This is a genomic window from Pseudobutyrivibrio sp. (assembly GCF_017471675.1).
Lineage (GTDB): Bacteria > Bacillota > Clostridia > Lachnospirales > Lachnospiraceae > Pseudobutyrivibrio.
The window spans coordinates 1-46,409 of sequence record NZ_JAFUSK010000003.1; the positions used below are offsets into that span (position 1 = coordinate 1).

Consider the following 46,409-nt stretch of genomic DNA (forward strand, 5'->3'; position numbering starts at 1 on the left):
ACCATCTTTCCATCCTCCCTGGTTTTAAAATCTTTCCATGGGAGATTATGAAGTATATCCCGCCAACTGCACCTATCGCTGTAAAGGTCATAATATGTAAGCCCTCCTTCCATGTTTTATACGCAAAAAGGGATATCAGCATCTCTTGCCAATATCCCTATTTAAAGCCATCATTCGATGGTATCCATATTCACTTTTATATCCGGATTTTTTGTGTTCCCCGTCTCCAGTTCAAAAGCTACCGCCACGGTAATTTTCTGAATCAGGGTTTTTTCCTTGCGATTTTCCTCCACATAATTGAAAGAGAAAAACTCGCAAAAGTGCGTAAATTCAAGGATTGTCAGGTATTCTGCCTTGTTAGCAGAACCACAGTCTCCACATGATAAGTTCCAGGGAACATATCAACGCAGGCCAAGCGGGTTACATGATAGCCGCGTGCCAGGAAGACTTCTAGGTCGCGGGCAAGGCTGGTTGGCTTGCAGGAGATGTAGACTAGTGAATCTACACCATAATCGATAATTTTGTCCAGGGCCTTTGGATGGATGCCGTCTCTAGGTGGGTCAAGGATGATGTAATCAGGCTTTTCTGAAATGTCATCAAGAACCTTAAGAACATCGCCTGCGATGAAGTCGCAGTTATCAAGACCGTTGAGCTTGGCGTTTTCCTTAGCTGCCTCAACAGCTTCGGCGATGATTTCTACACCTGTTACATGCTTTGCTGCAGGTGCGATAACCTGAGCGATAGTGCCTGTACCTGAATAAAGGTCGTATACTTCTGCTCCATCAGCACCAGCAGCAATGAAATCACGTGCTGTACTGTAAAGCACCTCTGCTCCAAGTGAATTAGTCTGGAAAAATGAAAATGGTGTGATGGTAAATGAAAGACCAAGAAGCTCTTCCTTAAACCAGCTTTGTCCGTAAAGCACCTCTGTGCCTTCGTCTGCTACCACATCAGCTTCTCTATCATTTTTGGTGTGAAGAATGCCAGTAAGCTTTCCTTCCCAATCCTGACATTTCAAAAGTGCCTGCTTCCATCCCTCTAAAAGAGCAAGCTCGTAGATTGATGAAATCTGTGTGCTGGTAACCAAATCTACTAAGATTTCACCTGTCTTTGTTGCCTTACGAACAAGCAGATGGCGCAAGTAGCCTTCATGTGTATTCTTGCGATAATATGGCTGCTTCGCATTTGCGAAGTAATCTAAAGTGATTGTAAGAACTCGACGCATATCTGTATCGATAATCTGACAACCATCTACTGTAACAACATCATAGAAGCTGCCCTTCTTGTGCATACCAAGTGTAAGTGGGCCGTCCTTTACCTCATCTCCGAATGAGAACTCCATTTTATTACGATAACCAAACTGCTTTGGGCTGGCTTTGATGCCTTCGTATGTGGCATTCCATACTTCTTCGCTGATGACAGGAGCCATTAAATCATGAATCATGCCCTCTTTCAGCTTTAGCTGCTCCTCGTAAGGAAGCGACTGATATGTACATCCACCGCATTTACCATAATGTACACAATAAGGCTGCTCCATTTCCATAGGAGATGGAACATCTAGGGAAAGAAGATTTCCCTGGGCCTTTTCTTTTGAACTCTTTTTAACTCTTACTGAAACAGTCTGACCTGGCAACACGCCCTTAACGCGAAGACGGTCGCCCTCGGCTGTTTCTATTATACCTTTGTTAGGGAAAGAAACCTTTACTACTTTTCCCTGAACTATTTCACCGCGTTTCATATACACCTCATCAGTCAGCTGACGCTGACAGCTTCCCCTCAAGGGGAAGCCTTTTATACTTTCTTTAATTTTGCGAAGGAAGCGAACATCTTCTTCACGCCGACGCCGTCGAAGTCTACGGTGACTTCGTAGTCGCGGCCTTCGTCGATGATGTCCTTTACTGTACCTTCTTTAAATTTGATATGGCTGACTCTGTCGCCGATGCCATATTCCAATTCTGATTTTTCTATCTTAGTTCCGTTTTTGTTGGCAACTGCGGTAGTGGAACTTCCTACCGTATATACGTTAGTCTTAAATGTATCACGTACTGAGCGCTTGTTATCGCCATAGCTTGTGGCGATGGCTGGGCCTCTGCCAGAAGGCTTTTGATACACAGAGTATTCTCCAATAGGAGTGCTTGAATAATCCTCCATAGGCTTTGGTTCCCAAAGATTGCCTTTGATTAAATCCTCAGGTATTTCCTTAACGAAGCGGGAAATCTTGTGGAACTGAGTCTCACCACGAATCATACGCATACGGGCAGCAGTCATAGTAAGATGCTCTCTAGCTCGGGTGATTCCAACATAGACAAGACGGCGCTCCTCTTCTAATTCTGAATCGGCTCCGCCACCGTCAAAGATAGCGCCCTGACCTGGGAATAGGCCATCTTCCATACCCGCCATGTATACCCGTGGGAATTCAAGACCCTTAGCACCGTGAAGTGTCATGAGCACAACATAGTTATCGCTTTCTTCATAGCTGTCTATATCAGCAACAAGAGCAACATCCTCTAAGAAGCCTGAAAGTGTAGGCTCTTCATCGTCGTCTCTGGCATCCTTTTCGTAGGCTACGGCCTTTGTAAGAAGCTCGTCGATATTCTCGATACGAGCCTTGGCCTCATCTGTGCCCTCTGCTCTAAGCTCAGCCACATAATCTGTCTGGTCTAGGATTTCCTCTACAAGGGATGATACAGATTCCTCTGTTGCAATCTTTCTGAGCTTTTCGATTAAATCTGTGAAGCCCTTAATCTTAACTGCAGCCTTTCCGATAGATGGAATATCATTGGCGTGAACAAGTGCCTCATAGAAATTAAGACCATGCTCCCTGGCGTAATCTGACACCTTTGCAATGGATGTGGCACCAATACCACGCTTTGGAATATTGATGATTCGCTGCACAGCAATATCATCTGCCCCGTTATCAACTGTCTTAAGATATGCAAGCACATCCTTGATTTCCTTACGGCTGTAGAAATTAACACCGCCCACAATTTTGTAAGGAATGCCCTCGTAAATCATCTTTTCTTCTATAAGACGAGACTGGGCATTGGTACGATAAAGGATTGCGCAGTCCCTGTAATCTGCCTCACCCTTGCGGACAAAGCCTGCTATGTTGCTGGCAATGTAGCTGGCCTCCTCATAAGCGCTGTCGAATTGCTGGAACTGAATCTTATCACCAGCCTCCTCCTCTGTCCAAAGAGCCTTTTCCTTACGGCCTTCGTTATTTGCAATGACTGCATTGGCAGCATCCAGGATATTGCCTGTACTACGATAATTCTGCTCCAGCTTTATAACGTGAGCCGCTGGAAAATGCTGTTCAAAATTCAAAATATTATAAATATCAGCTCCACGGAACTTGTAAATAGACTGGTCATCATCACCTACAACACACAGGTTCTGAGCTCCGCCTATAAGCAAGCGAACAAGCTCAAACTGTGCCGCATTGGTATCCTGATACTCATCCACCATGATGTATTTGAACTTGTCATTATAGTACGCCCTAACTTCTCCATCCAAACGAAGAAGCTCAACAGTCTTCATAATCAAATCATCAAAATCAAAGGCATTGTTCTGACGAAGACGAGCCTGATATTCCCTGTAAACAGATGCTTGACGTGTCATATTATAATCACCCATGGCACGATTGGTAAATTCCTCAGGACCGATTAATTTGTTCTTAGCATCAGAAATAACATTTAAAAATGTACGTTCCTTAAACTGCTTAGTATCTATCTGAAGATATTTGCAAATATCCTTCATTAGGGTCTTGCAATCATCTGTATCGTAAATGGTGAAATTGGTGCTGTAGCCCTGACCAAGTCTCTCGCAAAATCTTCTCAGGATTCTTACACAAGATGCATGGAATGTAGCAACCCACACCCCATCTGAACCAAAGCCTACTATATTATCGATACGCTCGCGCATCTCACGTGCGGCCTTGTTAGTGAAGGTGATGGCCATGATATTATATGGCATTACCCCACGCTCTATTAAATAAGCAACACGATGTGTAAGCACCCTGGTCTTACCAGAACCGGCACCAGCCAGGATAAGCACTGGACCATCGATAGTCTCAACACCCTCACGTTGCCTGTCATTTAACATACTTAAATCCATAACTATTAATTCCAATCTTTAACTAATTCGAAAATTTGTTCTGAATAATTCTATCATATAAAAATCATTCTATCTATATAATCCTTAGTTTTCCTTTGGATTTTCTTTAGTACTATTTTCTTCCTTCTCTTCACCCTTTGAATCACGACCTGCCACAAACTGTTCAATCATCATCTTTTTAACAAATACATCGAAAGCAAGCTCGCAGATAAATGTGAATTCCTGCAGCTCTGCCCTAGATTCCTCATCCTGATCTAAGAATGCTTCCTTACTAAGATTGTACTTTCGGATAATGTCCTTTGTAACATCATTGGCAACCTTGCTTTCGTAGCCAACCATAGCGGAATAAATATCGTAAAAGCCAAGCCCCTCATCTACTCCAAAATATCTCTCATTAATTGGATCTAGAATATTCTTAATATCCTTCATGGAAAGGAAGTTCTTCAGATAATATATAAAAATCAGATTAAGCATGTGGTCCCTGGAATATTTCTTTTTCTCAGGCGATGGCAAAATCTGATTCTTAGTGTAGTTGTTAATCATGGTCTTGGTCATTGCCTTGTCCTCAGTGGCCTCACGCACAGTACCAAGCTCCTGGTCAAGGAATGTAAGCACCTGATCCATATACAAATCTATATTAGGAATATCCTTTGGATGGACATAATCTATCTCTGCCAATTGATGTAAAATATTGCTTAGTCTTTTCTTTGTGCTGTCCATACTCCCTCCTCAAATTAAGCAAAAAAATAAGATGTAGTCTCAAAAACTACATCCTACATTTTATCACAATAATTATGCTATTTAAACAATTACTGACTGATTCTCTTAAGCACCATATCATATCCATCATTACCATAGTTAAGAGCACGGTTAACACGGCTGATAGTAGCTGAGCTGGCACCTGTTTCGTCAGCGATATCCTGATATGTGCGCTCCTCTCGAAGCATTTTAGCAACCTCGAATCGCTGCTTCATAGCGACCATCTCGTTTACGGTACATAAATCTTCAAAAAACTCGTAGGCTTCCTCTACGGTTTCAAGACTAAGAATAGCTCTCAAAAGCTCGTCCATTTCTGCTGTTTCAAGTTTCTTGTTCATTATAATATACTCCTATTGATTCCTCGTTTAATATGCGATTATTCTAATGGAACTTTATAATCTAAAAAAACACAGAATTACACACAGTTCGTTCTGTATGAATTCAGTTTAGCACATTAAAGTTTTAAAGTAAAGAACCATAAATAAAAAAACACAATAAAATGGCCCTAAAAAAGGGCCATCTGCTATTTTACGCTAAAGCACTAAAAAAGTAAAGCATAATTTTATTTTATAGAATTGTAACACCTCTATCGCCAGCATATTTAATATCTTCCTCAGGCCAGAAAGAACACTGAACCTCACCAATATGGCACTTGCGAAGGAAGAACATACAGATACGGCTCTGTCCAATACCACCGCCAATTGTATATGGAAGCTTCTTTTCAAGAATTGCCTTCTGGAATGGAAGTGAAGCTCTATCCTCGCAGCCAGCCTTTTCAAGCTGACTCTTAAGGCTATCCTCATCCACCCTGATTCCCATAGAAGAAAGCTCAAGTGAAATATCATCAACTGGATAATACACAATGATATCTCCATTTAACTGCCAGTCATCATAATCAGGAGCACGGCCATCATGCTTCTGACCTGACTCAAGCAAATCACCAATCTTCATAAGGAAAATAGCACCATATTCCTTGGCAGCTTCATACTCTCTCTCACTGGAAGAAAGATTAGGCCATCTATCCTCAAGCTCCTGAGTAGTAATAAAATGAATCTCCTCTGGCAAAATGCACTGCACATAATCATAGGCGTTTGCAATGTATTTTTCTGTAACACGAAGTGCTGCATAAACACTCTTTACGTACTTCTTAAGAGTCTCCTCATTCCTATCAGCTTTTTCGATTATACACTCCCAGTCCCACTGATCCACATAAATAGAATGAATATTATCAGTGTCCTCGTCACGACGGATTGCATTCATATCTGTATAAAGGCCTTCGCCCACATTGAAGTGGTATCTACCAAGCGCCATTCTCTTCCACTTAGCAAGTGAATGAACAACCTCTACCTCTTTATCACCCTGCTCCTTCACACCAAAGGCAACTGGGCGTTCCACACCATTCAAATTATCGTTAAGACCTGACTCTGGCTCAACAAATAGTGGAGCCGTAACACGATGAAGATTAAGCTCCGCTGTAAGCTGTGCCTGGAAGAAATCCTTCACCTTCTTAATAGCAATCTGTGTCTCTTTCAAATCAAGTGCCGAAGCATATCCATCTGGAATGTATATCTTGCTCATATTCTCCTCCTATGTCAAATCCGCCGACCGCCAAGTGTTCCGTGCTCCCGCAGGGCACCCTCCATACCTAACCATGGGAGCCCGCCGGCGTGGGCACCCACCCATGGTCAGGCATGGCGCCCCCCTGCTCGCGCTTACCAAGGTTATGATGTCGGCTTGGGTTATTAAGTGAGTAATCATTGAGTTGAGACATACATGTCTTTCTAAAGACCTTAAAGTGCCGTCCCTACTTAGGTGGTGCAACGCAGCACCTTACGTAGGGCAACGAGCACGACATGAGCGAAAGCGTGTCTTAGAAAGATATGTATGGGTCAGCGAAAATGATTACGGACTACAGTGGGAAGAACTGCCATTGAAGATTGCCTACGGCAATGGCAGTTCTGGGCAATCAAATTCACACATGTTCATGTGCGAATTTGATTACAGATCGCAATTACCTACGGTACGTGGGAATGGGATGACGTCACGGATGTTACCCATTCCTGTGAGGTACATTACGCAGCGCTCGAAGCCGAGTCCGAAGCCTGCATGACGAGAGCTACCGTATTTACGAAGGTCAAGGTAGAACTGGTAGTCCTCTTCCTTAAGGCCGCATTCTTCCATTCTCTTGATGAGTACATCGTAGTCGTCCTCACGCTGAGAGCCACCGATGATTTCTCCGATACCAGGAACGAGGCAGTCCATAGCTGCTACTGTCTTGCCGTCATCGTTGAGCTTCATATAGAAGGCCTTGATTTCCTTTGGATAATCTGTAACGAATACAGGCTTTCCAAAAATCTTTTCTGTTAAGTATCTTTCGTGCTCTGTCTGTAAGTCACAGCCCCAAGATACCTTGTAATCGAATTCGTCGTTGTGCTTCTCAAGCTCAGCAACAGCATCTGTGTATGTGATGCGTCCGAAATCAGAAGTAGCAACGTGATGTAATCTATCAAGAAGTCCCTTGTCGATAAAGCTGTTGAAGAATTCCATCTCCTCTGGAGCATGCTCTAATACGTAGTTGATGATGTACTTAATCATATCCTCTGCAAGTTCCATATCATCCTCAAGATCAGCGAATGAAATCTCTGGCTCAATCATCCAGAACTCTGCTGCATGACGAGTTGTGTTAGAGTTCTCAGCTCTAAATGTAGGACCAAATGTGTAGATGTTCTTAAATGCCTGTGCGTATGTCTCACCGTTAAGCTGACCAGAAACTGTAAGGTTTGTAGCATGGCCGAAGAAATCCTGTGAGAAATCTACCTTGCCATCCTCAGTCTTAGGGATGTTGTTAAGGTCCATTGTTGTAACCTGGAACATCTCGCCTGCGCCCTCACAGTCGCTTCCTGTAATAAGTGGAGTGTGAACATATACGAAATCACGCTCCTGGAAGAACTTGTGAATAGCATATGCGCAAAGAGAACGAACGCGAAATACTGCCTGGAATGTGTTTGTACGTGCACGAAGATGTGTCTGTGTACGAAGGTATTCCATTGTATGTCTCTTTGGCTGGATTGGATAATCTGGTGTAGATTTTCCTTCAACTACAACCTTTGTAGCCTGAATCTCAAATGGCTGCTTAGCCTCTGGTGTAAGCACTACTGTACCTGTTACGTATACAGCTGCACCTACGTTAAGGTGACGAACCTCGTCAAAGTTATCAATCTTATCCTGGTTGAAAACTACCTGCACTGGATTAAAGAAAGTACCATCTGCAAGTACTAAGAATCCAAATGTCTTTGAATCACGCATGTTGCGAACCCAACCAGAAACAGTTACTTCCTTATCTCCATATTCTTTGAAGTTTCTAGAAAGAGTTCTAATATCTGTTGTTTTAACACTCATATCTTTTCTCCTCACTAATTATTAGCAATAAATTAGCCCCATCAAACTTGCGCTTGATGAGGCTTTCTAATTCTTACATATTTGAACAATCTTCAAATCTCATCAACACAATAAAATTAAATCCCCTGATTATTATTCACGGAATTATTGTTATTATTGTTATTGAGATTATTAAGCATAGATGTAAATGCCATGATTGTCCCCTTTCTTTATTTGAGTAAAGTATAGTTATTTACGTTTTTAATGTCAACCCTTGCCTTAGTTTTTTTTCATATTTATAATGTAGGTTATGCAGTATTTAGATTAGGAGAAGAATCAATGAATAAAAAAGAAGTAAATGAAATAAAGCGACGTTTTAAAAAGGATTCCGTCAACTTTGACAAGATGGTTGGCTGTTATGTAGATGCTAACAAGGAAATGGTTCTTACATTTAAAGAGACCTTCCTTAATCTTGAGGATGAGGAATTTCATAAATATCTGGAGATTGCCAACAAAGCCATGTCTGGAACTATTGGAAACAATCTTTTAGAGCTTCCATTTGACCCAGAATCAGAAATAGAAGGAAGCGGTCACGATTTACTTATGAGGCTTCGTGAGACGGGCCTTCAGGACGAGAAGCTTCTTATTGAATACTATAATCGTATTATTGAGTCTTATGATTATGTTGGAAACTATCTAATTGTATTGTTCCATGACACTTACGATGTTCCTATGAAGACTAGCGATAACCTGGCATTAGATGAATCTGAGGAAGTGTACGAATACATCATCTGTGCTATCTGCCCTGTTCAGCTTTCTAAGGCAGCACTTGGCTACCGTGAGCAGGAAAATCGCATTGGCGCAAGAGATAGGGATTGGGTTGTAGGCCCTGTTGATACTGCATTTACATTCCCTGCTTTTACAGACCGTTCCACTGATTTGCATGCATGCCTTGCATACACTAAGAACACTAAGGAGCCTCATGTTGAGTTCTGGGAAAACTGCATCGGCTGCGGCACACGTAAGACTACCACACAAAAGAAGAACGCATTTAACAATATGCTTAACCAGGCTCTTGGAGAAGAGACTGACGAGACTCTTGAGACAAAGCTTGATATCCAGCAGAACCTATCAGATTTCATCACTGTAGAGGCAGAGCGCTTAGGACCTGAAGAGCCTATTATATTAGAGCCACAGGATGTTGCAAATATCCTTACAGATTCTGGACTTTCTGATGTGAAGGTTGAAAAGATTCAGGCTAATTTTGAAAACTATTTTGAAGAGCAGCTTCCACTTGCAGAGGAAATCTTAGATGAAAAAGCTCTTAAGAATAATGAAATCAGAGTTGAAAAAAATGTGCTTAAGGAACGTGTTGTTGACCTTACTAAGCAGCTTAAAGAAGCCACAGGAGAAACAGCCGATGGCAAGATACCTGACATTGTTGTAAAAGTATCTGAAAGCAAGGCTGCAGATGTTACTACAGCTTATGTAGACGGCAAGAAATGTGTATGTGTTCCAATTGAACCAGATGAGACATTTGTGCTCAATGGCGAACAGATATAAAAAAACCTTCTCATTAAATGAGAAGGTTAATGCGCAGTATACTGATGAAGCGCTTATGTTGAAAAACACCTCATCAGTCACCTGCGGTGACAGCTTCTCCTCAAGGAGAAGCCTTTTTATTTATCTAACTCATCAAGGTGAGGAATTGCAACCTCGCTCATAAGCTCGTTAGACATATCCTCTAAGATATGGTTGAGTGTTGCGATTTCTTCCTTAGAGAAGTGTTCCTCAGAACGATCTGCAACTGTGCTAACATAGCCTGTTGAAAGATTGAGATAATCAAGATACTTATCTGTAACGTGTAGGTGGAACTCTCTTCTATCTGTCTGAGACTGTACCTTCTGCAAATATCCTTTTTCAATCAAGCAAGCAACCTTATAAGCTGCGTTTGGTGATGAAATGCCGATGAAATCAGCAAATTCTTTAACTGTAGGATTGTTCAAGCAATATATAATTTCTACGCAAAATAATTCAACTATAGTAAGTGATGTCTCTCTTGAATGTAGCTTGTTAAACATCTCCTGATAAAAATGAATTTTGAATTTGGTATAAACCTCTGTAAGATTTTTTTCTAACATTTTTGACTCCTAACTTTCTTTAACTTTATTACCTACAGAATATCATACTCAATTTATTCGCCAATGGCAAAGGAAATTTCAGCTTTTGCAACAATTTTTTCATCGATTGTGGCAATAGCCTCCCCAAACCCTACTGGTCCTTTCCTTGCTGTAAGGGTGCATTCGAGGTTTAAAACATCACCAGGTTCCACCTGTCTTTTAAACCTCGCATTCTTGATACCGCCAAAGAACGCAAGCTTACCTTTATTTTCCTCTTCCGTTAAAAGTGCAACTGCACCTACCTGAGCCAGTGCTTCTATAATTAGAACACCAGGCATAACAGGATGTCCAGGAAAGTGGCCCATGAACTGCATCTCATTAGCTGTAACGCACTTGATGCCCTTAGCATACTTACCTGGTTCACACTCTACCACCTTATCCACCAAAAGAAATGGATAGCGGTGTGGCAATATTTCTTGAATTTGAGAATTACTTAACTGCATATAAACTCCTAGTCCGGTGTTACATACACAATCATAAATATAATCCGTCGCGAGATTGGCTCCTTGATTATATTTATAATTGTGTATTACACCTCATCTAAACTCCATAGTCCGGTGTTACGTAAACAATCATTAACACAATCCGTCGCGAGATTGGCTCCTTGCTTGTATCAATAATTGTTTACTACGCCTCATCTAAATTTCCTACGCTTCGTATTTACGAAGTACGATTGATGCGTTGTGGCCGCCGAAGCCGAGGGCGTTGGAAAGGGCCACTTTGATGTCGGCCTTGCGTCCGATGTTTGGGACGATATCAAGGTCGCAGGCTTCGTCTTTTTCAAGGTAATTGATAGTAGCTGGTACGAATCCATCCCTAAGGGCAAGTGAGGTAATAATGCCCTCTACGGCACCTGCTGCACCAAGAAGATGGCCTGTCATTGATTTGGTTGAGCTTACCATAAGCTCATACGCATGGTCACCAAAGGCCTTCTTAATAGCCAGCGTCTCACCGGCATCGTTTAGGCTTGTTGATGTACCATGGGCATTGATGTAATCAACATCTTCCATCTCAAGCCCTGCATCCTTCACTGCAAGAGCCATGCACTTAGCGCCGCCCTCGCCCTCTGGATTAGGAGCTGTGATATGATAAGCGTCACAGTTAGCACCATAACCAATTATCTCAGCATAAATCTTAGCACCACGAGCTTTGGCATGCTCTAATTCCTCAAGTACCAATATGCCGGCACCCTCCCCCATTACAAAGCCATGTCTTTCCTTATCAAATGGGATAGATGCTCTATTAGGATTTTCGCTTGTACAAAGCGCCTTCATAGACTGGAATCCACCAATAGCAAGGGGCATTACTACACCTTCAGCACCACCGCAAACCATAATATCCTCATAATCATCTCTGATACGATGGAATGCATCACCTATGGCATTGTTTGAGCTGGCACAAGCTGTTACAACACATGTACACATACCCTTAAGACCATACATAATTGCAATCTGACCTGCTGCCATATTACTGATAGACATTGGGATGAAGTATGGAGAAATCTTGCCATAGCCCTTTTCCTCCCCCTTGCCATGCTCCTCAGCGATGGTAGATAGGCCGCCGATTCCTGATGAAACAATGCAACCTACTCTATCTGCATTTTCCTTATCCATCTGAAGACCTGAATCTTCAAAGGCTTCCTTTGCAGCAGCACAGGCATACTGTGTGTACACATCCATACGTCTTGCCTCTTTTGGGCCAATAACCTCTGCCGCGTCAAAATTTTTCACTTCCCCAGCGAGCTTAACTTTCAAGTCACTTGTATCAAAATGTGTTATAGGGCCGATTCCACATTTACCTGCCTTTACAGCATCCCATGTAGCCTCCACATCGTTTCCAAGGGGATTAACCGTTCCCATGCCAGTGATAACAACTCTTCTTTTCATTTTACATTCCTCCAGTTACCTCTACCACCTGACCAGTGATATATGAGGCTTTCTCAGATGCCAAAAACTCTACAACATTTGCCACATCCTCTGCCTGACCAAATCTATTAAGAGGAATGCGCTTTAGATAATCTTCCTTTACATTCTCTGGAAGCTCATCTGTCATAGCAGTCTGAATAAATCCAGGGGCAACGGCATTTACCCTAACTCCCTTAGCACCATATTCTCTTGCAACTGACTTGGTAAATCCGATAAGACCAGCCTTACTTGCAGCATAATTTGCCTGACCAGCATTGCCCTGTACACCTACAATAGATGTGATGTTAATGATGCTTCCATTTCTATTTTTCATCATGTCCTTGATTGCAGCCTTAGTACAAAGGAATGTACCCTTAAGATTAATATCAACCACCTTTTCAAAATCCGCCTCGGACATTCTTATCAACAAGCCATCCTTAGTAACACCTGCGTTATTAACAAGCACATCCACAGGTCCAAGCAGGCTCTTAACCTGGGCAAACATCTCACTTACCTCTGCCTCACTTGAAACATCAGCCTTAATATACATAGCCTGAACACCATGCTTCTTACAAAGCTCGATCGTTTCCTGGGCTGCGCTTTCATTTCCTGAATAACAGATAGCGATATTGAAGCCTGCCGATGCAAGCTTCTCAGCTATTACTCTTCCTATTCCACGGCTTCCGCCTGTAACTAGTGCAACACTCATGCGCCTAACTCCTTTACCGTATTTTCGAAGTCCTCAACAGAATCGATTGAATACACCTTTACATCATCCACTGTCTTATTTATAAACTTACTAATTGCCTTACCTGGTCCAATTTCGATAATAGTATCTACACCTGCATCTACCATATACTTAATTGAATCCTCCAGATAAACAGATGACTGAACCTGCTTTTCCAGAAGTGTAGGAATATCTTCCCCGTCATTCTTTTCTCTTCCAAGGCAATTGAACACCACCTTTGACTGCTCTTCATTAAAGGAGATATTCTTAAATTCCTCTGCGAGCTTATCTCCTGCAGGCTTCATCAGCGATGTATGGAATGGTCCACTTACCTTTAGTGGCACAATTCTTTTTGCTCCAGCCTCTTTAAGATATGCGCTAGCCTTATCAACAGCCAAAGCATCACCAGAAATTACAATCTGACCAGGGCAATTAAAATTAGCAGCCTGAACAATCTTCTCACCCATAAGCTCTGCATTAGCCTTACCGCAGCACTCAAAAACTGTCTCTCTATCTGCACCCATTACAGCTGCCATCTTTACATCCAATCCCTCGGAAGCCTCTGCCATGTACTTACCTCGCTTTGCGATAAGCTCCATAACATCTTCCTCATTGATTGTACCTGCCTCATACAATGCAGAATACTCTCCAAGGCTAAGACCACATGTATAATCAGCTGTGATTCCTGCCTCCCTCAAAAGCTTAGTAACGCCGATTGCGAAAGCCACCATAGCTGGTTGAGTATACTTAGTCTGAGACAACTGCTCCTCTGGACCCTCAAAACACAGCTTGGCGACATCCATATCAGTTACCTTCTTTACAGCCTCAGTAGCCCCATCAAAGGTCTTTCTAAAGCTGTCATACTTTTCATAAAAATCCTGGCCCATTCCCACTCTTTGAGAACCCTGGCCTGCATAAACAATTCCTAACATATTCTCAAACCTTTAATCCGCCTGTACTATCCAAGCTATAAAAAATTATCATTCGCCCCGCTTGCGCTCATTGCGTAACGTTGCCACACTAAGTTCGCGTAAGCGCTCACTAAGTGTAGACGTTACTCGAAGGGCTCATTGATAACTTTTTATAGCTTGGCTAGTTCAGGCTCATCTAACCTTTCATAAATATCTAATTATTTACAGTTCAATCGACGCGGCTTTAGATAGACACGTCTTGGCGCCGGTGACCATTTCGTCTAATATTTCTACTACGGGACGGATGGCGGTGAGCTGACCGCATACTTGGCCGGACATTACTGAGCCGCGAATCATGTCGCCATCGCATACAGCACGGCGAAGACCGCCAAGGGTGATGTGCTCTAGCTTTTCTCTATCAGCGCCCTCTGCCTCAAGCTTCAAATACTCGCGGGCCATTTCGTTTTTGATGATACGAACTGGTGCACCCTGAGAGCGTCCTGTTACTGTAGTGGCATTATCCTTTGCCTTAATCAGTGTCTGCTTATAGTTTTCGTGTATTGGGCATTCTTCTGATACAAGCAGGCATGTACCTACCTGGACACCGCAAGCACCTAACATCATAGCTGCGGCCATCTGCTTGCCACTGGCAATACCGCCTGCTGCAATAACTGGCACATCCACTGCTGCAACTACCTGTGGAAGCAATGTCATGGTAGTCATATCTCCTACGTGACCACCTGATTCGCCACCTTCTGCAATAACTGCATCAGCGCCAGCCCTAACCATAATCTTGGCAAGTGCTACAGAAGCTACTACAGGGAATACCTTAGCTCCCATTTCTTTCCAAGCCTTCATAGACTTGCCAGGGTTACCTGCTCCTGTTGTTATAAACTGAACCTTTTCTTCCACTAGCATCTTAGCTATGTTATCCACATCAGGATTCATAAGCATCAGATTCACGCCAAAAGGCTTATCAGTCTTGCTCTTACATATTCTTATTTGTTCACGCAAGCTTTCGGCGTCCATACCGCCGCTTGCCACTAGTCCAAGGGCGCCTGCATTAGAACACGCTGCGGCGAATTCACCTGTAGCTATGTTCGCCATTCCACCCTGAATTACACTATATTTAGTTCCTGTCAAATCTCTAAGTTTCATATATACCTCTAAGTCCGCATATGTCTATCTAGAATTAAAAAATTATCATTCGCCCCGCTTTCGCTCATTACGTAACGTTGCCACACTAAGTTCGCGCAAGCGCTCACTAAGTGTAGACGTTACTCGAAGGGCTCATTGATAACTTTTTAATTCTATCTAGTCATATGCTCATTTAAATATTTTACGTACCTATGTAATCCACCTACGTATTTACGTATTACGCTTCTACGGATTACATCTCCACCACCACGGCGCCCCAGGTGCGGCCGGCACCGAAGGCGCAGATAAGGACTTTGTCGCCTGGTTTGATGCGGCCTTCTTCAAAGGCTTCGTCTAGGGCTAAGCCTACGCTTGCGGCGGAAGTGTTACCATATTTTTCTATATTTACGATGAATTTATCCATTGGCTGCTTTACCTTTTTGGCTATGGATTCGATAATACGAAGGTTAGCCTGGTGCATTACATAATAATCAATATCATCGTAAGTAAGGCCTGCATCCTTTACCACCTGTTCTATTACCTTTGGCACTGTGGCTACGGCAAATTTGTAAGTGCCCTGACCATCCATGTGGATATAGCCATTTGGTGTTTTGATGTTAATCATTTCTTCATCACCATCTACACCTATCACTGATGTATACAGCTTGTCTGACAGTTCTACCACTGCAGCTGCTGCACCATCACCAAACAATACACAGGTGCCTCTATCGGTCATATCCATTTTTTTCGATAAAACCTCGGCTCCAATTAGCAATCCGTATTTCTCTTTTCTTGCCATCATCAACGCCCTAATTGTTTCAAGGCCAAACACAAAGCCGGAGCAGCCAGCCCCAAGGTCAAAAGCAATAACATCCTTCTTAAGCCCTAACCTGCCCTGTATTAAGCATGCTGCCGATGGCGAATAATAGTCGGCTGATACGGTACATACGATTACAACACCAATATCATCTTTATTAATATTAGCTCTCTCGATTGCAGCCCTAGCGGCCTGCTCTGCTAACATGGTGTGATTTTCTCCATCGCTTACGTGATGTCTCACACTCATGCCGGTTCTTTGTTTAATCCATTCATCGCTTGTATCAACAATCTTTGCCATGTCATCGTTGGTTACTTCCCTTTTTGGCACGGCCTTTCCTGTTGCTAGTATTCTAATTCCAGTCATTTATACAACTTCCATTTCTTCTACAGATGAAGCATTTACTCTAGCCTCATCGAAGTATCTAAATTTTTCATATCTGTCCACTGTTAGCTCGTCAGCTGAAAGCTTATCAAGCTCCTTTAGCGCTGATGAAATCTGTTTATCAATAGCCTTAAATACATCAGCTTCCTTGATGATTCCATCAATCACCCCAAATTCATACAAATCCTTTGCTGTAAGCTTCATCACCTCGGCAGCCTCATCACGTCTGGCACTGTCATGCCACAGGATAGATGCGAACCCCTCTGGTGATAGCACAGAATAGATTGCATTTTCTAACATGTACACCTTGTTTGCCACTGCTATGCCAAGGGCACCACCACTGGAACCCTCACCTGTTACAATGGAAATCACTGGTACCTTCAAAGCACTCATTTCAGCAAGATTTGCGGCAATGGCCTGAGCCTGTCCGTACATTTCTGCCTCAAGTCCTGGATAGGCACCTGGTGTATCTACAAATGTAATAATAGGTCTTGAAAACTTTTCTGCCTGCTTCATAAGCCTAAGAGCCTTACGATATCCTTCCGGCCCTGGCATACCGAAATTGCAAGCCATGTTTTCCTCTACAGTGCGTCCCTTGCGATGACCTAACACTGTTACTGGTCTCCCGTGAAAAAGAGCGATTCCGCCGTAAATGCTTCCGTCCTCTTTTCCAAGGAAATCTCCCTTTTGTTCGAAGAAATCGGTAAATAGATTGTCTACATAATCAGTAATCTTTGGTCTATCCTTATCTCTGGCGATAAGAACCTTTTCTATAGCACTCATAGTTACCTCCCTTCATACACGTTTTTATGAAGCATCAGAATCTTTGCTAACATCTCTTTCATGTCTTCTCTTCTGACGATTGCATCCACAAAACCGTGTTCCTGCAAAAACTCTGCTCGCTGGAAGCCCTCTGGAAGCTTCTGTCCGATTGTTTGCTCAATAACTCGTGGGCCTGCAAATCCTATCAAAGCCTTAGGCTCTGCAAGTGTGATGTCACCAAGCGTTGCAAAGCTTGCACTAACTCCACCTGTGGTTGGATGAGTAAGTACTGTAATGTACAAGCCTCCCTCATCCTTAAATTTCTTAACTACTGCACTGGTCTTTGCCATCTGCATAAGGCTTAGGATTCCCTCCTGCATTCTGGCGCCACCACTGGCAGTAAATACAATAAATGGCAAATGCTTCTCTCCAGCATATTCCAATGCTCTGCAAAATGTCTCACCAAGCTCCATTCCCATTGATGCCATCATGAACTTCTTATTCATTACAGCAAGCACGCAAGGCATTTTTTCTATTTCACATTCGCCGGCTATTATTGCATCGTGACAATTATTTTCTTTTCTAAGAGCTTCCTTCTTTTCCACATATCCCTCAAACTTAAGTGGATTTGTTTCTGGAAAATCAAATTCAAACTCCTTGAAAGTTCCTTCGTCTGCAATATCCTTTATCCTGTCAAAAGCATCATATTCCTTTACCGGCTTTATGGCAGGTTCTAGCAGCTCAGTAGGATTTTCACGCAAGTCCTTGTATCTATTAAATTTGTTTTTTCTTTTATCTACTACACTTGTCATTATTCTTCCTCATCAGCCACTGCCTTGTCCCAAGCCAATATTTCATCCAAATGATTCTCGATAAAGCTTACATTGTAATTGCCCTTAACAAAATCCGGATGATGAAGTAACAGATAATCAAAATCTCCGTTAGTGGTAATTCCATCTGTTACCAGCTCAAGCAAGGCTCTTCGCATTCTGCGGATTGCCTCTAATCGGGTAGGTGCATGTACAATGATTTTTGCCATCATAGAATCGTAAAATGGACTAGTTTCATACCCGTTGTATAATAGGGTGTCCACTCTAACCCCTGGACCACCTGGAATATTCAAAAATGAAATCTTTCCGGTGTTTGCCATAAATCCCTTGGCAGGATCCTCAGCATTGATTCTACATTCCATTGCATGTCCCCTAAGGCTTACATCCTTCTGACGTAGCTTAAGTGGCTCATGAAATGCTATTCTTATCTGCTGCTTGATTAAGTCGATTCCTGTAACAGCCTCGGTAACACCATGCTCTACCTGAATACGAGTGTTCATTTCGATGAAATAGTAATGATTCTTCTCATCAAGGACAAACTCTACTGTTCCAGCGTTGGTATAGCCTGCCGCCTTTGCAGCTGCCACCGCCGCCTTACCCATTGCCTTACGCAAGTCATCATCTATAAACATGCAAGGGCTTTCCTCGATAAGCTTTTGGTTCTTACGCTGAATAGAGCAATCACGCTCTCCTAAATGTATTACATTGCCATGCTCATCTGCCAAAATCTGAAATTCGATATGGCGAGGATTAAGCACCAGCTTTTCCACATACATCTCATCATCATTGAAGCAGGCAATTGTTTCTGCCTTGGCCTCTTCATAAAGCTTCTGCAAATCTTCCTTGGCGTACACCCTTCTCATGCCTCGGCCACCGCCTCCGGCAGATGCTTTGATAAGCACTGGATAACCAATCTTTTTTGCTATCTTTTCCAGTTCCTTGTAATCCTTTACTGGTCCATCTGAGCCAGGAACTACAGGTACTCCTGCTTTCATCATCATCTTTCTTGCAGCTGCCTTGTTACCTAGGGCATCCATGGCCTCTGGTGTAGGGCCGATAAAAACGATTCCCGCCTCATTGCACTTACGTACAAAATCAGAATTCTCTGATAAGAAACCAAATCCAGGATGAAGGGCATCGCAACCAGTTACCTGGGCTGCTGTTATGATTGCATCCATGTTTAAGTAGCTATCTGCTGCTCTAGCAGGACCAATGCAAATGCTTTTGGTTGCAAGCTTTACATGTAATGAATCCTTGTCAGCTGTGGAATATACTGCAACAGCTTCAATATTCATTTCCATACATGCCCTGATGATTCTTACTGCTATCTCGCCACGATTAGCTATCAATATTCTCTTAAACATTTCTAGTCTCCTATGAGAAACAGTGGGTCTTCAAATCCAACCACATCCTGATTCTTTACATAGATTTTTTTAATCACGCCATCCTTTGGTGCAGTTATTTCGCTCATCATCTTCATTGCCTCTATCAGACAAAGAATCTGACCTTCCTTAACAGTGTCACCTACCTGAACATAAGCACTGGCTTCTGGTGTAGGTGCTGCATAGAAAACTCCTACAAGTGGAGCTAGCACCTTTGTTCCATCTGCATCTTCCTTAGGCTCTTCAGCCTCTGTGGTAGATGCTGCTGGTACTGGCTGTGCCGCCTGTGCGCTAGCCTGTGGCATTGCCACTGGAGCTGCCTGTGCAACTGGTGCTACAGAAACTGCCACTGTTTCAGATGGCTTTTTAAGCTTGATATTTACACCATCCTGTTTTAGTGAAAAATATGAGCTTTCACTTTCATCAAAAGCTTTTAAAAGCTCTTTAATCTCTTTTAATTCCATGATTACTTATGTGCCTCAAGATAATTTACGATGTCTGCAACTGTTTTGATGTTTTCCATAGCTTCTTCTTCGATTGTGATGCCAGTCTTTTCCTCAACTGCAAGTGAAAGCTCTACAGCATCTAATGAATCTGCTCCTAAATCATCAAAAAGATTTGCCTCCATAGTTACCTTGTCAGCTGCACAGCTAAGTGTGTCAATAATTACTTCCTTAACAATTTCAAACATAATTTTTCTCCTTTGCATTTTTAACTAAATCTGATTAGCTAAATATTTTTATTTAACACTCTATATAATAACCATTTCTGTTTCAATGTCAATATTCTAAATAAATATTTTTAGATAAAATTTCTCAGTACTAAAAAAACTGTAGACACCATATTTCTGGTGCTACAGTTTTTTCGTTTTATTTCCTGATAAACAGGCTAAATTACTCTATTTTTATATTTTTTGAGATGATACAAAGCGATTATCTATTTGTTTTGAAGTTCTCTTTCATAAGCTAATGCATTCGCCAACTCAATCTCTAATGATGAAATACTCGATTTGCATGAATTAATCTTTTCCTCAAGTCTATAAATTACTGCATTCAAATCCGATAATGCATTATCAATATCATCCAAATATTTTGATAAACTATTAGATATTGAATATTGATAATCTATCGCTTCTTCATGCAGTTTACCCTTCCATTTGTTATCTGAGCTTATATCGTACATGTCATTCCATTCCTTAATATCATGATCAATACTGTTGGAATTTGAAATAATATCAGATTTCATCATTTTAATTTCATTAATGTTGCTTTCATATGTTCTTATTTGGGCATACAGTCCATCTATTTGATTCTGAATATCTCTACTGCTCAATATTAATCGTCCCTCTTCTAACTCTTATGTTTTCCGCTACGGCTCTATCTGTTTCAACAATATCCTCTTTAAGTTGATTAAGCCTATCTACAAGTATTTCAGATGACTGCATTTGATACTTCTTTGTTAATTCACAAACTCTATCAGCTCTATGAGATAAAAACTCCTCTATTGCTGTGCCTTTAGTGTCCTCATAAGCTAGAAAGTCGTTATCGTTTAAAATACAGTCTGTTGCAGCAGCTTTAATGTTTCCAACAATAGAGTCATATCTTTCCGTTTCTATTGATACTTTATTTTTCATTCATTTTTTCCTTCAAATATTCAGCTATCTCTGTACGACCATATTGACGGGCATATTCATATGCGTCGCAGTTTTCTATACTTCCTATCTTATAGCTAGCTTTATAATCTATACCATTTTCAACTAAAAATTTAACAATATCAAAATGTCCATTATATATTGCTGCAAATAGCGGATTCTTTGCTGCTGTACTAACATCTAGTATAGCTCCATTTTGAACTAATAATTTAACTACTTCCAGATGTCCTTCAAATGCTGCACTTTCCATAGGACCACCTTCTGAAATACCACAACTTTTATTTACATCTATTCCAGATTCTAAAAAAAATTTTACTAAATCAATTTGTCCTAAATCAGCTGATACTTCTAACCATGTCCCAAATGGAGTCTCAATTGTCAGTAATTCTTTATTTTTTTTTATTAATTTTTTTACAGATTGAATATTACCTTGCTTAATTAATTGTCTCATTTTTTTTATTGATTCTTTATTATCCATATTTTATCTCTCCTTTATTTTATTAAACTAGCGTTCTTACCATATTTTTTTAAAGCCTTTACTATTTGTTCATAATCTCCTCCCATATCATCTATGCATTTTAAACCGTCCACAACTTTTTCAAGTGATACTGTCGTATGCTGCCCTACTACACCCCTAGGCGCCCATACAATATTCTCCTGCCCAACTATCGGATCTATACCATATTCTCTTAAAATCCTCTGTCCCTCTTTTACTAACTCTTGCTGCCTTCCCTTTAGCCCAGTTTTAAATAAAATATGATGCGCATGAGGATCATACATTCCTTCTGGCGGCTCGCCTACTATATTCCTTAAATACTTTCCAAAGTTGATACTCTTCATTGTACTTTCATATTCTTCAGTTATACCTAGTTCACCAACTTTAACACATAGCTCACTAATTTCCTCTTTAGAAAACTCACCTCTTTGAATTGCCAATCTAAGGGTGCGCATTTTTTCAGCGTCAATATTGCCAGCTGTATCTACGATTCCATCTAAATATATATCTGTTTTACTTATAGATTTTACAACATTCTCAGCTTCTACATCTACTTCAACAGTTTCTACGCCACTAAGTAATTCTCCAACCTTTGCTATGCCAGCACTTGCCATAATTATGCCAGTTATATATCCTGAATCCTCATACCAATCACCTATTGTATTTGTGTCTATCTTAACTGACAACTCCTCAACAATTACAGCTTTCATAGTTTTAAGACGCTCCGTCATTTCATTTATGTCGCGTCTTAAATCTTCATGCAGATTCTTTAAACCATTGTTTTTTATGTAATTAGCAACTGAAATCAGACTGTTTTCTTCACTATCCCTTGCTTTTAAAATATCTTTAGGTATTGATAACAAGCCTGTTCCAACATCTACTATTCCCTTTTGACAGCCTTTATAAAATCGTTTTCTATAATCAGTGGCGATATCATAGACTTTTGCATACTCACTGTTCGGACAAAGCTTTGTAGGTAAATACATTGCTATAAACAAGGGTTCAAAATGCAATGCATTAATATCAAATACTATATCGGAACTATTATTATATTCAATATCTATTAATTTGTTAGCATACTTATGTATCCCCTTACCAAATGTATCAAATAATGTAGCAATGTACTTTGCCCCTTCCCTAAAACTCATTCCTATAGCAACATCAACACTAAATTTGCTTTTCAAGATTTTATAAAATGGACTGTTTATTAAATTTCTGATTTTATCATTTGATGAACATTCTAGCCAATTAAATACTGTACCAAATAAAGTCTCATCTATAATGCTACCATTAATGATATAATCAATATATTGAGTCGTTAAATTATAATCATTTATTAACACATCATATTTATCAAGCAACTCACATAACCTTGATATTTTCAAGTCAACATTATCAAGATATCCGTCTAAATCCATATTCTTTGCATAGATAATCTCTTCATCATCAAAATCTTCAAATTTCTCTATACATTTATTTATATGTCCCTTGTTGTAGTTTACTCCTATTAAGTCTTCAAAAGCGTTCTCTACAACTGTTGAATCTGGCTGAGTAATTGGATAAATATCTCCATATCTTAATTGTGCAATTCTTGCTATCTCTGTTATATTTGAAGCGTGTTCTTTATACTGTTTATATTTTTCATAATATTCATCATGTATCACTTCTAAGATTGGTATACTAATTCTTGCATAGTCTGACGAATCGACTTTTTCCTGGAATGTTCCTAGCATATGCAGATATAATTGCATTAAATATTTTTGAGACTCAACTACATCATCTAGTAATTGTATTTCCACTTCATTGAGTAGTCTTTTTGCAGCATCTGCTGCATCACCATCAAATGTTTCATTATCTATAAAAGTGTTATATGCATTTCTAAGATTATCTGCTTTTATCATAAAGCTATTACCTTGTGAATCCAGACAATCTAAATATTCTATAACTTTTTGACTATCGAAACTCTTAGCGGACATTTTATTTTCCTTTTCATATTCTTTATCTTATTTGCTATATTCTTCTTCCCGTTATCTTTTATTAGAACATAGTAGTCAATCTGTATAATCCGCCAAACAGCTATGTAAAAAGTTACTCCATAAACATTTTTTATAATTTATGAACAATTCTATAATAATTTAGACATACTTTAATGTTAAAAATAAGATAGTGCTTTGTATGTATTTATTTTGAAATAGATAGGTTTATTATGATTGAATTATTTCAGCTGTATTGGCCAAAGCTTATATCTGCCGCATGGTTCGCGTCACTAAATTTAATATTTCTTGCATTCTATGGTAAAGATAAGCGTTACATCATAGAAAGATTCATTAAACTATTTTTTGTTTCGCCTTCATTTGTTTCTATTATTGGTGAGCAATTAGTTATCCAGTTGTACAAAATCATTGTACTGGATTTTGGTTTTTCCGATTCTTATAATGTCATATTTATCATAATAAACATGACATTTGATGCTATCTTTATAATCATCGGCGGAATGCTTTTTAGCCGTTTCACAAACATGAATAAATTTTTAGACGCCACGGTATACATGCAGTATGTGTGTATAGAGCGTCTTACTCTTATTGTTGCGATATCATATCCAGGTTATATCCTATGGTATGCTATTTTCCTATTAACCGTCTTTGTCACCTTGAGAAAGGATATGAATTTTGTTTTCCAGTCAACCTCTGTTAAGTGGAAAAACGTATTCCTTTATCTGGTCGGACTCTTCTACATCCTGGACTTACTCTATGCTGCATATTTCCTATTCCCAGAGCTTGGCACAGATGTTTTAAATGTTCAAAATGTTTTCTGGTTGGATTCAGTAGCAATGGTCAGCAGTCTGTTTGCACTTGGTTACGAAAAGATTGCTATTAGCGTTGCCAAGCAATACGATAAAAAACACGAATATTATGAAAAGCTTCAATCCAGCCAAGAAAATATCATCATAAAGCTCACGGAAATATCTGAGGCAAAATCTGGAGAAACAGGACAACACGTAAGAAGAGTGGCAGAGTACAGCAAATTGCTTGCCCGTACTATGAAATTGTCAGAAAACGAGGTTGAAAATATTAAAATCGCTGCTATGATGCACGATTTAGGTAAATTACTAATCAGCCACGACATCATCGAAAAGAAGGGTGAGCTTACCGACGAAGAATACGAAATTATGAAGGGTCATGCTCAATATGGTTGGGATATTCTGGCAAACTCTGAAGGTGAAATAATAGAAATGGCCCGCATTATTGCTTTAGAGCACCATGAACGTTGGGATGGTAAAGGCTACCCTCAGGGCCTTATGAAGAATGAAATATCTATCTATGCCCAGATAGTATCTGTTGCAGATGTTTTTGATGCCTTAACAAGTGAGCGTGCCTACAAAAAGGCCTGGGATTTGGAAACAGCAAAAAAAGAAATCATCCAGCAACGTGGCGAGCAATTCTCACCAACCGTTGTGGATGCTTTCGTTAGTTGCTTCGATGAAATTAAAGAAATCAAAGCTAAATATGTAGATTAATTTAAACTGTAAAATCGATTGTATCAATTACTTCCTTAAGTGTTCTTGCTGACTCCTGTAAAGCCTTAATCTCATCATCATCTAGAGAAATAGGTACCTTTGTCTCTAATCCGTCTGCTCCTACAATGGCTGGCATTGAAAGGCAAATATCTTCAATGCCATACTCACCGTGCATCATAGATGACACAGATAGAATTGAGCGCTCATCACGAACGATTACTTCGCATATACGTTTTACAGCAACTGCAACACCATAGTATGTTGCATGCTTTCTCTTGATAATCTCGTAAGCAGCATTCTTTACACGGTCTGCAATAATCTTCTCGGATTCATCATGGTTAAAATGACCTCTCATCTCACAGAAATCATTTACTGGGATACCAGATACATTAGCACTTGAGAATGCAGCAATCTCACTATCACCATGCTCACCAATAATGAAAGCATGCACTGAGCGGCTATCAATTCCTAAATGCTCACCAAGCTCTGTCTTAAGACGGGCAGAATCAAGCACTGTACCAGAACCAATTACACGGTTCTCTGGCAAGCCTGAAAGCTTAAGTGCTGTAAGTGTGAGAATATCAACTGGGTTTGCCACAATAAGAAGGATTCCACCGAAATCTCTCTTTGCAATCTCAGGAATAATAGATTTAAAAATGCCTACATTCTTATGAACAAGGTCAAGCCTAGTCTCCCCTGGCTTTTGACCTGCTCCTGCAGTAACTACTACGATTGCAGCATCTGCAATATCATCATAGTCTCCTGCGTAAATCTTAATTGGCTTAGTAAATGGAGTGCCGTGGCTGATATCCATAGCTTCTCCTTCTGCCTTTTCATGGTCCGCATCGATAAGAACCATTTCGGAAAACATACTGCTTTGTGATAATGCGAATGCGGTTGCAGAGCCAACAAAACCTGCACCAATTATCGCTACTTTTCTTGGGTTAACTTCTACTGCCATTTACACCTCCTGGTCCGTTTGTTACGCATACAAGTTGCCTTATAGTGTTCCGTGCTCCCGCAGGTCACCTCCCATTGTGGTCAAGGGAACCTCCCTAAAGGGTTCCTCCTTAACCACATGGGCCCCCCTGCTCGCGCTCGCCAAAGTTGAGTACAACTTGTCTGCTACAAACTCTTCTAATGATATAATTGTTAATATAATTTACCCCAAATTAGCTCAATGCTGCTACGAGGGTATCGAGAGCAGATTCGGTTGAAGGATTTAGGGTGGATTTGATTGTTACTACGGGGTCGATGAACTCTAGGTTCTTCATTGGTTCTAGGATTGCTTTCATGCACTTAGCTGCCTGAGGAGCCCATGTGCCGTTTTCAACGAAGGCTACCTTGCGATTCTGGTAAGCCTTAGCTGTAAGATGATGTAAGAAATCCTGCATTGGTGGGAACAATCCACCATCATATGTAGCTGCAAGGCAGACCATCTTGTCATAGTAGAATGCTAAAGCTACAGCCTCTGACATGCTGTCTCTTGTAATATCGATAAACTGTGTCTTAACACCTGCCTGCTGCAGCTTTTCGTTGAGCTTAAGAGCAGCTTTCTTAGTGTTGCCATGAATAGAAGCTGATACAACAAGTACCCCCTCTTCCTCTGGCTTATAGCTACTCCATGTATCATAAAGGTTAATATAGTAACCTAAATTTTCTGTCAAGATTGGACCGTGCAGTGGACAAATTGTCTGTATATCAAGATTTGCAGCCTTTTTCAACAATCCCTGCACTGAAGCGCCGTACTTACCCACAATATTAAGATAATATCTACGGGCTTCATCTATCCATGGTTCATCCACATCCAGTGCTCCAAACTTTCCGAAGCCATCTGCAGAAAACAGAATCTTTTCCTTAGATTCGTACTCCACCATTACCTCTGGCCAGTGCACCATAGGTGCCATCACGAATGTAAGCTCATGCTCACCTAAGGAAAGCTTATCCCCCTCAGCCACAACCTGCTTTCTATTTTCGAAAAGACTCTCGTCCATAAACTGTGCCATCATAGGAAATGTCTTGGCATTTCCAACAACTGTTGTATTTGGATATTTCTCTAAAAATACCTTGATAGAACCTGCATGGTCTGGCTCCATGTGAGATACCACCAGGTAATCTACGTCTCGTCCAGCAAGCTCTACATCCAGGTTATTGAGCCATTCATCTGTAACACGTGGATCTGCAGTATCCATAACTGCTACCTTCTCATCTAATATCACATAAGAATTATAAGATACCCCGTTTGGTACAGGATATTGACTCTCAAACAAATCTATTGTCTTATCATTACAACCAATATATTTTATTGAATCAGAAATTTTAATTTCCATCTATTTAAGCCCTCCTTACTCATTCTACCTTTATCTTACCAAATACTGCTTGTATACTCTATTAAAAATTTGTGAAAAAAATAGCCTTCCCCCTCTGGGGTTGCTAGGCTCCAGTGGAGCCTGTTTAGCAACGACCGAGTCGGAAGGCGAGACAAGGTGTCTGCTTAGCAGACGGATGAGGGTCATCTATATATAACTCCGCATCTGTCTCTATCTTATTTCTATTTTACACTTCCATTATCTTCCTAAACGCCGGTATAATCTGTGCCACTACAATTGCCTTAACCAAATCAAGCAGAATAAATGGAACAAACCCTGTTAAAAATGCAGTCTTAAGATCATAGCTCATAGAATGCTGTAAATATAGCATACCAATTACATCGATAATAAGTACACCAATGATGCCACAGAGTGTGTACCAAATTCTGTTATACTTCTTGCCACGGATAAGTGGAAGTACGATGAGTACAATAGGAAATGCCCATGTGTATGCCCCATAAGGTGCAATTAAATATCCAATTCCGCTACCACCACCGATGAATACTGGAAGTCCTACTACTCCAAGCAGGAACCATACTAATCCAATCAAGAATGATTCTGTAACTGGAAACAGAAGGGCAATTAAGAAGATTACAAAATTCATAAGTGTAATCTTAGGTGCCATAGGAAGTGGTGTTGGAATACTAAGGTATGCTGATACACATAGAAGTGCCGCAAACAATGCACATATTACCATACGCTTTGTAGAAAGCAGTTGTTTTGACTGTGGTTGATTAAAAGTGTTATCCATTATATATATTTCTCCTTGTGTAAATTTTTTTAAGCATGTATATGATAATAAATCAGCTTTTATTTGTCAACCTTATCATTATTATAGGTTGACATTTCTCCGTTTTGATTTAAGATTATAAAAGTAACAATAGACTTATACACAAACGGAGAATAATAACATGGAAATCAAGGAGCTAACTAAAAGAATTATTGCTGGCGAAAATATTACAAAAGAAGAAGCCTTAGAGCTTGTGGACGCACCACTTGAGGAGCTTTGCGCTGGCGCTGACGAGCTAAGAAAACATTTTAACGGGGACGAATTTGATATGTGTGCCATCCTCAGTGTAAAGGGTGGACGCTGCTCAGAAAACTGCAAATTCTGTGCCCAGTCCAGCTGCTCTTCTGCTAACATCGAATCCTTCGCAGTAAGAGATGCAGACTATGTATCTGCTGACGCAAAGAAGTATGACGGAATTGGCGTTGCAAGATACTGTCAGGTATCATCTGGCCGTCGCCTTAACAAGGCTGAGATAAATCAGATTGCCGAAAACATTAAACGAATTGTAAAAGATACAGGGCTAAAGCCTTGCGTATCCCTTGGGCTTATTGATAAAGAGGATTTACAGTTACTTAAGGAAGCTGGCCTTCAGAGAGTTCACAACAATATTGAAAGCAGCCCAGAGTTTTTTAAAAATCTTTGCAGCACTCACACCACCGATGACAAAATTAAGGTAATGAAAATGGTTCACGAAGCCGGCTTAGAGCTTTGCAGCGGCGGTGTATTCGGTGTAGGCGAAAGCTGGGAAGACAGAATCGATATGGCATTTGCACTTACAGAGATTCAGCCTGAATCAATCCCTATCAACATGCTAAAACCAATCAAGGGCACTCCTATGGAAGATAGAGATATGCTTTCAGAGGAAGAGCTTCGCAGAATAATTGCCATCTTCAAATTCATCCTGCCTAAATCATTTATCCGATTTGCTGCTGGCCGCGATGTACTAGAAGACTCTGGCATGAAATGCTTCACTGGTGGCGCCAACGCCACCATCACCGGAAACATGCTCACCGTAAAGGGCGTTTCTATGGAAGAAGATTTGAAGAACATAAGAGAGCTTGGGTATAGATTGGCTGAATAGCCAATCTATACCCAAACATCAATTATCATATAGTTCATCTATTTTATTTTGCAGTGTACCTTCCTTCGCAAAAGGAAGTGCATCAACTTGCTTGAAATTATGCTTAGTTATTTCTACATCCTCGTCGAAACCTAATATAAAGCTAGTAGCAATTTTATATATTATTTCAGTAGGAGCTAAGCCGTAAACTTGCTTTTCAAATATATGCTTTAGCCTCTCATTCTTATCTGGGTACGCCTTCTTTAAGCCTTCACTTTGATACAATCGTTTTACTATTTCAGTAATATATAAACCAGACTTCATATACAAATCAATGAATGTCTTATCAGGATCATCAAAGCACCCTGGATTTTCTTCTTCCAGCATGTCAACCATACGCTTAACAACATCCTTTGGTGTATATATCTGATTAGTCTTTTGTGTAGGAATATAATCAAAAATATCCTCAACACTCTTTTCATCAAAATAATCAGCTAGTTTCTTTTTTAACCCAAGAAATTCCTTTACTGAATCATCAAATACTACTGAATCAAACAAATGACCATTGAAATACCTTTTCTCTCCTGTTTCTGAATCGATATATTCTCCACCATCTCTTAAAAATCTAAATTGTTCGAGAGTGATACTTGTTACTTCTAAGAAGACTTTGTCTGGAATAATATTGTCAAATGTAGCAAGTGTTACCGAATCATCGCCATAGGCCATGAGGAATGAAGGTATAGTCCTAGAGAAGCCTCTTAGATGGTCACGTACTCCGTCTTCTATTTCATCACGTTCTCGTTCCTTTACTTTTATCTCTATAGTTTTGGTTGTCTCTATTCTAGAATCATCCTCAAATTGTTCCATAACCTGTGACAATCCTGTCTTGAACTTTTCTTGAGCCTCCTGCTTCTTTTCAGCAAATTCTTTTTCGATTTCATCTGTACTTCTGCCAGTCTCATTTCTTGTTTGCATTGCCTCCATGCGGTCATGTTCAATGAGATTTTCTTCTATAGTATAGTTAGAGACTGCCTTTTCTACTATCCTATCTACATCAGCAATTAGCTTTGCCGACAACTGTTTTTCATCAGATTTTCTGAGAGTATCTCCATAATTATCTTTGGTGTCTTCTACAATCGCATTTACGATAACATTTTTAGCATAATCTTTTATGACTTTTGCCATTTTTTTATTTCTGTCATTATCTGTTGCAATGTTTTCATCAATACATGTTTCAATAATGTCGTCTACTTCTTTTACTGCAACACGCTTCTCACCAAATATGTCTTTAGATAATCCAATTACATACTCATCTGATAACTGAACTTCTCCATTTTCATCTAGGGATAAGTCCTTTTTAACTTCTTCTGTAAGCTTTACATTAGTCTTAGGTTCAGAAACTGCTGTAAACTGCTCTATGATATCCATAACTTCCCTTGGAGCAGAAAAGACATTGCCGATATTCTGAAATAGAAAGTTGCTCATAAATCCGCGACGTACAACTTCCACAGATTTTATCTTTCTAGGTATAGTGAGTACTGCCTCTGCATCCAGTTCTACAAGCTCGCCATCTTCATCCTCTCCAATAACTGGAAAGAAATTTAAAAGCTCTCTAATATTCTCTTTTCTCGCTTCAATGTCTCCACGACCTGCACTTGTATAGATAGATAAATCATTAGCAAACTCTTCAAATATTACTAAAGTTCTTGCTGGATCAAAATCAAATACATACGCATTTTCTTTGCGCTTAAATACCCCATCTTCATTAAACAGACATGGATTTTGCGCACGAAAAGCTGCCTGCATGTATAATGCAGGAGATTTAACATTAGAAAGCATTAACACAGCAGTCCACTCAGGTATGGTAATTCCTGTTGTAAGTTGCCCAACTGATAATGTTATTGTTTTTTCATACTTTTCGATTGCAGCTTTTACCTTATCATAGGATTTTTCATTTTCATCATCGTCATCTATTTTGCCATCACCTGCTGCAAGTATAATCTCATATTCTGCAAACACTGGATGTTCTTTTAATTTCTTTGCAAGGCATCTAGCACTATCTACCCTATCAAGCAGCCAGAATGTATGCTTTAACTCATCTCTTAATTCAGGTGTAGAAAACGGAAATTTCTTTTGTACTGTCAGCGCGTCCAGGAATTTATCTACTGAACTATCATGTACAAACTTCCCATTATTAGTGCTAAAGAACTCATTCAAATCAAATGCATACTCAACAGTCTCTCCCTGAATTTCAATACCCTGAGACAATTCGTCCTTGATGATTTCACTCATCTGATAAGTATATAGATTAAGCTTTGGCAAGTTACTATATGGATTTTCATGTTCATCAGTCAAATCCCAATCTCTTTTTCGCTTTTGCTCATCTGCATAGGTGTAATTATAAATCGCTGACTCATCAAATTTATTATTGGCAAGAGCCTTAAATGGAGTACCTGATAGGTGCAATGTAAACTTTCTATTAATCTGGTCAAAAGCTACATCAGTCTTGTATGTATCTACACCTTCATGTGCTTCGTCTACTACAAGAACATCCCATACCATGCCCTTTGCTTTACTTATTTCTGCAAGCTTATCATACTGTCCACCGAAATATATTGAGCCTTTCATATCCTGAAGGCTTACAAATTCTATACAGCCTTTATCATCATCTCGAGATGCTTTAGTGTACTCATTTCTTGATAATACGCCGGGTCTCCCCTTAAGTGCTTCAACCTCGCTAACAAAATAGAAGCCTGACTCTGTACCCATGAATTTCATATAATCTGAATACCATGAGTTAGCTATTGCTGGTCTATTTGTTACGATTAATACAGTAGACGCATTAACCTGCTTACAAAAATCATAAACAGCCAGTGTTTTTCCAAAACGAGGCTTAGCATTCCATAAGAATTCACCCTCGGCATTGGAATCGTGATATTCTTTTGTAAGACGTACTGCCTCCTGCTGCTCTGGGCGTAGTTGGTATGGAATTATCGCATTTACGGTTTTAAGAATTCCATGATTTTTCCTAAAGACATTAAATTTATCATTTGAATCTGGACCAGTTATTTTAAACCATTCATTATTCTTACCTTTCTCCTGTTCAACACCATCTTTCCTAAGGTAAGCATGAAAATCTTTATCAGTAAATCTTTCCTCTGTGCCATCATCAAATACTGCTCTTCCTTGCCACTCCAAGTTATATTCAATATCAGCAGTATGGGTTTGTTGCTCTATTCTTGTAATTACATCCTGCTCTGTATATCCTATCTTTGTCCACCCGTTATGACGAGCAACCTCTGGGGTGGTATAGGCATATATCATTGGAACAACCTGGGTGGTTGATTTGATTTTTGGTGTAATCATATAATCTTCTCCTAATTCGAAACTATTAATACCTATTTTTTATTCCATAGGTTTGACATGTGTTTCAATAAATTCAATTTCTTCTTCTGATAATCCGTATTTACGATATAGTTGCTGGTCAATCTCTGGTATTGACTTAGACCAATCGATATCGGAGGATGATGTGAAATCTTGGAGTGGGACGTATTTCCATTTTGGTGCTGGCATATCTTGCGTTATTTTTAGAACCCCCAACAATGCTCTACAGAATTTGCTATTAACATATTTATTAGTATTATGTACAGCTTCTTCATTATCAAAACATCCTACGCTTATAAACGTTTGAGTATATCCCATACCTGGCTTCGAAATAGATGAAGGTCCCATTAATTCTCCAAATTCACCCATCCCGCTTGCCTTAGGTAATAATAACGTGTAACTATCTAACGTACCCGAAGAATCTTTTATGTAATCTTTTCTTATATATCTCAAAACTCTTTTTCCATTAAGCAATCCAATCATCCTAATATAATCCCTGTTATCTTCGGGTTTGTTTTCAAAGAAAATTTCTTCAAGATTAACAAAAGCACTTGACCTAAGTCTATCAATCATTTTGGGATTCTCTATCTTCATTTTTTCTGTCAGTTGAAAGCTTAATGGCGAAGAAATAATTTCTTCCATTGACGCTTCTATTTTTGCATTTACTTTTTTTAGAATAGCATTAAGTTCATCATATTTTGTAAATATTCCTATACTCCCATAATCCTTGCTTTCGTCACGATAAGAAACCACTACCCCACCTTTTATGTCTGTGTTATGAAAAACATTTTCACTTATAGGTTCGTAATACTTTATTTTAAAATGCATATCATTTAGCATTTTTTCATTCCATATTTTAGGAGTATAACCAGCATTAAATAAGAATCTAGCAGGTGTAATTAATTCTACTGCACCTGCAATTTTAAATGCTTCGTCCATAAATAAGTTATATACTGGTGGTTTTCTTGTACTTTCACTATCTGTTTCCTCTTGGTATGGTGGATTACCAATTACATAATCAAACTTCATTTTTACATTCCCCTCGTAATATGTATTTGACATTCTGTAGATGTCATTATAAGCATTAATTTAGAGCCATACACAAAGTGGCTCTATGGCATCTAGTGAATGTCATTCTTGTTTTAAATTAATGACATCTCAGCAATGTCATTTTGAAATATAGGTTATGTCATTTCATACTTAAATATACCGCAAAATTTATCTTGTGACAATCAGTGAATGTCAAGGAGGATAATTGAAATGTATAAAAATAAAGCATCTGATGGTTGGAATAATATTTGTGGACATAATGTAGCCACTTACAGACAACAATTAAGATATTCTCAAAATGATTTAGCCGAAGAACTTCAAGTAATCGGCCTTGATGTCGATAAAAACGCTATCCAGCGTATAGAATGTGGAAAAAGATTTGTTACAGATATTGAATTGCAGTATTTAGCCAAGGCTCTTCACTGTGGCATACTTGATTTACTTAAATAAAAATATTCAGTACTGTTTGCCTATTAGTAAATAAAATATTCCCTCTAAATCTTATAAATAATAATAGATTTAGAGGGAGTATTTTCACATATGAAACAAATCATCCATAACAACTTCATTTTGGATAATACTACTGTATTCGTTCTTTTTAACACCATAGGTAGAAATCATTACCAGTTGAATTGATTCAGTACATTTTGTAGCCAGCTTAAAAGCTTCAATTTTATTCCTAAGGTTTAAATCATAGTCCTTTGTTATAGTGTATTGCCCATTTGAAAACTTGATTTCACAAATGGTAATCACCCTATCACCACGATGAATTAGTAAATCGATTTGTGCTCCTGAATCAACTTCGCTATCCTTAGAACGCACAAACCAAGATGATTCCTCAGTGAGAACCCCTGATATTCCTAATTTATGTTTGATAGCAGGTATATGATCCCTACATACTTGTTCAAATGTGAGTCCTTCCCATGCTCTACGTGATGGATTGTCTGTGGAATGACTCCAAAAATGTTCATCCTTACCATAATTATCCTTGATATATCGCATATAAAAGGCTGTGTAATAATCCCTCAATTGAAATATGGCATCCTTCTTTTTCTTTTTATAGTAGTTAGAAATACGAATAAATCCAGAAAGTTCGAGATTTTTTAAAATCAAGCTTAGATCACCATTATTCTTGAGCTTAGTTTTTGTCACTAACTCAGCTCTGGTCATGCCACACCTTTTTCGACTAAGTGCATCCACAACTTTTATATAATTCTCACTATTCGAAAATAAGGTGTTATATAAATGCTCAAACTCATCCCACAATTCGCCACCCTCAGCAAAAAATAGATTATCTATATTCTGTGAAAGTGATAGTTTAGCATTGAGCAGACTTAAGTAGTAAGGAATTCCACCCATAATCATATATAACCGAACAATATCATTTCTAGACCATCTAATATTATGATTTATAAGATATTCTTCTACCTCGTACAGCTTAAAAGGTTTTAAAAACAACTTGCGAGTAAGTCGATTAAACAATCCGCCTTTATTATTTGCAATTTTTTCATCCATCCATGATGTAGCAGAACCGCTTACAATAAACACAAGATTATCCATGGTAGAAGCCCAGTCATTCCAAAACCACTCAAAGGTTGATAAAAAGTCTGACTTAGGATTGTCGAGCCACGGTAGCTCGTCGAAAAATACCACCTGTTTTTCATCTGCTGGCAATAGCTCCAAATAATCTCGCAACCTTGAAAATGCTTCTCTCCAGTTGGTAGGAATATCCTGCATATTCTTAGATTTCCTATTAAGCTCTAAAGCAAAATTTTCCAACTGAACTTCTTTTTTCTTTCCATAGGTTCCTGTCAGTTTGAAGGCAAAGTTGTTGTTAAAATATTCATTAATTAGAAACGTCTTGCCAACTCTACGACGCCCATACACAACTATAAGTTGAGCCCTATCCGACTCCATGCATAAATCAAGCTTTTCCTGTTCTTCAATTCTTCCAATTATCTTCTTTTTTCCCATGTATATATTTTATCAAAAAATTGTCGAAATGAAAATATATCTCCTCTAAATCTCGTAAAAAAAGATAGTTTTAGAGGAGGCATGTAAAAATTGATATCTTGTTATGTTATTCATTACCCCATATTTTTAAGCCTATTTATATGGAAACTATTTCACGAAATTTATCCCCTAATACTCTTATAAGTTATCACTGTTTTTTCTGTCCAGTCATATATCTTGCAATCGACCTGCTCAGGCTCTGTATCATTTATACCTTGTTCATAGTCAAAGAAACTCATTTGATGAAATTCTTCTGTTGGTTTACCAAATGGTACTGTGCCTGTAATCCCATCCATCTGCCAAAAATTCCAAACTATTATCTTTGTAATCTCATTTAGTTCTTTGGCAACTGGCTGTCTGCCCAATTTATCCAGCATATAATCAACAAAGGTTGTAAGTAGATTGATTCTAGCGATTAACAGATTATCCCCTTGAAATTCATATCCATAAACACTTTTGAAAGCTTCATAAGTCCATTTCAACCAGTCTTTTTCATCATTAGCATTTTCCGCTACAACCCTAAGTTTTCGATCCAAAATACCAATGCGCTTTTCAATAGGTATTATCTCGCCTGTAGCTGCATCATATCTGGATACTATATAAGGAGCTTCCCCGCAAGTAATTTCTAATCGCTTGGATTTAACGTAGTCCTTCCAATCTTTTTCTGATGGAAAGTCTATTTTACCGACTGTGGTAGTCCATTTTTCACCATTCTCTATGTTAAATACATTTTCACGACCAAACCATTCTGCATCACAATGATTATTCATTTTATTACAAATCCATGAAGGGGTAAAAACTTCCGCTTTCTTCCTGGTACGGTCACTTTGTACATTTAGAGCTTTCTCCACACGAGGACAAATTTCGTATTCTTTGCTATTTGAGAGAATGTATTTCTCTGTTATTTCATCTTTAGGATTACCAGTATATATATCTGTAGCAAAGATAATATTTTTTCCTGTGGTATTATCCTTTAGAAGTTTCTTTAATACATTATTAGTGGGATATTCTCGATAATTTATTAGCATTGATATTAACACTCCTTGAGGCTGTGACATTCACAAGATGTCAATCTTGATAAAGCAAATGACATCTTGTGGATGTCATTTGTCACTTTTCAATATACCCCAAAGGAGTCATATAATCAATTTTAAATTATTTCCCCCCTAAGCTCTTCTTCAAGAACACCACTAGGAATACCACTGCTGCAACTATTCCTACTGGATACGCAATAGCGGTGGAAAGGTTCAGGCACTCTGGTGCACAGAAGAAATAGGTAACAGATACTGCGGACATGAATGTGGCAGGGATTGTTGTGAGCCAGTAGTTTTTGCCATTCTTGTATAGGTACATAGATGCTGTCCACAGTGCTATCATGGCAAGGGTCTGGTTAGACCAGCTGAAATATCTCCATACAACATTGTAATTAAGCTGGCTGATTAAAGCGCCGGCTCCCAGCAACGGGATACAAATAAACAGGCGGTTTTTATAGGATTTCTGATTAACGTTGAACCAGTCTGCAATAACAAGCCTTGCTGAACGAAAGGCTGTATCACCTGATGTAATAGGACATGCAATTACACCAAGCATTGCAAGAACTATTCCTACTCCACCCATTGTCTTGGTGCAGATATCATATACGCAGGCAGATTGCCCACTTGCTAGCATCTCGGTAAGTCCTGTGGTTAATCCCCCTGTTCTTTCGTAGACAGCACTTCCTGCTGCCGCCCAAATAAGTGCGATAATTCCTTCACTTACCATAGCTCCATAAAACACCATGTGACTTTCCTTTTCTGACTTGCAGCACCTGGCCATCAGTGGGGATTGGGTAGCATGGAAGCCTGAGATGGCACCACATGCAACTGATACAAACATCATTGGCCAGATTGGTGTTTTATCAGGATGAAGATTTGCTAATTCTATTTCAGGGATAGTATATCCGTTAGTAAAAATACCTACAGCTACACCAATTGCCATTACTATTAGGCATATGCCAAACACTGGATAGAACTTTCCTATAACCTTATCAATTGGAATAAATGTTGCAATGAAATAATAGATTAAAACGATTGCCAGCCAAAAATATGTGTTAGCTATTAAACCAGTACCACCCTGATTACCTATCAAAAGAGAAATCAATCCTGCGGGTCCTACAGCAAAAACAGTGCCAATCATCACAAGCAGGACAACACTAAAGACGCGCATTATATTCTTCATAACCTTGCCAAGGTACATGCCGGTAAGCTCTGATACACTGGCTCCATCGTGGCGCATGCTCATAAATCCTACAGAAAAATCATGAACACCACCAGCAAGTATAGTTCCAAGTGTAATCCAAAGGAATACACTCGTACCCCACTGTGCACCTGCCAAGGCGCCGTATATAGGTCCAAGTCCTGCGATATTAAGAAGCTGAATCAAGAATAGCTTCCATCTAGGCATTACCACAAAATCTACCCCATCATTTATTCTTACTGCTGGGGTTTGCCGGTCATCAGGGCCATATATCCTATCAACCAGCTTACCATAGGTGAAATATCCTATAACAAGTACCACCAAACAAATCATAAAACTGAACATAAAATTCACCCCCAATACAACTTTAACTACCCTTATTCTATCCCTCTATGCCCCCAATTTTCAATAGTTGTCGTAAATCAAGAGGTAAAAAAAAGAGATATCACCCGAAGTGATATCCCTTAGTAATCGTACTTATTTAGAGAGACGTTCCACAATCTTATCAAGGGTTTCCTTAGGAACTGTGCCATCACGGTACAGCTGGTTAATAGTGCTTTCACTACCAAGCAATGCTGTAGCGTCAAGCCAAGTGCCCTTTTGAAACTCTTCGTCAAAGACAGCAAATATTTTTCTGTTTTTTAAAAGCTCTGAAAGTGGGTATTCTCTGTAATCCATTTTAAACTCTTGATAAGTACTCTCCTGTTCTTGTATCAATCTTGATTGTTTCGCCGTTCTCAACGAAAAGAGGAACGTAAACAACTGCGCCTGTCTCAACAGTAGCTGGCTTTGTAGCACCTGTAGCTGTATCACCCTTGAAACCTGGCTCTGTATCTGTAATCTGAAGCTCTACGAACATAGGTGGCTCAACTGAGAAGATAGAACCGTTGTGTGAAAGCATCTTAACGATTTCGTTCTCCTTAACAAACTTAAGAGCATCACCAATCTGATCAGCTGTAAGAGCTACCTGATCGTATGTCTCAACATCCATGAAGTTGTAAAGCTCACCATCATTGTAGAGGTACTGCATATCCTTACGATCGATACGAGCTGCTGGGAACTTCTCTGTAGGACGGAAAGATGTTTCTGTAACACCACCGTTCTTGATGTTCTTAAGCTTTGTACGAACGAAAGCTGCACCCTTACCTGGCTTTACGTGCTGGAATTCGATAACCTGATAAACCTGATTGTCCATCTCGATTGTCATACCGTTTCTAAAATCACCGGCTGTAATCATTATAAAATCCTCCTTTAATGACTCCTCTGAGCCTTCTAACCTAAATCATTTGGCAAATTGCCACACTTGTATACATGATTTTACCCTAAAATCTCATTCATTTCAAGACATTTATATAATTAGAAGCTATGTTACGATAGATTTGGAGGTAAATTATGGAAATCGAAAGAAAATTTTTAATAAAAGAATTACCCGATTTGGGGAAATATGATTATGTAGAAATTGAACAGGGATACCTTTGCACTCACCCTGTTGTTAGAATCCGAAAAAAGAATGACAAGTACATCCTTACCTACAAGGGCAGCGGTTTGCTTGCCCATGAAGAGATAGAAGCTGCTCTTACTGAAGAGGCTTACAACCATCTAGCTGAAAAGATTGATGGCTATCTTATTACCAAGCGCCGATACCTGATTCCTCTTGACCCATATACTATCGAATTAGATGTATTTGCTGGTCACATGGATGGGCTGATTATGGCTGAGGTGGAATTTCCTACTGTGGAGGAAGCCGATGAATTCACTGCCCCAGATTGGTTTGGGGATGATGTAACAAACGACCGCCGCTACCATAATTCTGAAATGATATTTGGGAATCCGTTGAAATAAAATTATCAAAAATAGAAAGGCTTCCCCTCAAGGGGAAGCCGTCACCGCAGGTAACTGATAAGGTGTTCTACAGTTAATTACACCTCATCCGGCCTTTGGCCACCTTCCCCTCAAGGGGAAGGCTATCTTATTTGATTAAATAATCTCGTATTCAAGGCTTTCAAAATCAGCCTTAAGAGTGATGGTATCAGCTCCCTTAGTCCATGTAAAGGATGTAACTGAACCTTCGGTATTAATAGATAATTCACTGTCAAATCCAAATGCAGGATGTGTCTTTCTAAGGCGAAGCAATTCAATCTGCTTCTTTACTACGTCCTTATTAAGGTCTGCTTCGATTTGGTCAAGTGAAAGATTGGTTCTGTTGATTTCCTTATGTCCACCTGCTCCAGCTCGCTTTACTGCTTCGTGGTCATTCTTTCCTGCAAACAAATCAAGATACCACACCTGTGGCTTACCTGGCATGAACATCTGAATTGCTCTGGCAAAGAGCATCTTCTTATCATCCTCACCAAGTGCGCTATAGTAGGTAGCATTAACCTGATAGTACATATTCTTAGCACCGTGAAGATCCTTAACGAATCCTCCACGTGCAACTAAAGTATCGATAAGCTTTTGAATCTCAGACTCAGGCAATAGTCCCTTCAAATCCAAAAGAGGAATACCATCGTGGCAACCAAGCATGTTAACCACCTTAATATCCTTTTCAATCAATTCCTTAGCCCAATTAACAAGAAGTGAGCTATCATGATTTTCGATTGCATGAATAAGTAAGCCTGGAAGGAAGAAATCGTATGTCATGTAACCTTTGCTTGCTACAAGCTCGTAAATCTTCTCACCGTAGCTTGCGTGAATCTCTGGAAGGAGTGTGACCCCATTCTTATCTGCAAGCTCTCTAACCCTCTGAAGTAAATCCCATGTACCTGGGTCATTCAAGAAGTTCTTCTCGCCTGGCTCCTTTGGTGCATAAGCAAATGCATCCAATCTGACGATTTTAGCTCCGTATGATGCAAGTGTCTTAAGAGTGTTCTCGTAGAATTCCCAAACAAGTGGAGATTTAATATTTAAATCCATCTGACCTAAATATCTACGGCTGCTCTCAAGCAAATCAACTACAGCATCACGGTAGCTTTCATATTTACCAAGCTCTAAATCAGCCACTGCCTTACCCTCAGCAATCTGAGTGTTAACACAGTCTGCCAATCTAGAAGCTGCCACGTACTGGATGTCCATCTTCTCCATAAGGTCCTCAGCCTCAAGCTTCTTATAACGAACCTCCTGGTAGAATGTGTTCCAATATGGGACATTTCTTCCATCTGGGAAACGAACCATAAGAATTGGTAAGCCTGGCTTTCTGAAGAACATATCCTTGATATATTTCTCCTCAGGCTGAATATAACCAGCCTCTGTCATTTCGCCGCAGCCTTCCCAGAATTTGTTCCAGTTGATAAAGAAATCCTTATACTTGGAATTCTCACCATTCTTAATAATATCCTGGAACTCCTTTGACAATACAGATGCATGATTGAGAATGAAATCAAGCTTAAGATCAATGTCCATAGCCTTGATATCCTCGATTGCCTTGCGGCTACCCAATTCTTCATTGATGCCGTAATCGATAACCGAGAAGCCTCTATCTAAATCTGTATTAAAAATGCTAGGCAAGATATAGAATGACTCGAAGACATCCTTTAAATCTTCCTTGCTCAAAACCTTTACAATATCATCAAGTGTGCCGCCCATAGAATCTGGGTAGGCATTTAACATAGGACCGTTCATTTTATTCCTCCATTAAAGTCCGCCTGCTATTCGGCAAACTGCTCCAAGTATTACATGCTCTCGGAAGCCATCTCCCATTTCAGTCAAGGGAACCTCCCTAAAGGGTCCCTCCTTAACTGAATGGGGCCCTCTTCCTCGCGCTTGCCAACACAATGACAGTTTGCTGTTTACCAGGCTCATATAAATATTAAAATCTACTTCATAAGCTCCTCGTACTGGGCGTACGATAGGAGTTCACCTGCTTTAGAAAGAATAATTTTTGCTTTGTGGGCCTGTGATTTTAAAAGGTTTTGCTCAATCTCTAGAACAAGCATGGTGAATGCGCTATCAGTTTTGCCATCGCGGTTTCTAGCTTTACGATGAGCTAGAGTTTCCTCTGGTGTACTGTTGAGAAGGATTGGAATATCCACGCCTTCGTAATTGTCGCTGTTACCATGTGTCCATTCGATAACTAGAACTTTAACGTTCGTAAAATCAATCTGTTCATACCAAAGTTCAGAGTTGGTTCTACCCATTCTCTTAAGGTAGATTTTATTCTGGCCAGACTTGAAAGCCTTTACAATACCAGACACTTCATCGAAATCAATTTCGTTCTTAGTGCCAAGGTAACCTGTAAGACCCTTGCGACCGCCATCAATATAAGCCTGCGCCCATGGGCACTCACTTACATGAGCCTTGTCAGCATCAGTCTCCTCATCCTGCCATTTACGCAAGATTTCAAAATGCTCCATGCTTCCTTCGCCAGACTTAACTAAGTTTCTCACACCTTCGGTGCGGAAAATGCGAAGTCGCTCTGCATCGTTGTACATTGGAATACGTCTAGGATAGTTGTCGCCAGACATGGTGTAAGCACCAATGCCCTTTTCGTTCAGCATGTAGCTGATAAGAGATGCGGTCTCAGACTTACCTACTCCCGAACCGCCACAAACTGCGATGACTGCTTTGCCATCCTTAGCAAGAACTTCATCAAGCTGACCCATAAGTGAGTCCATGATTACATTCGCCTTCTTAACGTGTTCCTCTCCTATTTCTACCTTGTCACCTGGCATATCGCCATGTGGAATGTCTCTGTATTGTTTAAGATCAATAGCCATAATAATTTCCTCCTAATCACTAAAGATAAACATAAACAACACTTCATCATTATACATAAAAAAAAGAAATTACAAAATGCAATTTCTTTTTTTTATGTAAATTACCGAAAAAACTGTCCAATTATACAAAACATATTAGTAATTTAGTCCGCTTTGTTTGTTAACAAGCATCCTAGTGTTTCATGCTCCCGCAGGCCACCTCCCATTGCAGTCAAGGGAACCTCCCTAAAGGGTCCCTCCTTAACTACATGGGGCCCTCCTGCTCGCGCTCGCCAACTATTTCTAGCTTGTTAACCACAAAGCTCATCTATTACTTACATATAATTCTTCGCGTTGGATGCGTCAACCTTTTCAAATGGTACCCAGATGGAGATACCGTCATCAGTGAGGCCCTCAAGACCTGCTGCGGTGCCTTTGGTTACAAGGGCTTTTACGCATTTGATAGCCATAGAGCCTTGGCCGGCGGCTGACTGGTATACTGTAAACTGCATCTTGCCATCTATGATTGACTGGCAGCCACCTACTGTGGCATCAACACCTACTACAGGGATTTTACTAAGGTCGTAGCCGTGGCTTGCCAAATAATCAGCTGCGCCAACTGCCATAGAATCATTGTTACAGAACACTGCGTCAAATGACTGACCTGTTTTCTCAATGATTGCCATCATTTCTTTAGCTTCGTCCTCGCTCCAGTTTGCACTGTCATCAAATACTGTATTAACCTGCACTCCATTTTCTTTAAAGTATTTGTACACTGATACTGAACGTGCAATGGCAGCGTTATGTGTCAGCGGGCCACGGAGCATTACGACATTTATGCTGCTTGGTTTACCAAGGGCATTCCAAACATATTCAGCCTGATAGGTGCCTGCATCCTGCTCGTAGCTGCTGACTACCATATATTTATCCTTCTCCAGGAACTCCTTATCAGGTGCACCATTTACATAGATAATAGGAACATCGCCTGCTGCAACCTCAAGCTGAAGTGCAGTACTTCTATCAACTGGCAGACAAATAATTGCATTATATCCGCTACTTACAGCTTCCTTTATCTGATTTACCTGGTCATTAACTGTATTGCAGCCCTCTCCAATGTCAAATGTAACACCCTCTGCTGCTGCATTCTCCTGAAGAGATTCTTTTAACAAAAGCTTAAAATCATCATCTGGTGGTGCTGTATAGAATACCTTAACACCCTTACCAGAGCCAGAACCGCCGCCACTGCTGCTACCGCAGCCTGTTAGCATCAGGCCTGTTGCCATAACGATTGTCAAAAGAAGTACTACCAGCTTTTTCATTCTATTATTAGCTCTCATAATCGTCCTCCTTCACAATCTTAAACTGCTGTACATAATCTGTAAGAGTCTGGGATGTATTTGCCAGCTCGTGAGAATTGTCAGCCACATCCTGACTGCTTGCGGTAATGGACTGAGCCTGTTCTACCATGTGCTTAGAGGTCTCAAGGATTTCATCTGCACTAGCGGCCTGCTCCTCAGAAATAGCGGCTACGTTAGTAGATACCTCGTCAACCTTCTGTACATCCTGTATCATCAAATCAAGAAGCTCGTTTGACTTTTCAATATTCTTATAAATCTTATCGAATGTTTCAACTGCTGTACCAATTAATTCGCTGTTAGCTTCAATATTTCTTGCACTGTTTTCTGCCTGGGCAACAACAGAATCAATGGCCTTGCCTACATCATTGATAAGGCTTGCAATATTATCGGCACTATCTGCTGATGTCTGAGCCAGCTTACCAATCTCTGTAGCAACTACCGCAAAGCCCTTACCTGCCTCACCAGCACGGGCTGCCTCAATAGATGCATTAAGTGAAAGAAGATTTGTCTCATCGGCAATCTCTGCAATAAGTCCAACAATCTTTGTAATCTCTTCAGATGCCTTACCAACCTGGTTAATAGAATCAACCAAGGCATCGTTGCTGTTTTTGATTCCTTCCATGGCAATTGAAAGCTGCTCCATATCAGCACGTCCCTGCTTACTGATTTCAACAGTTTCCTTCATGCTTTCGTTAGCCTGATCAGAATTCTCTCTTGTATCAGAAACAACCATAGCAAGAGTAGTAGCATTTTCTGCAATCTCATTAACTGCAAGGGCTAGCTCATCAACTGTATTCTTCAGATTAACCATCGCATTTTCCTGTGACTGAGATGCATCAAACATATCCTTACTTACTCTATCACTGTTATCAGATTCCTGCTTTAGCTTATCAGACTCATCACTGATGCTAGAAAGCATCTTACGCATAAGCACAACGAACCTTCCAACCTGTTCACCCATAACACCGATTTCGTCGTTAGATTCCTTAGCAACTTCAATAGTAAAATCACCATCGCTCATTGCTGAAATATTCTGGGTAATAGATGCGATTGGTCTTACAACACGTCCAATGATTACGCTAATCATAATAGTAATCAGCGCCACTGCAATGGCACCAACACCAAAAAGAATAAGACCAAGCTTTTGTATATCCGCAAGAATAATGCTATTAGCAATATAAGAAACAAGCACCCAGTTTGTTCCTGATATTTCACTAAACGCTACTGTATATCCGCTGATATCCTCAGTTGCATAATCACCTGCTGAAATCTTCTTGTATGCACCCTTGAGAATAGAATCATTACTGCTATCACTAATTGTGGTTGATACCAGGCTATCATCTCTGTGGGCAAGAATCATCATATCATCTGTATCCACCAAAAATGAGCTGGCATTTTTCATCTTTACTCCAGAATTAACGATGATAGTAATCTGATCCAATGTAACATCTGCTGCTGCAACCCTTATATCATCACCATTGCTTTTAATAATTCCCGATGCAGAAATTACATACTGACCATCAGCATTTTTATATGGTCTGCCATAAGCCATGTTTACACGTGACAGGCCTTCCTTAAACCATTGCTGCTCTGTTGGATTAGATATAGAAATATCTGCACCATTTCCACAGAAAACCGCCCCGGTATTAGAAGCCACATATACACCATTAGGAGAATTAGTATTAGAACCCACATAAGAAGTCAGGTACTGTACCAAAACCTCGTCATCAGGCTGCATACCTTCAATTCCCTTTTTGACTGCGGCAAAATTCTCTAAGTTCTCACTTAACCATGAACTAATGTTATCTGCCTGATTTCCAATAGAACTTTCCAGGTAAGCCTGTGCCATCTCCTGCATCCTGTTTTTAGACAGCATCGAAGAAATCACTACCAGCACGATTATCATAACAATAACAGCTGGAATGATTAGTAATAGAAGCTTGTCCTTAATCTTCCTTACTTTTTCCTTTTTCTCTTTTACTTGTTTTGCCATAGCATCCTCCATCGCAATATACAGCACGTACTACACGCATTATCTGAATTTTATCACTAATTTGTGTATTAAGTGTTACAAATCGCCCCTTCGTTAATTTTTATCTCATTTTTTAACAAAAATTCGTATACCCTTCACTGATATACACAAATTTCAGGCTGTGGATTTAACCGCCTCCCGCCACGCCCCACTCCCAAGGCCAGCATAGCTATATCTTGCTGTGTCCGCCTTATGCATTAGACAGTGGCCCTAGCTAAGTGCATCATTGGAGATGAATTGCTGATTTTCTTAATGCCACAAACGAGCATACGTCACGTGTCCTTTCACGGCTTTGACTATTCGAAGGCACTGAATGTATCTCACAGACACTTGGTGTGTTTCATAATAGCAGTGGCGGCAATATTTGTATTAATTGCATTCATATTACATTCGCCAAGTAGAATTAAAAGCAGTTTTTGGATGTTTTCCTACCGGCTTCAAGCTCAGTCCTTTTCGCTATCAGCCTTGGGCTGCCGTCC

The 46,409-nt window shown here is 39.9% G+C and carries 41 protein-coding genes; 5 read left to right on the top strand and 36 right to left on the bottom strand.

Translation table 11 applies throughout. From position 1 onward, the window contains the following. Nucleotides 1-340 precede the first annotated feature (340 nt). The 6 genes from rlmD to asnS form a co-directional block, all read right to left on the bottom strand. Nucleotides 341-1,738, bottom strand: coding sequence for a 23S rRNA (uracil(1939)-C(5))-methyltransferase RlmD (gene rlmD / locus IJ535_RS00430; protein ID WP_294297235.1), 1,398 nt, complete (start codon nt 1,736-1,738; stop codon nt 341-343). 53 nt (nt 1,739-1,791) lie between these two features. Then, nucleotides 1,792-4,113: an ATP-dependent helicase gene (locus tag IJ535_RS00435; protein ID WP_294297238.1), complete on the bottom strand. Its 2,322-nt coding sequence runs from the start codon at nt 4,111-4,113 to the stop codon at nt 1,792-1,794. 84 nt (nt 4,114-4,197) lie between these two features. Further along, nucleotides 4,198-4,833 (bottom strand): DUF1836 domain-containing protein, encoded by a 636-nt coding sequence (locus IJ535_RS00440; protein ID WP_294297241.1) that lies wholly within the window; start codon nt 4,831-4,833, stop codon nt 4,198-4,200. Nucleotides 4,834-4,922: 89 nt separating this feature from the next. Beyond that, on the bottom strand, nt 4,923-5,210 hold the full coding sequence (locus IJ535_RS00445; protein ID WP_294295904.1) for a YerC/YecD family TrpR-related protein: 288 nt from the start codon (nt 5,208-5,210) through the stop codon (nt 4,923-4,925). A 229-nt stretch (nt 5,211-5,439) separates the two neighbouring features. Further along, entirely contained in the window at nt 5,440-6,450 is a 1,011-nt protein-coding gene (gene asnA, locus IJ535_RS00450; protein WP_294297244.1) for an aspartate--ammonia ligase, read from the bottom strand. Between the two features lie 420 nt (nt 6,451-6,870). Beyond that, complete coding sequence (gene asnS, locus IJ535_RS00455) at nt 6,871-8,271, bottom strand: asparagine--tRNA ligase (protein WP_294297247.1); 1,401 nt, start codon at nt 8,269-8,271, stop codon at nt 6,871-6,873. A gap of 318 nt (nt 8,272-8,589) precedes the next feature. Here asnS and IJ535_RS00460 point away from each other — a divergent pair, with 318 nt between their 5' ends. Continuing rightward, on the top strand, nt 8,590-9,813 hold the full coding sequence (locus IJ535_RS00460) for a DUF4317 domain-containing protein (protein WP_294297250.1): 1,224 nt from the start codon (nt 8,590-8,592) through the stop codon (nt 9,811-9,813). 116 nt (nt 9,814-9,929) lie between these two features. On the opposite strand, the gene IJ535_RS00465 is transcribed toward IJ535_RS00460, so the two are convergent. The 16 genes from IJ535_RS00465 to IJ535_RS00540 form a co-directional block, all read right to left on the bottom strand. Next, complete coding sequence (locus IJ535_RS00465; protein ID WP_294297253.1) at nt 9,930-10,391, bottom strand: MarR family winged helix-turn-helix transcriptional regulator; 462 nt, start codon at nt 10,389-10,391, stop codon at nt 9,930-9,932. A gap of 53 nt (nt 10,392-10,444) precedes the next feature. After that, nucleotides 10,445-10,873 (bottom strand): 3-hydroxyacyl-ACP dehydratase FabZ, encoded by a 429-nt coding sequence (gene fabZ, locus IJ535_RS00470; protein ID WP_294297254.1) that lies wholly within the window; start codon nt 10,871-10,873, stop codon nt 10,445-10,447. 204 nt (nt 10,874-11,077) lie between these two features. Then, nucleotides 11,078-12,316 carry a beta-ketoacyl-ACP synthase II gene (gene fabF, locus IJ535_RS00475; RefSeq protein WP_294297256.1) on the bottom strand — a complete coding sequence of 413 codons (1,239 nt, stop codon included), beginning with the start codon at nt 12,314-12,316 and terminating at the stop codon, nt 11,078-11,080. A 1-nt stretch (nt 12,317) separates the two neighbouring features. Continuing rightward, nucleotides 12,318-13,043 (bottom strand): 3-oxoacyl-[acyl-carrier-protein] reductase, encoded by a 726-nt coding sequence (gene fabG / locus IJ535_RS00480; RefSeq protein WP_294297259.1) that lies wholly within the window; start codon nt 13,041-13,043, stop codon nt 12,318-12,320. Further along, nucleotides 13,040-13,993: an ACP S-malonyltransferase gene (gene fabD / locus IJ535_RS00485; RefSeq protein ID WP_294297262.1), complete on the bottom strand. Its 954-nt coding sequence runs from the start codon at nt 13,991-13,993 to the stop codon at nt 13,040-13,042. Before fabD ends, fabG begins: the two co-directional genes overlap by 4 nt. Before the next feature lie 201 nt (nt 13,994-14,194). Continuing rightward, entirely contained in the window at nt 14,195-15,130 is a 936-nt protein-coding gene (locus IJ535_RS00490) for a nitronate monooxygenase (RefSeq protein ID WP_294297265.1), read from the bottom strand. Between the two features lie 232 nt (nt 15,131-15,362). Next, complete coding sequence (locus IJ535_RS00495; protein WP_294297267.1) at nt 15,363-16,292, bottom strand: beta-ketoacyl-ACP synthase III; 930 nt, start codon at nt 16,290-16,292, stop codon at nt 15,363-15,365. Continuing rightward, nucleotides 16,293-17,093, bottom strand: a complete 801-nt coding sequence (gene accA / locus IJ535_RS00500; protein WP_294297270.1) for an acetyl-CoA carboxylase carboxyl transferase subunit alpha — start codon at nt 17,091-17,093, stop codon at nt 16,293-16,295. Nucleotides 17,094-17,095: 2 nt separating this feature from the next. Further along, nucleotides 17,096-17,884, bottom strand: coding sequence for an acetyl-CoA carboxylase carboxyltransferase subunit beta (locus tag IJ535_RS00505; protein WP_294297272.1), 789 nt, complete (start codon nt 17,882-17,884; stop codon nt 17,096-17,098). Then, nucleotides 17,884-19,266: an acetyl-CoA carboxylase biotin carboxylase subunit gene (gene accC / locus IJ535_RS00510; RefSeq protein ID WP_294295297.1), complete on the bottom strand. Its 1,383-nt coding sequence runs from the start codon at nt 19,264-19,266 to the stop codon at nt 17,884-17,886. The genes IJ535_RS00505 and accC overlap by 1 nt, the downstream gene beginning before the upstream one ends. A 2-nt stretch (nt 19,267-19,268) precedes the next feature. Then, nucleotides 19,269-19,748 carry an acetyl-CoA carboxylase biotin carboxyl carrier protein gene (gene accB / locus IJ535_RS00515; RefSeq protein WP_294297274.1) on the bottom strand — a complete coding sequence of 160 codons (480 nt, stop codon included), beginning with the start codon at nt 19,746-19,748 and terminating at the stop codon, nt 19,269-19,271. Nucleotides 19,749-19,750: 2 nt separating this feature from the next. Beyond that, nucleotides 19,751-19,975 carry an acyl carrier protein gene (locus tag IJ535_RS00520; RefSeq protein ID WP_294295301.1) on the bottom strand — a complete coding sequence of 75 codons (225 nt, stop codon included), beginning with the start codon at nt 19,973-19,975 and terminating at the stop codon, nt 19,751-19,753. Nucleotides 19,976-20,220: 245 nt separating this feature from the next. Next, the gene (locus IJ535_RS00525) at nt 20,221-20,616 is read right to left on the bottom strand and encodes a YwqH-like family protein (RefSeq protein WP_294297277.1); all 396 of its coding nucleotides are present in this window, start codon (nt 20,614-20,616) and stop codon (nt 20,221-20,223) included. Beyond that, nucleotides 20,606-20,917: a hypothetical protein gene (locus tag IJ535_RS00530; protein ID WP_294297280.1), complete on the bottom strand. Its 312-nt coding sequence runs from the start codon at nt 20,915-20,917 to the stop codon at nt 20,606-20,608. The genes IJ535_RS00525 and IJ535_RS00530 overlap by 11 nt, the downstream gene beginning before the upstream one ends. Further along, the gene (locus tag IJ535_RS00535) at nt 20,907-21,413 is read right to left on the bottom strand and encodes an ankyrin repeat domain-containing protein (RefSeq protein ID WP_294297283.1); all 507 of its coding nucleotides are present in this window, start codon (nt 21,411-21,413) and stop codon (nt 20,907-20,909) included. Before IJ535_RS00535 ends, IJ535_RS00530 begins: the two co-directional genes overlap by 11 nt. A 14-nt stretch (nt 21,414-21,427) precedes the next feature. Further along, nucleotides 21,428-23,332 carry a hypothetical protein gene (locus IJ535_RS00540; protein ID WP_294297286.1) on the bottom strand — a complete coding sequence of 635 codons (1,905 nt, stop codon included), beginning with the start codon at nt 23,330-23,332 and terminating at the stop codon, nt 21,428-21,430. A 305-nt stretch (nt 23,333-23,637) separates the two neighbouring features. Here IJ535_RS00540 and IJ535_RS00545 point away from each other — a divergent pair, with 305 nt between their 5' ends. Continuing rightward, entirely contained in the window at nt 23,638-24,948 is a 1,311-nt protein-coding gene (locus IJ535_RS00545; protein ID WP_294297289.1) for an HD-GYP domain-containing protein, read from the top strand. 1 nt (nt 24,949) lies between these two features. Here IJ535_RS00545 and IJ535_RS00550 read toward each other — a convergent pair whose 3' ends face one another. The 3 genes from IJ535_RS00550 to IJ535_RS00560 all read right to left on the bottom strand — a co-directional run bounded on the left by IJ535_RS00550 (nt 24,950) and on the right by IJ535_RS00560 (nt 28,068). After that, a complete protein-coding gene (locus tag IJ535_RS00550; RefSeq protein ID WP_294297291.1) occupies nt 24,950-25,909 on the bottom strand; it encodes an L-lactate dehydrogenase in 960 nt (319 codons plus the stop codon). A 211-nt stretch (nt 25,910-26,120) separates the two neighbouring features. Next, nucleotides 26,121-27,278 (bottom strand): FprA family A-type flavoprotein, encoded by a 1,158-nt coding sequence (locus IJ535_RS00555; RefSeq protein ID WP_294297294.1) that lies wholly within the window; start codon nt 27,276-27,278, stop codon nt 26,121-26,123. Between the two features lie 226 nt (nt 27,279-27,504). Further along, nucleotides 27,505-28,068 carry a biotin transporter BioY gene (locus IJ535_RS00560; RefSeq protein WP_294297297.1) on the bottom strand — a complete coding sequence of 188 codons (564 nt, stop codon included), beginning with the start codon at nt 28,066-28,068 and terminating at the stop codon, nt 27,505-27,507. 160 nt (nt 28,069-28,228) lie between these two features. On the opposite strand from IJ535_RS00560, the gene bioB reads away from it, so the two are divergent. Beyond that, entirely contained in the window at nt 28,229-29,188 is a 960-nt protein-coding gene (gene bioB, locus IJ535_RS00565; RefSeq protein ID WP_294297300.1) for a biotin synthase BioB, read from the top strand. Nucleotides 29,189-29,206: 18 nt separating this feature from the next. On the opposite strand, the gene IJ535_RS00570 is transcribed toward bioB, so the two are convergent. Together IJ535_RS00570 and IJ535_RS00575 are read right to left on the bottom strand one after the other, a co-directional pair. Next, nucleotides 29,207-32,533, bottom strand: coding sequence for a DEAD/DEAH box helicase (locus IJ535_RS00570; protein ID WP_294297303.1), 3,327 nt, complete (start codon nt 32,531-32,533; stop codon nt 29,207-29,209). Nucleotides 32,534-32,572: 39 nt separating this feature from the next. After that, entirely contained in the window at nt 32,573-33,613 is a 1,041-nt protein-coding gene (locus IJ535_RS00575) for an Eco57I restriction-modification methylase domain-containing protein (protein ID WP_442961351.1), read from the bottom strand. Between the two features lie 198 nt (nt 33,614-33,811). Between IJ535_RS00575 and IJ535_RS00580 the strand changes: the two genes are divergently transcribed. Further along, nucleotides 33,812-34,051 carry a helix-turn-helix domain-containing protein gene (locus tag IJ535_RS00580; protein ID WP_294297312.1) on the top strand — a complete coding sequence of 80 codons (240 nt, stop codon included), beginning with the start codon at nt 33,812-33,814 and terminating at the stop codon, nt 34,049-34,051. An 84-nt stretch (nt 34,052-34,135) separates the two neighbouring features. Here IJ535_RS00580 and IJ535_RS00585 read toward each other — a convergent pair whose 3' ends face one another. The 5 genes from IJ535_RS00585 to efp all read right to left on the bottom strand — a co-directional run bounded on the left by IJ535_RS00585 (nt 34,136) and on the right by efp (nt 39,086). Then, nucleotides 34,136-35,575, bottom strand: coding sequence for an AAA family ATPase (locus IJ535_RS00585; RefSeq protein WP_294297315.1), 1,440 nt, complete (start codon nt 35,573-35,575; stop codon nt 34,136-34,138). 161 nt (nt 35,576-35,736) lie between these two features. Then, nucleotides 35,737-36,642, bottom strand: a complete 906-nt coding sequence (locus tag IJ535_RS00590; protein ID WP_294297318.1) for a restriction endonuclease subunit M — start codon at nt 36,640-36,642, stop codon at nt 35,737-35,739. Nucleotides 36,643-36,769: 127 nt separating this feature from the next. After that, nucleotides 36,770-38,194, bottom strand: a complete 1,425-nt coding sequence (locus IJ535_RS00595) for a carbon starvation CstA family protein (protein ID WP_294297321.1) — start codon at nt 38,192-38,194, stop codon at nt 36,770-36,772. 132 nt (nt 38,195-38,326) lie between these two features. Next, a complete protein-coding gene (locus tag IJ535_RS00600; protein ID WP_294294278.1) occupies nt 38,327-38,527 on the bottom strand; it encodes a hypothetical protein in 201 nt (66 codons plus the stop codon). Between the two features lies 1 nt (nt 38,528). Next, nucleotides 38,529-39,086: an elongation factor P gene (gene efp / locus IJ535_RS00605; RefSeq protein ID WP_028235667.1), complete on the bottom strand. Its 558-nt coding sequence runs from the start codon at nt 39,084-39,086 to the stop codon at nt 38,529-38,531. A gap of 155 nt (nt 39,087-39,241) precedes the next feature. Between efp and IJ535_RS00610 the strand changes: the two genes are divergently transcribed. After that, complete coding sequence (locus IJ535_RS00610; protein WP_294297324.1) at nt 39,242-39,691, top strand: CYTH domain-containing protein; 450 nt, start codon at nt 39,242-39,244, stop codon at nt 39,689-39,691. A gap of 135 nt (nt 39,692-39,826) precedes the next feature. Here the strand turns inward: IJ535_RS00610 and IJ535_RS00615 are convergent, their stop codons facing one another. The 4 genes from IJ535_RS00615 to IJ535_RS00630 form a co-directional block, all read right to left on the bottom strand. Further along, on the bottom strand, nt 39,827-41,467 hold the full coding sequence (locus IJ535_RS00615) for an alpha-amylase family glycosyl hydrolase (RefSeq protein WP_294297327.1): 1,641 nt from the start codon (nt 41,465-41,467) through the stop codon (nt 39,827-39,829). A 194-nt stretch (nt 41,468-41,661) separates the two neighbouring features. Then, nucleotides 41,662-42,561, bottom strand: coding sequence for an adenylylsulfate kinase (locus tag IJ535_RS00620; RefSeq protein ID WP_294297329.1), 900 nt, complete (start codon nt 42,559-42,561; stop codon nt 41,662-41,664). Nucleotides 42,562-42,875: 314 nt separating this feature from the next. Further along, nucleotides 42,876-43,877 (bottom strand): substrate-binding domain-containing protein, encoded by a 1,002-nt coding sequence (locus IJ535_RS00625; protein ID WP_294297332.1) that lies wholly within the window; start codon nt 43,875-43,877, stop codon nt 42,876-42,878. Further along, nucleotides 43,867-45,891: a methyl-accepting chemotaxis protein gene (locus IJ535_RS00630; protein ID WP_294297335.1), complete on the bottom strand. Its 2,025-nt coding sequence runs from the start codon at nt 45,889-45,891 to the stop codon at nt 43,867-43,869. The genes IJ535_RS00625 and IJ535_RS00630 overlap by 11 nt, the downstream gene beginning before the upstream one ends. Nucleotides 45,892-46,409 lie beyond the last annotated feature (518 nt).

Coding starts and splice junctions, on each gene's coding strand:
- rlmD (WP_294297235.1), bottom strand. CDS start 1,738: ATGAAACGCGGTGAAATAGTTCAGGGAAAAGTAGTAAAGGTTTCTTTC.
- IJ535_RS00435 (WP_294297238.1), bottom strand. CDS start 4,113: ATGGATTTAAGTATGTTAAATGACAGGCAACGTGAGGGTGTTGAGACT.
- IJ535_RS00440 (WP_294297241.1), bottom strand. CDS start 4,833: ATGGACAGCACAAAGAAAAGACTAAGCAATATTTTACATCAATTGGCA.
- IJ535_RS00445 (WP_294295904.1), bottom strand. CDS start 5,210: ATGAACAAGAAACTTGAAACAGCAGAAATGGACGAGCTTTTGAGAGCT.
- asnA (WP_294297244.1), bottom strand. CDS start 6,450: ATGAGCAAGATATACATTCCAGATGGATATGCTTCGGCACTTGATTTG.
- asnS (WP_294297247.1), bottom strand. CDS start 8,271: ATGAGTGTTAAAACAACAGATATTAGAACTCTTTCTAGAAACTTCAAA.
- IJ535_RS00460 (WP_294297250.1), top strand. CDS start 8,590: ATGAATAAAAAAGAAGTAAATGAAATAAAGCGACGTTTTAAAAAGGAT.
- IJ535_RS00465 (WP_294297253.1), bottom strand. CDS start 10,391: ATGTTAGAAAAAAATCTTACAGAGGTTTATACCAAATTCAAAATTCAT.
- fabZ (WP_294297254.1), bottom strand. CDS start 10,873: ATGCAGTTAAGTAATTCTCAAATTCAAGAAATATTGCCACACCGCTAT.
- fabF (WP_294297256.1), bottom strand. CDS start 12,316: ATGAAAAGAAGAGTTGTTATCACTGGCATGGGAACGGTTAATCCCCTT.
- fabG (WP_294297259.1), bottom strand. CDS start 13,043: ATGAGTGTTGCACTAGTTACAGGCGGAAGCCGTGGAATAGGAAGAGTA.
- fabD (WP_294297262.1), bottom strand. CDS start 13,993: ATGTTAGGAATTGTTTATGCAGGCCAGGGTTCTCAAAGAGTGGGAATG.
- IJ535_RS00490 (WP_294297265.1), bottom strand. CDS start 15,130: ATGAAACTTAGAGATTTGACAGGAACTAAATATAGTGTAATTCAGGGT.
- IJ535_RS00495 (WP_294297267.1), bottom strand. CDS start 16,292: ATGACTGGAATTAGAATACTAGCAACAGGAAAGGCCGTGCCAAAAAGG.
- accA (WP_294297270.1), bottom strand. CDS start 17,093: ATGAGTGCTATAGAAAAGGTTCTTATCGCCAGAGATAAGGATAGACCA.
- IJ535_RS00505 (WP_294297272.1), bottom strand. CDS start 17,884: ATGACAAGTGTAGTAGATAAAAGAAAAAACAAATTTAATAGATACAAG.
- accC (WP_294295297.1), bottom strand. CDS start 19,266: ATGTTTAAGAGAATATTGATAGCTAATCGTGGCGAGATAGCAGTAAGA.
- accB (WP_294297274.1), bottom strand. CDS start 19,748: ATGGAATTAAAAGAGATTAAAGAGCTTTTAAAAGCTTTTGATGAAAGT.
- IJ535_RS00520 (WP_294295301.1), bottom strand. CDS start 19,975: ATGTTTGAAATTGTTAAGGAAGTAATTATTGACACACTTAGCTGTGCA.
- IJ535_RS00530 (WP_294297280.1), bottom strand. CDS start 20,917: ATGAAAAATAAAGTATCAATAGAAACGGAAAGATATGACTCTATTGTT.
- IJ535_RS00535 (WP_294297283.1), bottom strand. CDS start 21,413: ATGGATAATAAAGAATCAATAAAAAAAATGAGACAATTAATTAAGCAA.
- IJ535_RS00540 (WP_294297286.1), bottom strand. CDS start 23,332: ATGATAAAAGCAGATAATCTTAGAAATGCATATAACACTTTTATAGAT.
- IJ535_RS00545 (WP_294297289.1), top strand. CDS start 23,638: ATGATTGAATTATTTCAGCTGTATTGGCCAAAGCTTATATCTGCCGCA.
- IJ535_RS00550 (WP_294297291.1), bottom strand. CDS start 25,909: ATGGCAGTAGAAGTTAACCCAAGAAAAGTAGCGATAATTGGTGCAGGT.
- IJ535_RS00555 (WP_294297294.1), bottom strand. CDS start 27,278: ATGGAAATTAAAATTTCTGATTCAATAAAATATATTGGTTGTAATGAT.
- IJ535_RS00560 (WP_294297297.1), bottom strand. CDS start 28,068: ATGGATAACACTTTTAATCAACCACAGTCAAAACAACTGCTTTCTACA.
- bioB (WP_294297300.1), top strand. CDS start 28,229: ATGGAAATCAAGGAGCTAACTAAAAGAATTATTGCTGGCGAAAATATT.
- IJ535_RS00570 (WP_294297303.1), bottom strand. CDS start 32,533: ATGATTACACCAAAAATCAAATCAACCACCCAGGTTGTTCCAATGATA.
- IJ535_RS00575 (WP_442961351.1), bottom strand. CDS start 33,613: ATGTCAAATACATATTACGAGGGGAATGTAAAAATGAAGTTTGATTAT.
- IJ535_RS00580 (WP_294297312.1), top strand. CDS start 33,812: ATGTATAAAAATAAAGCATCTGATGGTTGGAATAATATTTGTGGACAT.
- IJ535_RS00585 (WP_294297315.1), bottom strand. CDS start 35,575: ATGGGAAAAAAGAAGATAATTGGAAGAATTGAAGAACAGGAAAAGCTT.
- IJ535_RS00590 (WP_294297318.1), bottom strand. CDS start 36,642: ATGCTAATAAATTATCGAGAATATCCCACTAATAATGTATTAAAGAAA.
- IJ535_RS00595 (WP_294297321.1), bottom strand. CDS start 38,194: ATGTTCAGTTTTATGATTTGTTTGGTGGTACTTGTTATAGGATATTTC.
- IJ535_RS00600 (WP_294294278.1), bottom strand. CDS start 38,527: ATGGATTACAGAGAATACCCACTTTCAGAGCTTTTAAAAAACAGAAAA.
- efp (WP_028235667.1), bottom strand. CDS start 39,086: ATGATTACAGCCGGTGATTTTAGAAACGGTATGACAATCGAGATGGAC.
- IJ535_RS00610 (WP_294297324.1), top strand. CDS start 39,242: ATGGAAATCGAAAGAAAATTTTTAATAAAAGAATTACCCGATTTGGGG.
- IJ535_RS00615 (WP_294297327.1), bottom strand. CDS start 41,467: ATGAACGGTCCTATGTTAAATGCCTACCCAGATTCTATGGGCGGCACA.
- IJ535_RS00620 (WP_294297329.1), bottom strand. CDS start 42,561: ATGGCTATTGATCTTAAACAATACAGAGACATTCCACATGGCGATATG.
- IJ535_RS00625 (WP_294297332.1), bottom strand. CDS start 43,877: ATGAGAGCTAATAATAGAATGAAAAAGCTGGTAGTACTTCTTTTGACA.
- IJ535_RS00630 (WP_294297335.1), bottom strand. CDS start 45,891: ATGGCAAAACAAGTAAAAGAGAAAAAGGAAAAAGTAAGGAAGATTAAG.